General features: G+C 65.4%; 51 protein-coding genes and 1 tRNA gene (1 of these 52 only partly in view). 29 read left to right on the plus strand and 23 right to left on the minus strand.

The window, feature by feature from the left end; all coding sequences use genetic code 11:
- Positions 1–1057, plus strand: a 1057-nt coding sequence (locus tag JQ566_RS25825; protein ID WP_212377588.1) for a methyl-accepting chemotaxis protein, incomplete at its 5' end; no start/stop codon positions are given.
- A gap of 406 nt (positions 1058–1463) precedes the next feature.
- Positions 1464–3527 (plus strand): methyl-accepting chemotaxis protein, encoded by a 2064-nt coding sequence (locus JQ566_RS25830; RefSeq protein WP_249139810.1) that lies wholly within the window; start codon positions 1464–1466, stop codon positions 3525–3527.
- Between the two features lie 256 nt (positions 3528–3783).
- Here the strand turns inward: JQ566_RS25830 and JQ566_RS25835 are convergent, their stop codons facing one another.
- Positions 3784–4173: a DUF3175 domain-containing protein gene (locus tag JQ566_RS25835; RefSeq protein ID WP_212377594.1), complete on the minus strand. Its 390-nt coding sequence runs from the start codon at positions 4171–4173 to the stop codon at positions 3784–3786.
- 183 nt (positions 4174–4356) lie between these two features.
- Here JQ566_RS25835 and JQ566_RS25840 point away from each other — a divergent pair, with 183 nt between their 5' ends.
- From JQ566_RS25840 to JQ566_RS25850, 3 genes are all read left to right on the plus strand, one after another.
- Entirely contained in the window at positions 4357–5844 is a 1488-nt protein-coding gene (locus JQ566_RS25840; RefSeq protein WP_212377597.1) for an MFS transporter, read from the plus strand.
- A gap of 4 nt (positions 5845–5848) precedes the next feature.
- The gene (gene otsB / locus JQ566_RS25845; RefSeq protein ID WP_212377599.1) at positions 5849–6667 is read left to right on the plus strand and encodes a trehalose-phosphatase; all 819 of its coding nucleotides are present in this window, start codon (positions 5849–5851) and stop codon (positions 6665–6667) included.
- 243 nt (positions 6668–6910) lie between these two features.
- Positions 6911–8374, plus strand: coding sequence for a trehalose-6-phosphate synthase (locus JQ566_RS25850; RefSeq protein ID WP_212377601.1), 1464 nt, complete (start codon positions 6911–6913; stop codon positions 8372–8374).
- 47 nt (positions 8375–8421) lie between these two features.
- On the opposite strand, the gene JQ566_RS25855 is transcribed toward JQ566_RS25850, so the two are convergent.
- On the minus strand, positions 8422–8763 hold the full coding sequence (locus JQ566_RS25855; RefSeq protein WP_212377604.1) for a hypothetical protein: 342 nt from the start codon (positions 8761–8763) through the stop codon (positions 8422–8424).
- A 194-nt stretch (positions 8764–8957) separates the two neighbouring features.
- Here JQ566_RS25855 and JQ566_RS25860 point away from each other — a divergent pair.
- Positions 8958–9047, plus strand: a tRNA-Ser gene (locus JQ566_RS25860).
- 127 nt (positions 9048–9174) lie between these two features.
- Here JQ566_RS25860 and JQ566_RS25865 read toward each other — a convergent pair.
- The gene (locus tag JQ566_RS25865) at positions 9175–10128 is read right to left on the minus strand and encodes a LysR family transcriptional regulator (protein WP_212377607.1); all 954 of its coding nucleotides are present in this window, start codon (positions 10126–10128) and stop codon (positions 9175–9177) included.
- Positions 10129–10226: 98 nt separating this feature from the next.
- Here JQ566_RS25865 and JQ566_RS25870 point away from each other — a divergent pair, with 98 nt between their 5' ends.
- From JQ566_RS25870 to recQ, 7 genes are all read left to right on the plus strand, one after another.
- Complete coding sequence (locus tag JQ566_RS25870) at positions 10227–11408, plus strand: MFS transporter (protein ID WP_212377610.1); 1182 nt, start codon at positions 10227–10229, stop codon at positions 11406–11408.
- Positions 11409–11418: 10 nt separating this feature from the next.
- On the plus strand, positions 11419–12453 hold the full coding sequence (locus tag JQ566_RS25875) for an aldo/keto reductase (protein WP_212377613.1): 1035 nt from the start codon (positions 11419–11421) through the stop codon (positions 12451–12453).
- Positions 12454–12576: 123 nt separating this feature from the next.
- The gene (locus tag JQ566_RS25880; RefSeq protein ID WP_212377616.1) at positions 12577–14139 is read left to right on the plus strand and encodes an amidase family protein; all 1563 of its coding nucleotides are present in this window, start codon (positions 12577–12579) and stop codon (positions 14137–14139) included.
- Between the two features lie 247 nt (positions 14140–14386).
- Positions 14387–15688, plus strand: coding sequence for an O-acetylhomoserine aminocarboxypropyltransferase/cysteine synthase family protein (locus tag JQ566_RS25885; RefSeq protein ID WP_212377619.1), 1302 nt, complete (start codon positions 14387–14389; stop codon positions 15686–15688).
- Positions 15689–15700: 12 nt separating this feature from the next.
- Positions 15701–16696 carry a homoserine O-succinyltransferase MetA gene (gene metA / locus JQ566_RS25890; RefSeq protein WP_212377622.1) on the plus strand — a complete coding sequence of 332 codons (996 nt, stop codon included), beginning with the start codon at positions 15701–15703 and terminating at the stop codon, positions 16694–16696.
- Positions 16697–16801: 105 nt separating this feature from the next.
- Entirely contained in the window at positions 16802–17545 is a 744-nt protein-coding gene (locus tag JQ566_RS25895) for a polysaccharide deacetylase family protein (protein ID WP_212377625.1), read from the plus strand.
- Positions 17546–17817: 272 nt separating this feature from the next.
- Positions 17818–19683 (plus strand): DNA helicase RecQ, encoded by a 1866-nt coding sequence (recQ, locus tag JQ566_RS25900; protein WP_212377627.1) that lies wholly within the window; start codon positions 17818–17820, stop codon positions 19681–19683.
- A 210-nt stretch (positions 19684–19893) separates the two neighbouring features.
- Here the strand turns inward: recQ and JQ566_RS25905 are convergent, their stop codons facing one another.
- Entirely contained in the window at positions 19894–20907 is a 1014-nt protein-coding gene (locus tag JQ566_RS25905; protein WP_212377631.1) for a 1-aminocyclopropane-1-carboxylate deaminase, read from the minus strand.
- 161 nt (positions 20908–21068) lie between these two features.
- Here JQ566_RS25905 and JQ566_RS25910 point away from each other — a divergent pair, with 161 nt between their 5' ends.
- From JQ566_RS25910 to JQ566_RS25920, 3 genes are all read left to right on the plus strand, one after another.
- Positions 21069–21533, plus strand: a complete 465-nt coding sequence (locus JQ566_RS25910; RefSeq protein WP_212377634.1) for an Lrp/AsnC family transcriptional regulator — start codon at positions 21069–21071, stop codon at positions 21531–21533.
- A gap of 45 nt (positions 21534–21578) precedes the next feature.
- A complete protein-coding gene (locus JQ566_RS25915; protein WP_212377637.1) occupies positions 21579–22742 on the plus strand; it encodes a PLP-dependent cysteine synthase family protein in 1164 nt (387 codons plus the stop codon).
- A gap of 108 nt (positions 22743–22850) precedes the next feature.
- On the plus strand, positions 22851–23411 hold the full coding sequence (locus JQ566_RS25920) for a carboxymuconolactone decarboxylase family protein (RefSeq protein ID WP_212377640.1): 561 nt from the start codon (positions 22851–22853) through the stop codon (positions 23409–23411).
- 65 nt (positions 23412–23476) lie between these two features.
- Here JQ566_RS25920 and JQ566_RS25925 read toward each other — a convergent pair whose 3' ends face one another.
- Complete coding sequence (locus JQ566_RS25925) at positions 23477–24349, minus strand: hypothetical protein (protein ID WP_212377933.1); 873 nt, start codon at positions 24347–24349, stop codon at positions 23477–23479.
- Between the two features lie 213 nt (positions 24350–24562).
- Here JQ566_RS25925 and JQ566_RS25930 point away from each other — a divergent pair, with 213 nt between their 5' ends.
- Positions 24563–24811: a hypothetical protein gene (locus JQ566_RS25930; protein ID WP_212377643.1), complete on the plus strand. Its 249-nt coding sequence runs from the start codon at positions 24563–24565 to the stop codon at positions 24809–24811.
- A 7-nt stretch (positions 24812–24818) separates the two neighbouring features.
- Here the strand turns inward: JQ566_RS25930 and JQ566_RS25935 are convergent, their stop codons facing one another.
- Positions 24819–25754: an alpha/beta hydrolase gene (locus tag JQ566_RS25935; protein WP_212377645.1), complete on the minus strand. Its 936-nt coding sequence runs from the start codon at positions 25752–25754 to the stop codon at positions 24819–24821.
- A 109-nt stretch (positions 25755–25863) separates the two neighbouring features.
- Between JQ566_RS25935 and JQ566_RS25940 the strand changes: the two genes are divergently transcribed.
- Positions 25864–26751 carry a branched-chain amino acid aminotransferase gene (locus tag JQ566_RS25940; protein WP_212377648.1) on the plus strand — a complete coding sequence of 296 codons (888 nt, stop codon included), beginning with the start codon at positions 25864–25866 and terminating at the stop codon, positions 26749–26751.
- A gap of 126 nt (positions 26752–26877) precedes the next feature.
- Here the strand turns inward: JQ566_RS25940 and JQ566_RS25945 are convergent, their stop codons facing one another.
- Together JQ566_RS25945 and phaR are read right to left on the minus strand one after the other, a co-directional pair.
- Complete coding sequence (locus tag JQ566_RS25945) at positions 26878–27495, minus strand: class I SAM-dependent methyltransferase (RefSeq protein ID WP_212377935.1); 618 nt, start codon at positions 27493–27495, stop codon at positions 26878–26880.
- A gap of 108 nt (positions 27496–27603) precedes the next feature.
- Positions 27604–28194 carry a polyhydroxyalkanoate synthesis repressor PhaR gene (gene phaR / locus JQ566_RS25950; protein ID WP_212377651.1) on the minus strand — a complete coding sequence of 197 codons (591 nt, stop codon included), beginning with the start codon at positions 28192–28194 and terminating at the stop codon, positions 27604–27606.
- Between the two features lie 315 nt (positions 28195–28509).
- Between phaR and JQ566_RS25955 the strand changes: the two genes are divergently transcribed.
- The 3 genes from JQ566_RS25955 to yddG all read left to right on the plus strand — a co-directional run bounded on the left by JQ566_RS25955 (position 28510) and on the right by yddG (position 31679).
- Complete coding sequence (locus JQ566_RS25955; protein ID WP_212377655.1) at positions 28510–29688, plus strand: acetyl-CoA C-acetyltransferase; 1179 nt, start codon at positions 28510–28512, stop codon at positions 29686–29688.
- 253 nt (positions 29689–29941) lie between these two features.
- Positions 29942–30667 (plus strand): acetoacetyl-CoA reductase, encoded by a 726-nt coding sequence (gene phbB, locus JQ566_RS25960; RefSeq protein WP_212377658.1) that lies wholly within the window; start codon positions 29942–29944, stop codon positions 30665–30667.
- A gap of 142 nt (positions 30668–30809) precedes the next feature.
- Positions 30810–31679, plus strand: a complete 870-nt coding sequence (gene yddG, locus JQ566_RS25965; RefSeq protein WP_212377661.1) for an aromatic amino acid exporter YddG — start codon at positions 30810–30812, stop codon at positions 31677–31679.
- Positions 31680–31685: 6 nt separating this feature from the next.
- Here yddG and JQ566_RS25970 read toward each other — a convergent pair whose 3' ends face one another.
- Positions 31686–32108 carry a cupin domain-containing protein gene (locus tag JQ566_RS25970; protein ID WP_212377664.1) on the minus strand — a complete coding sequence of 141 codons (423 nt, stop codon included), beginning with the start codon at positions 32106–32108 and terminating at the stop codon, positions 31686–31688.
- Positions 32109–32131: 23 nt separating this feature from the next.
- Positions 32132–32899 (minus strand): hydroxyacylglutathione hydrolase, encoded by a 768-nt coding sequence (gloB, locus tag JQ566_RS25975; RefSeq protein ID WP_212377667.1) that lies wholly within the window; start codon positions 32897–32899, stop codon positions 32132–32134.
- 108 nt (positions 32900–33007) lie between these two features.
- Here gloB and JQ566_RS25980 point away from each other — a divergent pair, with 108 nt between their 5' ends.
- Complete coding sequence (locus tag JQ566_RS25980) at positions 33008–33751, plus strand: methyltransferase domain-containing protein (protein ID WP_212377669.1); 744 nt, start codon at positions 33008–33010, stop codon at positions 33749–33751.
- 137 nt (positions 33752–33888) lie between these two features.
- On the opposite strand, the gene JQ566_RS25985 is transcribed toward JQ566_RS25980, so the two are convergent.
- The 5 genes from JQ566_RS25985 to JQ566_RS26005 all read right to left on the minus strand — a co-directional run bounded on the left by JQ566_RS25985 (position 33889) and on the right by JQ566_RS26005 (position 41047).
- Positions 33889–34653 carry a DUF4167 domain-containing protein gene (locus tag JQ566_RS25985; protein WP_212377672.1) on the minus strand — a complete coding sequence of 255 codons (765 nt, stop codon included), beginning with the start codon at positions 34651–34653 and terminating at the stop codon, positions 33889–33891.
- A 464-nt stretch (positions 34654–35117) separates the two neighbouring features.
- On the minus strand, positions 35118–35999 hold the full coding sequence (gene prmC / locus JQ566_RS25990) for a peptide chain release factor N(5)-glutamine methyltransferase (RefSeq protein ID WP_212377674.1): 882 nt from the start codon (positions 35997–35999) through the stop codon (positions 35118–35120).
- A gap of 3 nt (positions 36000–36002) precedes the next feature.
- Positions 36003–37088, minus strand: coding sequence for a peptide chain release factor 1 (gene prfA / locus JQ566_RS25995; RefSeq protein WP_212377676.1), 1086 nt, complete (start codon positions 37086–37088; stop codon positions 36003–36005).
- A 58-nt stretch (positions 37089–37146) separates the two neighbouring features.
- Entirely contained in the window at positions 37147–39414 is a 2268-nt protein-coding gene (ptsP, locus tag JQ566_RS26000) for a phosphoenolpyruvate--protein phosphotransferase (RefSeq protein ID WP_212377678.1), read from the minus strand.
- 376 nt (positions 39415–39790) lie between these two features.
- Positions 39791–41047, minus strand: coding sequence for an aspartate kinase (locus tag JQ566_RS26005; RefSeq protein ID WP_212377680.1), 1257 nt, complete (start codon positions 41045–41047; stop codon positions 39791–39793).
- Between the two features lie 151 nt (positions 41048–41198).
- Here JQ566_RS26005 and JQ566_RS26010 point away from each other — a divergent pair, with 151 nt between their 5' ends.
- The 3 genes from JQ566_RS26010 (at position 41199) to JQ566_RS26020 (ending at position 43522) form a co-directional block, all read left to right on the plus strand.
- Entirely contained in the window at positions 41199–41666 is a 468-nt protein-coding gene (locus JQ566_RS26010; RefSeq protein ID WP_212377682.1) for a PH domain-containing protein, read from the plus strand.
- 14 nt (positions 41667–41680) lie between these two features.
- Positions 41681–42448 carry a bifunctional 2-polyprenyl-6-hydroxyphenol methylase/3-demethylubiquinol 3-O-methyltransferase UbiG gene (ubiG, locus tag JQ566_RS26015; protein WP_212377684.1) on the plus strand — a complete coding sequence of 256 codons (768 nt, stop codon included), beginning with the start codon at positions 41681–41683 and terminating at the stop codon, positions 42446–42448.
- Positions 42449–42622: 174 nt separating this feature from the next.
- A complete protein-coding gene (locus tag JQ566_RS26020) occupies positions 42623–43522 on the plus strand; it encodes an EamA family transporter (RefSeq protein WP_212377686.1) in 900 nt (299 codons plus the stop codon).
- Here the strand turns inward: JQ566_RS26020 and JQ566_RS26025 are convergent.
- Genes JQ566_RS26025 through JQ566_RS26040 form a run of 4 tightly spaced genes read right to left on the minus strand, consistent with a single transcriptional unit; the run spans position 43519 to position 45993 of the window.
- Complete coding sequence (locus tag JQ566_RS26025; RefSeq protein WP_212377688.1) at positions 43519–44001, minus strand: DUF1178 family protein; 483 nt, start codon at positions 43999–44001, stop codon at positions 43519–43521. The two genes, JQ566_RS26020 and JQ566_RS26025, sit on opposite strands and share 4 nt — an antisense overlap.
- Positions 43998–44876: a carbon-nitrogen hydrolase family protein gene (locus tag JQ566_RS26030; protein WP_212377690.1), complete on the minus strand. Its 879-nt coding sequence runs from the start codon at positions 44874–44876 to the stop codon at positions 43998–44000. The genes JQ566_RS26025 and JQ566_RS26030 overlap by 4 nt, the downstream gene beginning before the upstream one ends.
- Entirely contained in the window at positions 44873–45148 is a 276-nt protein-coding gene (gene grxC / locus JQ566_RS26035; protein ID WP_212377692.1) for a glutaredoxin 3, read from the minus strand. The genes JQ566_RS26030 and grxC overlap by 4 nt, the downstream gene beginning before the upstream one ends.
- Before the next feature lie 47 nt (positions 45149–45195).
- The gene (locus JQ566_RS26040) at positions 45196–45993 is read right to left on the minus strand and encodes a ComF family protein (RefSeq protein WP_212377694.1); all 798 of its coding nucleotides are present in this window, start codon (positions 45991–45993) and stop codon (positions 45196–45198) included.
- A 228-nt stretch (positions 45994–46221) separates the two neighbouring features.
- Here JQ566_RS26040 and JQ566_RS26045 point away from each other — a divergent pair, with 228 nt between their 5' ends.
- Positions 46222–47091: a methyltransferase domain-containing protein gene (locus JQ566_RS26045; RefSeq protein WP_212377937.1), complete on the plus strand. Its 870-nt coding sequence runs from the start codon at positions 46222–46224 to the stop codon at positions 47089–47091.
- 118 nt (positions 47092–47209) lie between these two features.
- On the opposite strand, the gene JQ566_RS26050 is transcribed toward JQ566_RS26045, so the two are convergent.
- The 3 genes from JQ566_RS26050 to JQ566_RS26060 all read right to left on the minus strand — a co-directional run bounded on the left by JQ566_RS26050 (position 47210) and on the right by JQ566_RS26060 (position 49907).
- Positions 47210–47620 carry a (deoxy)nucleoside triphosphate pyrophosphohydrolase gene (locus JQ566_RS26050; RefSeq protein WP_212377696.1) on the minus strand — a complete coding sequence of 137 codons (411 nt, stop codon included), beginning with the start codon at positions 47618–47620 and terminating at the stop codon, positions 47210–47212.
- Between the two features lie 6 nt (positions 47621–47626).
- A complete protein-coding gene (argJ, locus tag JQ566_RS26055) occupies positions 47627–48868 on the minus strand; it encodes a bifunctional glutamate N-acetyltransferase/amino-acid acetyltransferase ArgJ (RefSeq protein ID WP_212377698.1) in 1242 nt (413 codons plus the stop codon).
- Between the two features lie 130 nt (positions 48869–48998).
- The gene (locus tag JQ566_RS26060) at positions 48999–49907 is read right to left on the minus strand and encodes a peptidylprolyl isomerase (RefSeq protein ID WP_212377700.1); all 909 of its coding nucleotides are present in this window, start codon (positions 49905–49907) and stop codon (positions 48999–49001) included.
- Positions 49908–50261: 354 nt separating this feature from the next.
- On the opposite strand from JQ566_RS26060, the gene secA reads away from it, so the two are divergent.
- Positions 50262–53102, plus strand: coding sequence for a preprotein translocase subunit SecA (gene secA / locus JQ566_RS26065; RefSeq protein WP_212377702.1), 2841 nt, complete (start codon positions 50262–50264; stop codon positions 53100–53102).
- Between the two features lie 294 nt (positions 53103–53396).
- On the opposite strand, the gene JQ566_RS26070 is transcribed toward secA, so the two are convergent.
- Positions 53397–53840 carry a MarR family winged helix-turn-helix transcriptional regulator gene (locus tag JQ566_RS26070; protein WP_212377704.1) on the minus strand — a complete coding sequence of 148 codons (444 nt, stop codon included), beginning with the start codon at positions 53838–53840 and terminating at the stop codon, positions 53397–53399.
- 179 nt (positions 53841–54019) lie between these two features.
- Between JQ566_RS26070 and JQ566_RS26075 the strand changes: the two genes are divergently transcribed.
- Together JQ566_RS26075 and JQ566_RS26080 are read left to right on the plus strand one after the other, a co-directional pair.
- Positions 54020–55204: a substrate-binding domain-containing protein gene (locus JQ566_RS26075; protein ID WP_212377706.1), complete on the plus strand. Its 1185-nt coding sequence runs from the start codon at positions 54020–54022 to the stop codon at positions 55202–55204.
- A gap of 165 nt (positions 55205–55369) precedes the next feature.
- Positions 55370–56451, plus strand: partial view of an amidase gene (locus JQ566_RS26080; RefSeq protein ID WP_212377708.1) — the 5' portion only. 433 nt of this gene lie beyond the right edge of the window; only the first 1082 of its 1515 coding nucleotides appear in the window; it begins with the start codon at positions 55370–55372; its stop codon lies beyond the right edge, outside the window.

Raw genomic sequence — 56451 nt, forward strand, 5'->3', positions numbered from 1 at the left:
CGGCATCTCGCGTCCGATGATCGCGATGTGCAAGGCGATGCGGGAGCTCGCCTCGGGCAATTTCGACGTCGTGCTGCCCGGCCTCGGCCGCAAGGACGAGATTGGCGAGATGGCCGGCGCGGTCGAGGAGTTCAAGGTTCAGGCGGTCGCCAAGGCCGAGCGCGATGCCGCCGCCAGCGAGGTCCAGAACCGGGAGCAGGCCGCAAGCCGCCGCGCCGAGCTGATCCGCTTTGCCGACGATTTCGAGAGCGCGGTCGGCGCCATCGTCTCCAACGTCTCGGCCTCGGCCGTGCAGCTGGAATCGGCGGCCTCGACGCTGACCCGCACCGCCGAGACCACCCAGAGCCTGTCGAGCCAGGTCGCCGGCGTCTCCGAGCAGGCCTCCTCCAACATGCAGTCGGTCGCGACCGCGACGGAAGAGCTCTCGGCCTCGGTCGAGGAGATCGGCCGCCAGGTCCGCGATTCCAGCCGCATCGCCGAGGCTGCCGTGGTGCAGGCCAAGGAAACCGACGGCCGCATCGGCAAGCTGTCGCATGCCGCCCAGCAGATCGGCGAGGTGGTCAAGCTGATCACGGCGATCGCCGAGCAGACCAACCTGCTCGCGCTCAACGCCACCATCGAGGCCGCCCGCGCCGGCGAGGCCGGCCGCGGCTTTGCGGTGGTTGCGAGCGAGGTGAAGTCGCTGGCGAGCCAGACCGCGAAGGCCACCGACGAGATCTCCTCGCACATCGCAGGCATGCAGGGCGCCACCGCCGAATCGGTTGCCGCGATCAAGGAGATCGGCACGACCATCGGCCAGATCTCGTCGATCTCGACCTCGATCGCGAGCGCGGTCGAGCAGCAGGGTGCGGCCACCCAGGAGATCGCCCGCAGCGTCCAGACCGTCGCCCAGGGCACCCAGGCCGCGGCCACCGATATCGGCGAGGTCAACCGCGGCGCCGCCGAGACCGGCTCGGCCTCGGAAGAGGTGCTGAACTCGGCCAAGACCCTGTCGAGCGAAAGCACCCGCCTCCGCGCCGAGCTCGACCGCTTCATGGGCAATATCCGGGCGGCGTAGGTTCGCAGCCTCTGAGGTCACGCTATCCCCCTCATACCCCGCCGTCGTCCCGGACAAGCGCGCCCTCAGGCGCGCGCCGATCCGGGACCCATACTCCCCAGGCGTCGTTGGGACGGACGGTGGCAACTCCGAGTCTTCGCCAAACCACTCCCTGTGGCTATGGATCCCGGATCGGCGCGCGCTTTGGGCGCGCTTGTCCGGGACGACAGCGGAGCAAGGGGTGCGGCAATCGATTTGTAACGGCGCGGGAAAGCGGGCCTTAACAATTCCCGCGTCACCTAACCGCCAGTTGCGGCGCCACAAATTTACCGCAGCTTATCCTTTGCCCCGTAACGTGCAGAAGAGTCGGGAAGCGGGCTGCTTCCGGGCTGCGCCTGGTTTTCCGCGAATGGAATGGGGTGGGGGAATGTCGGTCAAGTCCAAGTCGAGCGAATCCAAGTCGAGCCAATCCAAGTCGAGTCAATCGAAGCTGCCAACGCTGCGTTTTCGCGCAAAAATCATCCTCGGCTTCGTGGCGGTGCTCGCCATCCTCGCCGTCAGCATGACATTTGCCTATTTCGGCTTCGAGCGGATCGCTGGCGCTGTGGCATCCTACCGCACCAGCGTATCGGAAGCCGACCTGGCGCGGACGGTCGATCGCGACCTGATCGCCTATCAGGGACTGGCACGGGCCTATACCCTGACCGGCGCTGTGGATGACGAGACCGCGGCCAAGGCCGCTGAAGGGAATCTGAAGAGCGCGATCGCCAAGTCGATGGCCGCGACGACCGGCGCGGCCCGCCGCGAGCAGGTCGGCAAGCTCGAGGCCGAGTTCCAGAGCTTTACGAAAGTCTTCGGCGAGATCATCACGCTGACGCGCGCGAACAACAAGATCGCGGCCGACGAGCTCAACAGTGTCGGCAACAAGATCCGTTTCAAATTCGACGATCTCGCCGACACCGCAGCGCTGGCGGGCCTGAACTCGGTTCAGAGCACGGCCAAGGATGTCACCTCGCAATATCTGGCCGTCTCCACCTCGGTCAGCGCTTTCGTGGCCAAGCCGGAGCCGAAGACCGCCGACGGCGTGATCGCCCGCATCAAGTTCCTCGAGACGCTGCTGGTCTCCGTCTACGCGAACGACCAGAAGATCACGGATCGCGTCAAGGAGATCGGCGATCTCTTGAAGCAGTACCGCACCTCGTTCGCAAAGCTGACCGAGAACGTGAAGGTCATCGTCAAGCTGAACGGCGAGATGACCAAGACGGCGGCGACCATCCTCAAGCTCTCGGCCGAGCTGCGTTCGGATCTGACCGCGGACCAGCAACGCATCGAGGCGAGCGCCAATGCGACGATCGGAGAGACCGAGCAACTGATGCTGATGATGGCGCTGGGCGGGCTGGCCGTGGGTATCGTGCTGGCCTTGTGGCTCGGCAACGGCATCTCGCGTCCGATGATCGCGATGTGCAAGGCGATGCGGGAGCTCGCCTCGGGCAATTTCGACGTCGTGCTGCCCGGCCTCGGCCGCAAGGACGAGATTGGCGAGATGGCCGGCGCGGTCGAGGAGTTCAAGGTTCAGGCGGTCGCCAAGGCCGAGCGCGATGCCGCCGCCAGCGAGGTCCAGAACCGGGAGCAGGCCGCAAGCCGCCGCGCCGAGCTGATCCGCTTTGCCGACGATTTCGAGAGCGCGGTCGGCGCCATCGTCTCCAACGTCTCGGCCTCGGCCGTGCAGCTGGAATCGGCGGCCTCGACGCTGACCCGCACCGCCGAGACCACGCAGAGCCTGTCGAGCCAGGTCGCCGGCGTCTCCGAGCAGGCCTCCAGCAATATGCAATCGGTCGCGACCGCGACGGAAGAGCTCTCGGCCTCGGTCGAGGAGATCGGCCGCCAGGTCCGCGATTCCAGCCGCATCGCCGAGGCTGCCGTGGTGCAGGCCAAGGAAACCGACGGGCGGATCGGCAAGCTGTCGCATGCCGCCCAGCAGATCGGCGAGGTGGTCAAGCTGATCACGGCGATCGCCGAGCAGACCAACCTGCTCGCGCTCAACGCCACCATCGAGGCCGCCCGCGCCGGCGAGGCTGGCCGTGGCTTTGCCGTGGTTGCGAGCGAGGTGAAGTCGCTGGCGAGCCAGACCGCGAAGGCCACCGACGAGATCTCCTCGCACATCGCGGGCATGCAGGGCGCCACCGCCGAATCGGTTGCCGCGATCAAGGAGATCGGCACGACCATCGGCCAGATCTCGTCGATCTCGACCTCGATCGCGAGTGCGGTCGAGCAGCAGGGTGCGGCCACCCAGGAGATCGCCCGCAGCGTCCAGACCGTCGCGCAGGGCACCCAGGCCGCGGCCACCGATATCGGCGAGGTCAATCGCGGCGCCGCCGAGACCGGCTCGGCCTCGGAAGAGGTGCTGAATTCGGCGAAGACCCTGTCGAGCGAAAGCACCCGCCTCCGCGCCGAGCTCGACCGCTTCATGGGCAATATCCGGGCGGCGTAGGGGGCGCAGGCCTCTGAGGTCCGCGCCGCTGCCTCATTCTCCGCCGTCGTTCCGGACAAGCGCGCCCTCAGGCGCGCGCCGATCCGGGACCCATACTCCCAGGGAGCAGTTGCGGCGCAAGCTGGCAACTCCGAGTCTTCGCCAAGCGAACGCTGCGGAGTATGGGTCCCGGATCTGCGCTCCGCTCCCCGCACGCTGCGCGTTGCCGGGAGCTTTGCTTGTCCGGGACGACGGCGGAGTCAGAAGCGCGCGAGTCTTATTCCCTTCCGAACGCCCGCTTCAGCTCGACCTTCGCCCGCTCCAGCCGCGTGCGCTGCGTCTTCGGCAGTGTCTTGCCGGCGCGGTTGATGTAGAAGGTCAGCATCGACAGCGCGGAGCGGTAGGCGCCGGTCTTGCGGCGGGAGCTGTGCTCGGCCGAGCGCTTCAGCGAGGCCGCGATCTTCCGGGGATCCCTGAGCTTGAACACACCGCGCTCGAGATCGAGCGCGTCGCTCTCCTCAGTCACCCGTTGCGACCAGCGCTTCGGTGCTGCACGGCGACTTGACCTCTTGCGCGTCATGCTCGCCTTGCGACGCGCGGTGCTGCGCGCGCCTGTCTTCCGTGCGCCTGTCTTCCGTGAATGTGTCGTCTTTCTGACCTGAGCCATGCGTCAACTCCTTGGAGCTCAATCGGAAACGGGTGTCCTTGGAAGCTGTTCCCGTGGGAACCGGGCCTCATCGCAGACGTTGTCGCAAGTGGCAGGCTGAATGCCGCACCCCCAATGATCGGACCGACCCCGTCCACGTCCTGTGAACCGGGGCCGCTTCCATTGATCAGACGCAACAACCCGATGGAATTGCAACAAAACCCAGCGCTGAACTATGCACCCGTAGTCCCGGCGGCGACCGCGACCGACCGTATCGTCGAGACCAGCATTCCCTCGCGGCTCGACGCACTGCCGTGGAGCGGCTTTCACACCCGCGTCGTGCTCGCACTGGGCATCACCTGGATTCTCGACGGGCTCGAGGTCACTCTGGCCGGCGCGCTCTCGGGTGCGCTGAAGCAGAGTCCGTCGCTGCATTTCTCCAATCTCGATCTCGGCATCGCCAACTCCGCCTATCTCGCCGGCGCCGTGCTCGGCGCGCTCGGCTTCGGCTGGCTGACCGATCGCATCGGCCGCAAGAAGCTGTTCTTCATCACGCTCGCGCTCTATCTCTCGGCAACGGCCGCGACCGCGCTGTCGTGGGATGTCGCGAGCTACGCGCTATTCCGCTTCCTCACCGGCGCCGGCATCGGCGGCGAATACACCGCGATCAACTCGACCATCCAGGAGCTGGTGCCGGCACGCTATCGCGGCTGGACCGATCTCGTCATCAACGGCAGCTTCTGGATCGGTGCTGCGATGGGCGCTGTGGCGGCCATCGTGCTGCTCGATCCCGCAACGATCGGGCCTGATCTCGGCTGGCGGCTGGCTTATCTGATCGGTGCGGCCATCGGCCTCGTCGTGCTGTTGATGCGAATGTGGATCCCGGAAAGTCCGCGCTGGCTGATGATCCATGGCCGTCCCGACGAGGCCCATGCCATCGTCGACGGGATCGAGCGCTCGGTGATCGGGCAGGACCAGGATACGACCGACGGGCGCTTCACCAAGATCCGCTTGAAGATGCGCGATCACACGCCAATCCGTGAGGTCGTCCACACGTTGTTCTCGGCCTATCGCCAGCGTGCGCTGGTCGGCCTCGTGCTGATGAGCGCGCAGGCGTTCTTCTACAACGCCATCTTCTTCACCTTTGCGCTGGTGCTGACCGATTTCTACGGCATCAGCGCCGATCACGTCGGCTGGTACCTCTTACCCTTCGCTGCCGGCAATTTCCTCGGGCCCCTGCTGCTCGGCCGCCTGTTCGATACGCTCGGCCGCCGCGCCATGATCATGTTCACCTATGGCGCATCGGGCCTGTTGCTGGCGCTGTCAGGCTATCTGTTCTCGATCGGCGTGCTGAGCGCGCAGGGGCAGACCATCGCCTGGATGGTGATCTTCTTCTTTGCCTCGCCTGCCGCGAGCGCAGCCTATCTCACCGTCAGCGAGAACTTCCCGCTCGAAGTGCGCGCGCTGGCGATCGCGGTGTTCTATGCGGTCGGCACCGGCATCGGCGGCGTGATCGGGCCGGCGCTGTTCGGCGCGCTGATCGACACGGGATCGCGCAACAGCGTGTTCGCCGGCTATCTGCTGGGGGCAGTCCTGATGATCGCGGCTGCGATCGTGGCATGGCGCTATGCCGTCTCCGCGGAGCGCAAATCGCTCGAACACGTCGCACGCCCGCTCGCCTTTATGGAGTAGACTGATGAAATCGGAACTTGCGGAAATGGCGTTGGAAGAGAAGCGCACCATGCTGGATGACGATACGCCGGAGACGGTGCCGGTGCCGCATGCGCTGGTACCGCATCTCGATGAGATCGCCATTCTGCTCGACATCGACGGCACGCTGCTCGACCTGATGCCGACGCCGCGCGAGGTGTGGGTGCCGCCGGGCCTCTCGGAAACGCTGAAGCATCTGACCGAGCGCACCTCCGGGGCGCTGGCGCTGGTCAGCGGCCGCTCGCTCAACGACATCGATCTGATTTTCGCGCCCGACGTGTTTCGCGCCGTCGCCGGCCATGGCGCGGAGATGCGGTTGTCGGTGGAGAGTGAAGCAGATGACGTGCACGCGCCGCCGCTCGACAAGGAGCTGAAGCGGCGCCTGGCTGCCATCGCCAAGCTCAGCCCTGGCATCCTGCTCGAGGACAAGGGCTATTCGCTCGCGCTGCATTACCGCCTTGCGCCGCATGCGGAGAAGGCGATTTACGAAGCCGTTTCGCTGATCCGCGCCGATCTGCCCAGTGCGCCGATCGAGGTACTGCCGGGCAAGTTCGTCTGCGAGATCAAGCATTCCGGCTTCACCAAGGCGAGCGGCGTGCGCGAATTGATGAAGCACGAGCCGTTCAGCGGACGACGCCCGTTGTTCATCGGCGACGACGTCACCGATGAAACGGTGTTCGCGATCATGCCCGACATGGACGGGCTCGCCTTCTCGGTCGGCCGCCGCGCCATGGGCGTGAATGGCCACTTCGATGCGCCGAGCGATGTGCGTACCTTCCTTGCACGCCTGCTCGATCCGAGGTGAAACGAAGGCGGCGCCACCTCGCAGACATAAATCCCTCGGCCCCACACCGTTGCGCGCCGCAATGCATGCCGCGCAGCAGAAACGGAAAAGCTGTCTTTTGCAGCGAAATTCCCGAGTTTCCGCAAGCGAAGCGGGTTCCAACGCGCGCGCCCGATTTTGGTTTCAATTGGTTGAAACGATGATCAGGAACCATATTGATGAACGGCAGTTAAACGGGGTGGAATGAACAGGAGGGGACGACCTGTGAACTTGATCGTCGTTTCGAATCGCGTCGCCCGCGGCAAGCCCAGCGAGCCCATGACGGGCGGCCTTGCTGCGGCATTGCTTCCCGTGGTGGAACATTCTGGTGCGATCTGGGTCGGTTCTTCCGGCCGGGTGCGTGACGGCCATCAGAAGGAACCCTTCGCCGAGATCGAGGCGCTCGGGACGGGCGCGATTGCGACGCTGGATCTGCCGGCGGCGCATTACGGCGGCTATTACGAAGGCTTCGCCAATTCGGCACTGTGGCCGGCGCTGCATTCGCGCAGCGACCTGATCCGCGTCTCGCGCGAGGACTATGTCAGCTATCGCGAGGTCAACGCCTTCATGGCGCGGGCCCTGTTGCGCTTCCGAAAAGCCAAAACCGCGTTCTGGGTGCAGGATTATCATTTCCTCGCCCTTGGCGCCGAGCTGCGCGACCTCGGCGTCCATGATCCCCTCGGCTTCTTCCTGCATACGCCGTGGCCCGTCGCCGCGGTGATACAGGGCGTGCCCAACCATCGCGAGCTGATCACGGCGATGCTTGCCTACGATCTGCTCGGCTTCCAGACCGAGGAAGATCGCCAGAATTTTCTCGGTTATGTCGGCGGCGAGCTCGGCCTCGCCATCGAGGACGGCGTTGCGATCTCGCAGCATGGGCGCACGCGCTGCGAAGTCTTCCCCATCGGCATCGACGCGGAGAAGTTCGCGGCCTATGCCGCGAAATCGGCCTCGCATCCTGATGTATCGCGCCTGCGCCGCAGCCTCGACGGCGAGCGCCTCGCGATCGGCGTCGACCGGCTCGACTATTCCAAGGGCCTCGTCAACCGCATCAGCGCGTTCGACCGGCTCTGGACCGAGCAGCCGCAGTTTGCGCGCAGCATCTCGCTGCTCCAGATCGCCAATCCCTCGCGCGGCGGCATCGAGGCCTATGGCAATCTCCAGAATGAGGTCGCGCGCCTCGTCACCGACGTCAATGGCCGCCACGGCGAGGTCGACTGGACGCCGATCCGCTATTTGAACAAAGGCTTCAGCCAGACCGTGCTCGCGGGTCTCTATCGCACCGCGCAGATCGGCGTGGTGACGCCGCTGCACGACGGCATGAATCTCGTCGCCAAGGAATATGTCGCTGCGCAAAACCCGGTCGATCCCGGCGTGCTGGTGCTGTCGAAGTTCGCGGGCGCGGCCAACGAGCTCGACGCCGCGCTGCAGGTCAATCCGCACGACATCGACGGCATGGCCCGCGCGATTGCGGTCGCGGCATCCATGCCGCTCACCGAGCGCAAGATGCGCTGGGACGCGATGATGAAGAAGCTGCGCGGTCACACCATCCAGCAATGGTCCGGCGATTTCGTCGCCGAGCTCGAGAAGTGCCGCACCGAGAAGGCCGCTGTCGCCCCGCTCGCAGCCCAGCCGCCGCAGGCGCTGCGCTGGCTGAAGTCGGCGATATCGGGCGTGCGGTTGATCTAGTTCTTCTCCCTCTCCCGTTCTTGCGGGGAGAGGTGAAAAACGGCACCTCAATAGCAATACGACACGCCATCCAGAATCGCGCATCGCCGCTTGTTCGGCGCGTTGGGATCGTCCAGCGGCACCACGCCCTTGCCCTGGCCGACGAACACGCCGGGCCCGACATGCACCGAGCTCTTGTTGCCGATGATGACGCTCTGATGCGGCGTCGAGCTGGAGCGCGTGCCGTCCGGCCAGAGGATGGCGTCGCCCGAAAGCACCCCGCGCCGGCCATCGTCGCAACTGACGTCGACGCCCTGCCGGGTGCAGACTTGGGCCAGGGCCGGGGCGGCAAAGGCGGAGCCGAGAGCCGAAATCAGGCCAAGGGCGGCGATGGTCTTGCAGATGGTCATGGCGTCACCGGTGGTGTTTGGCGGCTTGCCGTGAATCGTCGCGCCAAACCCGCCTGCGGTTCAGCCGGCAGGTGGGTCAAGGCACGTATGAGGCAAGATATTATCCTGCAAATACAATAAGTTGCGGAAAAATCGCCGGATATCCCCGCGATCCCTTGCAAAATCGTCGGCGCCCCTTCAAGAGAGGGCGCTCCGGAGAGATGGCCGAGTGGCTTAAGGCGCACGCTTGGAAAGCGTGTGTGCGGGAAACCGTACCGTGGGTTCGAATCCCACTCTCTCCGCCAGCCTTCGCAAACGAAGTTTGCGCAAGGCTGTCACGCCGAAGCCCGCAGGTCGAAGGTGGACTCGTTGCCGTTTGCTTCGGCTCGGCAAGCCGGTCGGGGTCAAGCTTCTTCTGAGCCCTCCGCCACCTCACCCCACCAATTTCCACTTCCCATCTCCCACCCGCTTCAGCGCGGGGTCGCTCACCCGCACGTGCTCGGCCAGGAAATCGATGAACGTGCGCACGCGTGCCGGGAGCGGGGCGGTGTGGCCGACATAGACGGCGTGAATGTCTTCGCGGTCGCCGGGATTGTAGCCTTGCAGCACCGGGACGAGGCGGCCGGATTGGATGTCGGGGCCGATGTGGAAGAGGGCGAGGCGCGCGAGACCGACACCGCCGAGGCAGAGGCGGCGGGCGGCTTCGCCGTCGCTGGCGCGCGCGACGGGCGGGGGCAGGGCCTCCTCGGTGTGGTCGCCACGCCTGAACGGCCAGCCGCGGATGCTGCGCGGAAAGGTCCAGCCGATGCCGCGGTGATCGGCGAGATCGGCCGGTGTCTTCGGCGTGCCGCAGCGGGCGAGATAGTCCGGCGCGCCGACCACGACCATGCGGCTGGTGCCGAGCTTTCGCGCGACCAGGCGCGATGCCCGCAACGGGCCGACGCGAATGGCGACGTCGGCACGCTCCTGCATCAGGTCGACCACGGTATCGGTCAGCACGAGGTCGAGCGTGACGTCGGGATGCTGCTTCAGAAAGCGCGGGATCAACGGCATCACATGCAGCATGCCGAAGGGAATGTTGCAATTGACCGTGAGGCGGCCGCGCGGCGCTGCACCTGAGGCCGCCTCGCGCTCGGCCTCCTCCATCTCGGCGAGGATGCGCAACGAGCGCTCGTAGAAGGCCTGGCCTTCCGCCGTCAGCGTCAGCTTGCGCGTGGTGCGGTTGACCAGCCGCGCGCCGAGGCGCGCCTCCAGCCGCGAGATCAGCTTGCTGACGCCCGACGGCGTCAGGCGCAGCTTTCGCGCGGCCTGGGTGAAGCCACCGAGGTCGACGACGCGGACGAAGACCTCCATCTCGGCCGAGCGATTGGTGTCGAAACGGGCCATGTTGAATTCACGTCACAAATGATTGGATTGCGGACATTCTAACGGTTTCGCCGCAGCGCCGCTATCTGCGTGGCTCGTCTCATCCCTTGGAGCAACGCATGCCTCCCGCCGTCCTCGCGCTCACCGCCGGTGCCTTCGGCATCGGCACCACTGAATTCATCATCATGGGCTTGCTGCTGCAGGTCGCCGCCGACATGCATGTCTCGGTGCCGGTCGCGGGCCTGCTGATATCAGGCTATGCGCTCGGCGTGTTCGTCGGCGCGCCGGTGTTGACGCTGGCGACGCGGCGGATGCCGCGGAAAACGGTGCTGCTGGCGCTGATGGCGATCTTCACGCTGGGCAATGCGGCTTGCGCGCTGGCGCCCACTTACGAATTGCTGATGGCCGCGCGCGTGCTGACCTCGCTCGCCCACGGCACGTTCTTCGGTGTCGGTTCGGTCGTGGCCACCGGCCTCGTCGCCGAGGACAAGCGCGCGTCTGCGATCGCCACCATGTTCATCGGCCTGACGGTCGCGACGCTGCTGGGTGTGCCCTTCGGCGCCTGGTTTGGCCTGATGCTCGGCTGGCGCGCGGCGTTCTGGGCGGTGACGGTCATCGGCGTGATTGCGTTCGCGGTGGTCGCGCTGCTCGTCCCCGGCCATGTCGGCAATGGCGACAAGCCGATCTCGCTTGCCGAAGAAGTGGCCGTGCTCGGCCGGCCGCAGGTGCTGCTCGGCCTTGCCATGACCGTGTTCGGCTTCGCCGGACTGTTCGCCGTCTTCACCTATATCCAGCCGATCCTGACGCGCTTCACCGGCTTTTCGGAAGCTGCCGTCTCGCCGATCCTGCTGGTGTTCGGCGCCGGCCTTGCGGTCGGCAACGTCGCAGGCGGCCGGCTTGCGGACCGCGGTCTCGCACGGGCCCTGACCGGCACGCTAGCCGCGCTTGCGATCGTGCTGCTTGGCCTGGCCGCCGTGCTATCGATCAAGATTCTTTCCATCGCGCTGATCCTGCTGCTTGGCATCGCCGCCTTCGCAACCGTCGCCCCGCTCCAGCTTCGTGTGCTGGAGGCCGCCGGCCCCAGCGGTCGCACGCTCGCTTCCAGCCTCAACATCGCCGCGTTCAATCTCGGCAACGCACTCGGCGCCTGGGCCGGCGGCGTCACCATCGACCGCGGGCTCGGTCTGTCCGCGCTGCCGCTGGTTGCGGCCGGGATCACGGCCATTGGTCTCGTGCTGGCGCTGTGGAGTCTCCAGCTCGATCGCACGGCGACCGCAGTCGCGGCGTGCCCGGCGGAATAGGAGAGCGATCATGGAATACCGCAATCTCGGCGCTTCCGGGCTCAAAGTCCCCGTCCTCAGCTTCGGCACCGGCACGTTCGGCGGCCAGGGTCCGTTGTTCTCCGCCTGGGGCCGCAGCGGCACCGATGAGGCCCGCAGGCTCGTCGATATCTGCCTCGATGCCGGCGTCAATCTGTTCGACAGCGCCGATGTCTACTCGAACGGCGCCTCCGAGGAGATCCTCGGTGCTGCGATCAAGGGGCGCCGCGACAAGGTGCTGATCTCGACCAAGATGAGCCTGCCGATGGGCGACGGTCCGCTCGATGCCGGCTCGTCGCGGCAGCGGCTGCTTGCCTCGGTCGACGCGGCGTTGCGCCGGCTCGGCACCGACCATGTCGACCTGCTTCAGCTCCACGCCTTCGACGCGTTCACGCCGATCGAGGAGGTGCTGTCCACGCTCGATACGCTCGTGCGCGCCGGCAAGCTGCGCTATGTCGGCGTCTCGAATTTCGCCGGCTGGCAGCTGATGAAGTCGCTCGCCATCGCGGACCGGCATGGCCGGCCGCGCTATGTCGCGCACCAGGTCTATTACTCGCTGCTCGGGCGCGACTATGAATGGGAGCTGATGCCGCTCGCGCGCGATCAGGGCATCGGCGCACTGGTCTGGAGCCCGCTGGGCTGGGGCCGGCTCACCGGAAAGATCCGGCGCGGCCAGCCGCTGCCGCAAGGAAGCCGTCTGCATGCCACCGCACAGTTCGGTCCGCCCGTGGACGATGCGCGCCTCTACGCCGTCGTTGACGTGCTGGATGCGATTGCCGCGGCGACCGGTCGTACCGTGCCACAGGTCGCGATTGCCTGGCTGCTGTCGCGTCCCACGGTCTCCTCCGTGATCATCGGGGCGCGCGACGAGGCGCAGCTGCGCGACAATCTCGGCGCCGTCGGCTGGTCGCTGAGCGCGGACCAGATCGAGCGGCTCGATGAGGTCAGCGGGGTGATGCCGCCTTATCCGTACTATCCCTATCGCGTCCAGGAGGGCTTTGCGCGGATCAATCCACCGTTGGTGTAGGAGCTCGCTCATGGAAGGCCGCGATTGCGACAGAGCGTCGCGACAATCCGCCATGCAGAATCGCGCCTGTACAGGGTCCCACGTCGTCCCTAACCTCCGCCGCGCAATTTTAGGAGATGCGGCGTGGCGAAGAAGACGGCGACCAAGAAGAAAAGTGTGTTGAAGAAGACGGCGAAGACCTCGAGGAAGGTGGGCTCCGGCCGCAAGAGTGCCGTCGCCAAGTCGGCCAAAAAGGCCGCTGCCGGAAAATCGGCGAAGCCGCGGCGTCCGAAGGGGCCGGCCTGGCAATGGTCGGCGGTCGAGACCGCGGCTGCGATCCGGTCCGGCGCCATCTCGGCAGTCGAGGCGGTCGAAGCGCATCTCGAACGGATGCGCACCGTCAATCCGCGGCTGAACGCCGTCGTCGTCGATCTCTCGGAAGAAGCGCTTGCCGCGGCCCATGCGGCCGACAAGCAGCGCGCCAGGGGTGGCGAGCTAGGCCTCCTGCACGGCGTGCCTGTGACCATCAAGGAAAACGTCGACTACCAGGGCCGGCCGAATTTCAACGGCGTGCCCGCCAACAAGAACCTGGTCGCACCCTCCGATGCGCCTGTTGTCCGCAACCTGAAGAAGGCCGGCGCGATCGTCATCGGGCTGACCAATACGCCGGAATTCTCCTTCCGCGGGTTCACCGACAATCCCCTGCACGGGCTGACGCTCAACCCCTGGGATCCCGATATCACCTGCGGCGGCTCGTCGGGCGGCGCGGGCTCGGCGGTCGCGGCGGGCATCGGCACCATCGCCCACGGCAACGACATCGGCGGCTCGCTGCGCTGGCCGGCGCATTGCAACGGCGTCGCCACCATCAAGCCGACGCAGGGCCGCATCCCCGCCTTCAACGGAAGCGCAACGGCGGAGCGGCCGATGCTGGCGCATCTGATGTCGGCGCAGGGGCCGCTCGCGCGCCACGTCGCCGACGTCCGCCTCGCCTTGGAAGTCATGAGCCAGCGCGATCCGCGCGATCCCTGGTGGGTGCCGGCACCGCTGGTCGGCGAGAGGCCGAAGGGGCCGATCAAGGTCGCGCTGGCAAAAATCCCCGAGGACATGGACGTCGATCGGTCTGTCGCCGCGGCGCTGCGCCAGGCTGCCGATCATCTCGAACGGTCCGGCTATCGCGTCAGCGAGGTCGACGTGCCCGACATCAACGGGGTCTGGCAGACCTGGTGCGACATCATCACCAACGAAACCGTGGTGATGCAGGAGGCCGGCATGCTGAAGGTCACGTCCGAAGATTTTCACAAGTCCTGGGACGGCATGAAGGCCAAGGCCAACGTGCTCGATCTCAAGACCTGGATGCAGGCGACCGCCGCGCGCAGCGGTCACATCCGCGCCTGGCAATTGTTCTTCGAGGAGTATCCGGTCGTGCTGGCGCCGACCACGGTGAAGCCGACGCCGGGCCCGCGTGACGACACCGTCAGCGCCGAGCGCGTGCGCGAGATCTTCTGGGGCGAGATCCGCTTCATCTCCGCCATCAACGTGCTCGGGCTGCCCGGCGCGGTGGTGCCGGTGGCGCTCCATGACGGCAAGCCGATCGGCGTGCAGCTGATTGCCGGGCGCTATCGCGAGGATCTCGCACTCGATGCCGCGGCCGCGATCGAAAAGCGCGTCGGCGTGCTTGCACACCGGCTGTGGGAGACGATGGGCTGAGGCTGCGAGCTGTTTCAGCGTTGACGGTGGCCCCTCGCCCCTTGTGGGCGAGGGTGGCTCCGCGCGTTCGTTAATCCGCTTTAACCCGAATTCCAGTCAATTCGCGAGCAAGCATTAGGGTTACTTCCTCGATCTCTAGGCGAATTATTGTCCGCTTTACCACCCGCCTCTAACAGAGGGACGGCGGACAACGCACATGCCTCATACAGGCAAATAAGTGCGGCCCGCTCCACGCGGAGGTGGCACGATGCGCAACGAGACGATCGCTATTCACGCCGGCTACGAGCCCGAAGCCACCACGCACGCGGTGGCGGTGCCGATCTACCAGACCGCGGCCTATGCCTTCGACAGCGCCGATCATGGCGCAGCCTTGTTCAATCTCGAGACCGAAGGCTTTCGTTACAGCCGCATCGCCAATCCGACCAGCGCGGTGCTGGAGAAACGCATCGCCCAGCTTGAAGGCGGCGTCGGCGCGCTTGCGGTCGCGACCGGGCAGGCCGCACTGCATTTCGCCTTCGTCAACGTCGCCGATCACGGCGGCAACATCGTGTCCGTGCCGCAGCTCTACGGCACCACGCACACGCTGCTGTCCCACATCCTGCCGCGCCAGGGCATCGCCGGCCGCTTCGCCAAGAGCGACAAGCCTGAGGCGGTCGCGAAGCTGATCGACGAGAACACCCGCGCCGTGTTCGCCGAGACCATCGGCAATCCCGCCGGCAATGTCTGCGATATCGAGGCGCTGGCTAGAATCGCCCATGCGCATGGCGTGCCGCTGATCGTCGACAACACCGTCGCCACCCCGATCCTGCTCAAGCCGTTCGACTACGGCGCCGACATCGCCGTGCACTCGCTGACCAAGTTCCTGGGCGGTCACGGCACCACGCTCGGCGGTGCCATCGTCGATTCCGGCAACTTCCCCTGGGCCAAATACGCCGACCGTTTCCCGGCCTACAACAAGCCCGACGCCTCCTATCACGGCCTCGTCTATGCCGAGCGCTTTGGCAAGACCGCCTATATCGAGCGCGCGCGCAGCGTCTATCAGCGCACCATGGGCTCGGTGCTGTCGCCGTTCAACGCCTTCCTACTGCTCCAGGGCATCGAGACCGTGGCGCTGCGCATGGAGCGCCATGTCGAGAACGCCCGCAAGGTCGCCGAATTCCTGCGTGGCGATCCGCGCGTGGCCTGGGTCAATTATACGGGCTTCCCGGACAGCCCATATTATCCGCTGGTGCAGAAGTACCTGAATGGCAACGCCTCCTCGCTGTTCACCTTCGGCATCAAGGGCGGCATGGAGGCCGGCAAGACCTTCTACGATGCGCTGAAGCTGATCACGCGGCTCGTCAATATCGGCGATGCCAAGTCGCTCGCCTGTCATCCGGCCTCGACCACCCACCGGCAGATGTCGGCGGAGCAGCAGCGCGTCGCCGGCGTGCTGCCGGAGACCATCCGTCTGTCGATCGGCATCGAGCATGTCTCTGATATCATCGAGGACATCGACCAGGCGCTGGAAAAGGCCTGCCCGTCGGCGCGCCGCGAGGCTGCGGAGTAGGCGGCGCGGTCCATGACGATCTTGATCGACAAGGATCAGGTCATCGCGGGCCCGACGCTGGTGCCGGCCGCGCACGATCTCGCGCGCAATGCCGGCGCCGAGCTCACCATCGGTCTCGTCAACAACATGCCGGATGCCGCCTTGAAGGCGACCGAGCGGCAGTTCATGAAGCTGCTTCAGGCCGCAGCGGGCTCGCGCCGTATCCGCTTTCACTGCTTCTCGCTTCCCAGCGTGAAGCGGTCGCCGGAAGCGAAATGGCATGTCGAGAGCGAGTATTCCGACCTTTCCGATCTCGAACACGGCAAGTTCGACGGCCTGATCGTGACAGGTGCAGAGCCGATCGCGCCCGAACTCGACCGGGAGCCGTACTGGCGCGACCTCACGAACCTGATCGACTGGGCCAAGATCAACACGCGCTCGACGATCTGGTCGTGCCTTGCCGCGCATGCCGCGGTGCTCCATCTCGACCGCATTGAGCGGCGGCGGCTGCCGGCCAAGTGCCACGGCATTTTCGATTGCGACGTCGTGACGAGCGATTCCCTGACCCGTGCTGCGCCTGCGCCGCTCAAGGTTTCGCATTCACGCCTGAACGAGATCGCCGAGAGCGATCTTGTGCAGGCCGGTTATCAGGTGCTGACACGCTCGGAGGAGGCCGGCGTCGACGTCTTCGTTCGCGAATATGCCAGCCGTTTCGTGTTCTTCCAGGGCCACCCGGAATATGACGCGCTGTCGCTCCAGCGCGAATATCTGCGCGACATCGGCCGCTATCTCGCGCGGGAGCGCGAGAACTATCCGCGCCTGCCGGTGAGCTATTTTGACGCAGCGACGGAAGAGAAGCTGGCCCGCTTCGAGAGGAAGGCGGCACACCAGCGCCATCCGGCGCTCACCAACGAGCTGCCTGGGCTGAACTTGCGCGCCGATATCGGCGCCGGCAATGCGGCGGCGGTGCTCTTCCGCAATTGGTTGCGCTATCTCGGCGCGGGCGCCGACGCGGCGGCGGCGCGCTAGCCGAAGGGGTCTTGGTGTCGCGTTAGGATTACCCAAGCGTTGGGCTTGCCTCAACCTGCGCACGAATGTTTCAGTAGAGAAATAGGACATCACGGGAAACGCAGCGTGTGGTCGGCACTCCAGGGACGTGTGAGCAATCGGCTGGCCCGGCATTTCCGCGCCGCGCCGCACCGGCTGCCCGCGCATGCGCCCATGGTGAGCTTCACCTTCGACGATGCCCCCGATAGCGCCGCTGGCGAGGGCGCGGAGCTTCTGGAGCAACATGGCGGCCGCGGCACCTATTACCTCGCCGGCAGCCTGATCGATCGTCCCTCGGATCATTGGCATGGCCTGTCGAACGATGCGATCGTGCGACTTCACCGCGCCGGGCACGAGATTGCCTGCCACACCTTCTCGCACCGGAGCTCGGCCACGCTCGACGAGGCCGCGATGGCTCGCGAGATCGAGCGGAACCGCAGTCATTTCCGCGGCATCGATTCCTCCATCACGCTGGAGAATTTCGCCTATCCCTATGGGATCGCCTCGATCTGGCGCAAGCCGCAACTTGCGAAGGCCTTCCATTCCGCGCGTGGCATCCTGCCCGGTGTCAACAGCGGCGTCATCGACCTCCAGTTCCTGCGCGCCTCGCCCTTGGTCGATTGCGAGATCGACCAGGCGGGGATCGATCGCTATTTCGACGAGGCGGTCGCAAGCGGCGGCTGGCTGATCTTCTACGGCCACGACGTCGCCGACAGGCCAAGCCCTTACGGCTGCACGCCGCATTTGATGCGTCATGCGCTGGAGGCGGCCGGCAAGCGCTACATGCCGATCGTGACCGTCGCAGAGGCGCTGCGACGAATCGGGGCGTAGCTCTTTCTTCACCTCTCCCCGCTTGCGGGGAGAGGTCGGATTGCATCGAAGATGCGATCCGGGTGAGGGGGTACAGGTCCATCGGCGATCCCATGCGCGGAGAGAGGCTCCTCACCCCGACGCTCCCAGCGCGAGCGAAGCTCGTCGCGCCCCCGTAAGAACGGGGAGAGGGAGACGAAGCAGCGTTGCCTGCCCCCCAAACAGTCTTGCCACGCCGACGCCAGCATGCGACTGGCCTTGTGACGAAGTTCACGGCCTGACCTGTTCCGCCCATGTCCGCTCCCTCCACCGCTCCGCTGCCTGCGCCGGCCAATCGCCGCGATGCGCTGTCGGTCTTGCATTCGGTGTTCGGCCTGCCGGGCTTTCGCGGTGCGCAGGGCGAGATCATCCGGCATGTCACCGACGGCGGCAATTGCCTGGTGCTGATGCCGACCGGCGGCGGCAAGTCGTTGTGCTATCAGCTTCCCGCATTGCTGCGCGAAGGCTGCGGCATCGTGGTCTCGCCGTTGATCGCCTTGATGCGCGACCAGGTCGCCGGCCTGATCGAGGCCGGCGTCAATGCTGCCGCGCTGAACTCGTCGCTGACGCCGCAGGAGGCTTCCGACATCGAGTGGCGCCTGCTCGCGGGCGACCTCGACCTGCTCTATGTCGCACCGGAACGACTGGTCACGCCGCGCTGCCTGTCGCTGCTGGCGCAGGCGAAGGTGGCGCTGTTCGCGATCGACGAGGCGCATTGCGTCTCGCAATGGGGCCATGACTTCCGGCCCGAATATGTCGGCCTTTCCATCATCGCCGAGCGCTTTCCCGACGTGCCGCGCATCGCGCTGACCGCGACCGCCGACGAGCTGACGCGCAAGGAGATCGTCGAGCGGCTTCAGCTGACGGGCGCGCCGCAATTCGTCTCCAGCTTCGACCGCCCCAACATCCGCTACGAGATCGTCGACAAGCGCAATGCGGTGTCGCAGCTGAAGGAATTCATCCGCGAGCGCCACATCGGCGATGCCGGCGTGGTCTATTGCCTGTCGCGCAACCGCGTCGAGGAGGTTGCCGCCGCGTTGGAGGAGGCCGGCATTGCGGCGCTGCCCTATCACGCCGGCCTCGACGGAGCGTTGCGCTCGCGCAACCAGGATCGCTTTCTCAACGAGGACGGCATCGTCATCGTCGCGACCGTCGCGTTCGGCATGGGCATCGACAAGCCCGACGTGCGCTTCGTCGCCCATTTGGATCTGCCCAAGAGCATCGAGGCCTACTACCAGGAGACGGGGCGCGCCGGCCGTGACGGCAAGCCATCCGCGGCCTGGATGGCCTATGGCCTCTCCGATATCGTGCAACAGCGCCGCATGATCGACGAGTCCAACGCTTCCGATGAATTCAAGCGGGTCTCGATCGGCAAGCTCGATGCGCTGGTCGGTCTCGCCGAAACGCCGCATTGCCGACGCCGCCGATTGCTCGCCTATTTCGGCGAGATCGTGATGGGCGAGAGCTGCGGCAATTGCGACAATTGCCTGACGCCGCCGAAGATGAGCGACGGCAAGGTGCTGGCGCAGAAGCTGTTGTCCTGCGTCTATCGCACCGGCCAGCGCTTCGGTGCGATGCATTTGATCGACGTGCTGGTCGGGCGCCTGACCGAGAAGGTCACGCAGTTCGGTCACGACAAGCTGTCGGTGTTCGGCATCGGGCGCGAGCTCAACGAAAAGCAGTGGCGCACGGTGCTGCGGCAATTGGTGGCGATGGGCCATTTGCGAAGCGACAGCGAAGCCTACGGCGCGCTCAAGCTGACGGAGTCCTCGCGCGGTGTGCTGCGCGGCGAAACGGATGTGTGGCTGCGCGAGGAGGCGCCGGGCACCCGCATCCGTTCGAGCCGGGCCAAATCGCGCCGCGGCGATCTCACGCCCGCGGCCAGCGCGCCGCAAGGCGATGTCGATCCCGAGCTGCGCGCGCGCCTACGCGCCTGGCGTTCTGAGGTCGCGCGCGAACGCGGCGTGCCGGCCTATGTGGTACTGCACGATGCAACCATCGACGGCATCGTCCGGGCCTGGCCGACCACGCTCGACGAGCTACGCAACGTGCCGGGCATCGGCGACAAGAAGCTCGAGCATTATGGCGACGAGCTGCTGCAGATCGTCAGGACAAGGTAGGTCGCCTCGAACTCTCCACATCGTCATCCCGGACCAGCGCGCCCAAAGCGCGCGCAGATCCGGGATCCATAGCCACAGGACGAGGTTGGTGCGGTACGCTGGCAACCACGAGTCTTCGCAAAACTATTGCTGCGGCGTATGGGCCCCGGGTCTGCGCTTACGCTTGCCCGGGATGACAGTGGAGAGGAGGCGCGAGCGCTATGCCCTCACTCACCCATTCCTAAACGCATACGCATACCCGTTCAGCGCCGGCGCGCCGCCGAGATGGGCGTAGAGGATCTTCGCGCCCTTCTCGAAATAGCCCTTCTTGGCGAGATCGATCAGGCCCTGCATCGACTTGCCCTCGTAGACGGGGTCGGTGATCATGCCTTCGAGACGCGCGGTGAGGCGGATCGCCTCCTTGGTCTCGTCCGACGGCACGCCATAGGCGGGATAGGCGTAGTCCTCGATCAGCACGACGTCGTCGGCGACGAGGTCCTTGCCGAGTTCGACGAGCTTTGCCGTGTTCTGCGCGATCTCGAGCACCTGCGCCTTGGTCTGGGCGGGCGTGAAGGAGGCATCGATGCCGATCACCTTGCGGGCGCGGCCATCGGCGGCGAAGCCGACCAGCATGCCGGCATGGGTCGAGCCGGTGACGGTGCAGACCACGATGTAGTCGAACTTGAAGCCGAGCTCGGCTTCCTGCTTGCGCACCTCCTCGGCGAAGCCGACATAGCCGAGGCCGCCAAACTTATGCACGGAGGCGCCGGCGGGAATCGCATAGGGCTTGCCGCCCGCCGCCTTCACCTCCTCGATCGCCTGCTCCCAGCTCTTGCGGATGCCGATGTCGAAGCCGTCGTCGACCAGGCGCACGTCGGCGCCCATGATGCGCGAGAGCATGATGTTGCCGACGCGGTCATAGACCGCGTCCTCGTGCGGCACCCAGGCTTCCTGCACCAGGCGGCACTTCATGCCGATCTTGGCAGCGACCGCGGCGATCATGCGGGTGTGGTTGGACTGCACGCCGCCGATCGAGACCAGCGTGTCGGCGTTGGAGGCGATCGCATCGGGAATGATGTATTCGAGCTTGCGCAGCTTGTTGCCGCCATAGGCGAGGCCGGAATTGCAGTCCTCGCGCTTGGCGTAGATCTCGACATTGCCGCCGAGATGTTTTGACAACCGCTCCAGCTTCTCGATCGGCGTCGGGCCGAAGGTCAGCGGATAGCGCGCGAATTTTTCCAGCATGGTCAGGTCATCCCGATTAGCGTTGATCTGTGATGTGGCTAGCATTGCCGTGGAAAAATGTGCTTTCAAATATGGGGCCGATCCTGCGCATACTGTTGTAAAATTTGGTCATTCCTCTAATAATTCTTCCAGAATAGTCGATAATTACGGAAGTTTCTTCCATGGCGCCTAGACTTGATCGAACCGATCTTAAGATATTGAGATTGCTTCAGAATAACGGCCGGCTCAGCAATGCCGAGCTGGCCGAGACCGTTGCAATCAGCCCCGCCACCTGCCACCGTCGCACCCAGCGCCTGTTCGAGGATGGCTTCATCGCCACTGTCCGAGCCATGGTCGCGCCGAAGAAGGTGGCAAAGGGCACGCTGGTGATGGTCGGCGTCGTGCTCGACCGCTCGACGCCGGAGAGCTTTGCCACCTTCGAGCAGGCCATCGCAAAACTGAAATTCGTGCTCGACTGCCACCTCGTCGCCGGCGATTTCGATTACTTCCTCAAGATCCGCGTCGGCGACATGGAGGATTTCAACCGCATCCACGGCGAGCAGCTGATCGCGCTGCCCGGCGTGCGCCAGACCCGGACCTTCTTCGTGATGAAGGAAGTCGTCGACAACGCGCCGCTGGAGTTCTAGGCGTCAGCTCTTGATGCGCCATCCGCATCATGAGAGATTCGTGCGATGCAGACATTCCCCTTCCGCCAGCACAACCCGGCCGGACCGGCCTATCGGCGCGGCTGGGTCGACGAGGCCGTGGCCGCGATCGAGGCCGACCAGTGCCGCACCGCCGACACGCATCTGATCCGGCTGATCGTGCCGGCGTTATCGGGCATCGACATCTACCTGAAGGATGAGTCCACGCACCCGACCGGCAGCCTGAAGCATCGGCTGGCGCGCTCGCTGTTCCTTTACGCGCTCTGCAACGGCCACATCCGCGAAGGTACGCCCGTCGTCGAGGCCTCGTCGGGATCGACGGCGGTGTCGGAAGCCTATTTCGCGCAGATGATCGGCGTGCCCTTCTATGCCGTGATGCCGCGGACGACCTCGGCGGAGAAGATCGCGGCGATCGAGCATTATGGCGGCAATTGCCATCTGATCGACGACGGCCGCGCGCTCTATGCGGAGGCTGCGGCGCTCGCGGCCCGGCTGAACGGCCATTACATGGACCAGTTCACCTTCGCCGAGCGCGCCACCGACTGGCGCGGCAACAACAACATCGCCGAGTCCATCTTCACGCAATTGCAAGGCGAGCCGCGCCCGCTGCCGGACTGGATCGTGATGGGCGCCGGCACCGGCGGCACGTCGGCCACCATCGGACGCTATCTGCGCTATCGGCAATATCCGACGCGGCTGTGCGTCGCCGATGTCGAGCACTCCGCCTTCTTCGACTGCTTCCGCACGCAGGACCGTTCCCATGTTTGCGAACGCCCCTCGCTGATCGAGGGCGTCGGCCGGCCGCGCTGCGAGCCGTCCTTCGTGCCCGGCGTGGTCGACCGCATGATGAAGATCCCGGATGCGGCGACGGTCGCGGCGATGAACGTGCTGTCGCGCCGGCTGCGCCGCGCTGTCGGCGGCTCCACCGGCACCAATTTCCTGGCGCTGTGCCGGCTTGCCTCGGAGATGCGCAAGGTGAACCTCGCAGGATCGCTGGTGACGCTGATCTGCGATTCCGGCGAGCGCTATCGGCAGACCTATTACGAGCCCGCTTGGCTCGCCGCACGCGGCCTCGATCCGGCGCCGTTCGAGAAGGCCTTGTCGTCGTTTCTGGCGACAGGCGAGCCGCTGGCGCTGGACGTCGACGACGTCGTCAATCCCCAAAGCGTGCGAACCTCCGCGGTGTCATAGCCGGCATCGCCCTGTATTTGCGGAATTGCACGATCGTCACGGCAACTTCACTTGTCTTGCGCACGCATGCAGGTGACGCTTGCGTCTTCTCAACGAGGAGATCCCGCCGTGCGCCTTCCCATTCTCGATCCGAAAGACGTGAGTGCTGAGCAGAAGCCGCTCTATGACGACATGCAGGCCGGCATCAAGGACCACTTCAAGGGTTTTGTGAACATGCGCGACGACGGTGCGCTGCTCGGGCCCTGGAATCCGTGGATCCGTGAGCCGCGCTTCGGCAAGCCGGTGTGGGAGCTGGTCAAGGCGATCGCGTCGAACCCGCTGTTGCCCGCGCCGGTGCGCGAGGTCGCGATTCTCGTCACCGGCTCGCATTTCCGGTCCGGTTACGAGCTCTATGCCCATGTGCTGGTGGCCGAGCAGCGCGGTCTCTCCGACGAGAAGCTCGCAACCATCGTCGCCGGCCAGCGGCCGGCGGATCTCACCAGGCAGGAGGCGGTCGCCTACGATATGGCCTCGGCCCTGGTCAGCGGCGGCGTGCTGCCGGAGCTGACTTATCGCGCGGCGGTGAAGGAGTTCGGCGAGCACGGCGCGGCCGAGCTGTCCTATCTCGTCGGCGTCTACTGCATGGTCTCGGTCACGCTCAACACCTTCGACGTGCCGGTGCCGGAGTAGCAGCGGCTTTGTTCGCTTGAGCATGATCCTTTCGGAAAACCGCTGCACACTTTTCCGGGATCATGCTAATTGCGCACCGCATAGAGCGGCGTGCGCAGCGTCAGCTGGTAGGCCGGCTTCGGCGTCCACGCGATCTGCGCTGTGATGCCGAACAGGCGGTTGTCGTTGTCGTCCATGCGGTCGAGGTCGAGCCGCAGGGTCGGCTGGGTGAAGGACTCCGCTATCGTTCGGCCTGCGAACTGCGCGCCGCCGAAAGACTGCATGCCGAGGCGTCCGGTGAACTTCCAGTTGCTCGGCCATTGATAATAGCCGCCGGCATAAAGGATCGTGTTTGGACGGATGCTGGCGAACGGGCTGGCGATGGTGGTGTAGGTATATTGCATGCCGGCCAGCCAGCCCCGCGTCTCGTCCTCGTCGAGCGCGTAGTCGAATTCCAGGATGTTGTTGAAGGAATTCGTCATGCCCTGCTCGTTCGGCACCGACTGCGTCAGGGTCGATTGCAGCGTGATGGTCGGGATCTTCCCGCCATTCTGCTGGTAGAGGTCGGCCTGCACGCCGATGTTCCAGCTCGTGATGTCGAACGCCGACCAGCCGCTGCCGAGGTCAATGGTGGAGCCCGACACGCCGCCATAGAGCGAGACGCGGTCGGTGACGTCGACGGTCAGCGGCAGGTCGACGCCGACGGCCTTTGCCGCCGGCAAGCCGTTCGGCAGCGTTGTGCCGCGTTGCGCCGCCAGGGCTCCGAATGCGGCCGACAGCGAGGTGTTGCCGAAGCCGAGCGCGAGCGTGCCCGCCGGGATCGCCGCATAGATGGTGCGGAGGTCGAGATAGATGTTCGGCACCGCCGGCTTTGTCGGCTTGTCCTCCTCATCGTCGGCCGCGAAGGCGGCGCCTGCCGGGATCGCCAGACAAAGCAGTCCCGTCGCGGCAGCGCGCAAAGCCGGACGACGGGATTGGCTGCGAAGAGGCACGTGGCGATCCGACGCGTGGCGATTTGATGGCGAAACCGTTGTTAGATGGAACGTGATCGCTCGTTCGGTCAAGCGCTATCCGCAAGCGATGGACGGCATGGATATGTGCGGTTACCCTGCCGTGATCGCACGGACACACTCGCCCGCCACAGTGCAGGCCGAACAATGGAGGAGACAGCCATGAACACGTCACGCCGCATCCTGCTCACTGGTCTGGCGGGGCTCGCTGTTGCTCCGACCGCTGTCGCCGCCGCTGCACCGTCGGCCGAACCCGGCGACGTGACGGTCGCGGAAGAGCGCTTCGCGCGCACGATCGCCGCAGCGCACGCGCCCGATATCACCTGCGCGCGGCAGGCCGAACGCTACGCGGATGCGCACTGGCCGGAGTATGTCGTGGCAGCGCGCGCGGTAATCGGCGCGAGGGCGTGATTCGCGCTTATCTCTCCACCGCCCTCCGCACCTGCTCGCCGATCTGCGACAGCACGAGCTGCGCCTGCGGCAGGATCGCGCCCATGGCGTGAAAATTGTGAACCATGCCGTCGTGGCAGACATGCTCGACGGCGACACCCGCGGCGAGCAGCTTGCGGGCATAGGCATTGCCTTCATCGCGCATCGGATCGTACTCGGCGGTGTGGATGATCGCGGGCGGCAGGCCGGTGAGCCGGGTCGCGCGCAACGGAGAGATGCGGGGATCGGCGGTGTCGATGCCGCCAGGCAGATAGTCGGAAAGATCGGCTTCGATCGTGGCGCGATCGATCAGGTGGCCTTCGGCAAAGGCCTCGCGGGAGGGCGAGGTCTCCTCGAAATCCAGCACCGGGCAGATCAGGCATTGCGCGGCGATGGAGAGGCCGGCGATCTGCACCGCCTCCTGGCATACGACCGCGGCGAGCGTGGCGCCGGCGGAATCGCCGCCGATCACCAGGCGGTCAGCGTCGATGCCGAGCGATGCCGCCTCTCGCGCCACCCATTCGGTGGCGGCGATCGCGTCGTCGACGGCAGCGGGGAATCTGTGCTCCGGCGCGAGCCGGTAGTCGACCGACACGAGGCGGCATCCGGTGGCGTGCGCAAGCGCCGCGGCGATGCGATCATGCGTGGCAATGCTGCCGGCGACGAGCCCGCCACCATGAAAGAACACGAAGCCCGGTGCGAGCTCCGCAGCGCTTGCCGGCGTGTAGAGGCGGTAGGGCAGCTCGCCGCCCGGGCCGGTCAGCATGCCGTCGGAGGTCGTCACATCCGGCGCCTCGGCACGCGCGAACTGCATCAGCTTTGCCAGCGATTGCCGCCGCGCCTCCACGCTCGGCCGGCTCCGGGCCTGCGGCGCAGCCGCCGCCATCATGGTCAACAAACGCTTTGCGAGCGGATCGAGCGGCATGGATCTTTCCTTCTCCCACAAGGGAAGAGGGTAACTCATCGAGTACCCGCAGCAAATCGTTTAGAAATTGGGGCAATAGTGCCCGGATATTTGCAAGGGGAGGCCGGTCATGGCCGAGCTCAAGAAGCCCATCGATTATTCGCCGACCTGGACCTTCTTCGACGGCAAATGGCACGACGGCAATGTGCCGATCATGGGTCCGCGCACGCATGCGGCCTGGCTCGGCTCGATCGTGTTCGACGGCGCCCGCGCGTTCGAGGGTGTTGCGCCCGATCTCGACCGTCACGTCGCTCGCGCAAATCAATCCGCGATCAATTTCGGCTTGAAGCCGGTGGTCGATACCGGCACCTGGTTGACGCTCGCGAACGAAGGCATCGCGCGCTTTGCGGCGAATGCCGAGCTCTATATCCGCCCGATGTATTGGGCGCAGAACGGAAGCGGCGGCGGCGTGCTGTTCGACCCCGAGACCACCAATTGGTGCCTGTGCATCTACGAGGCCCCGATGCCAAAGCCCGTCGGCAACGCCATCACGTTGTCGCCGTTCCGCAGGCCCACTGCCGAATGTGCGCCGGTCGAGGCCAAGGCGGCCTGCCTCTATCCGAACAATTCGCGTGCGCTCGCGGAAGCTGCTGCGCGCGGCTTCCAGAACGCGCTGATGCTCGACATGCTCGGCAATGTCGCCGAGTTCGGCAATTCCAACGTGTTCATGGCCAAGGACGGTGTGGTGTTTACGCCGGTGCCGAACGGCACCTTCCTGAACGGCATCACGCGCCAGCGCGTCATCGGCCTGCTTCGCGGCGACGGCGTCACCGTGGTCGAGAAGACGCTGCGCTATGCCGATTTCCTGGCCGCCGACGAGATCTTTTCAACCGGCAATTTCGCCAAGGTCGCGCCCGTGATCCGCATCGACGAGCGCGCGCTGAAGCCGGGTCCGTTCTACATCAAGGCGCGCAAGCTCTATTGGGACTTTGCGCATGCAGTGAAGCTGGCGGCGTAGCTGCCATTTACCCCGCCGTCATCGCCCGACTTGATCGGGCGATCCAGTATTCCAGAGGCGGTTGTGATTCCTCGATAAGCCGCGGCGTACTGGATGCCCCGGTCAAGCCGGGGCATGACACCGTTTCTAAAGGCTTCGCTGAAATCGGCTGAACTGAAACGCCTGCGTCGAATCCCACGGCGTATGATGCATCTCGCGGCGCGTTTCCATCAGCTCGAACTCTCGACCAAGCTCCGCTGCGAGGCTCGCACTGTCATGGCGCTGCACTGGCAGGCCGCTGCATTTCTCAGGACCATCGGGTGCAAACGTCGCAATGATGACGTGGCCGCCAGACGCGACCGCCGATCGCAGGCGCTCGACGTAAGCCGCCCTGTCGCGGGGATCGGTCAGGAAGTGAAACGCAGCGCGGTCGTGCCAGACGTCGTAGGTCTTCGCTGGCTGCCACGTCGTGACATCGGCGACGATCCAGTCGACCGTTGAAGCGGCCTGACCGATGCGCTTCTTCACTACGTCAAGCGCGTTGGCGGAGAGGTCCAGCACGGCGAGATGGCGGTATCCGTCTTGAAGTAGCGCATCGACCAGCCGCGATGCGCCGCCGCCGATATCGATGATGGCCGCGTCATGATCGGAGTTGGCTGTGCGAATCATCGCCAGCGAGGTCGCCGGGCTAGCCTGATACCAGCTGACCTCGGTCTCGCCCTTGGTGGCGTAGACGTTCTCCCAGTGCATGGTGCGGTCAGACATGGTGGCTCCGGCCTTGGCCGGGGACGGCAGCGCGTAAGCGGCGCTGCCGGGATCAACTGGCAATTCGCGCGTCCGCCGCATGCGGACGCGCCGGTACGAACGAAGGAGCTACTCGTCCTTCTTCGACATCCGCTCGAGGCGTTCCTGCATTTCCTTCATCTGCTGGCGCAGCTCGTCGATATTGCCGTCCTTCGGCGCCTCGGCACTCGCATCGGGCTCCGGCTCGGGAGTGGCCGCCGGACGAGGCGCTGCGAACGGCTTGAACATCGAGAAGGTCTGCTGGAACAGCTCCATGTTGCGGCGGACTTGCTCCTCCAACGGAGCAAAAGGAGTGCCGGACAGCGTGTTGGCAATCTGCTTGCGGAACTTCTCTTGCTCCTGGGTCAGGGTCGCGATCGACTGCTCCAGATATTTCGGCACCACCATCTGCATGCTGTCGCCATAGAAGCGGATCAGCTGGCGGAGGAAGGTGGTCGGCAAGAGGTTCTGGCCGGCCTTGTTCTCCTGCTCGAAAATGATCTGGGCGAGCACGGAGCGGGTAATGTCGTCGCCGCTCTTGGCATCGTAGACCAGGAAATCTTCGCCGTCCTTGACCATGGCGGCGAGGTCTTCCAGCGTCACGTAAGTACTCGTTCCGGTGTTATAGAGCCGGCGGTTCGCGTATTTCTTGATGGTGGTGGGTTGGTCTGATTTCGCCATGGGCTCTCACTTGCAAAAACGCTGAGAACGGGAACCCGGCGGGCCATGCCGCAGGGCGGGAAGAGTACGCAACGCAACAAAATAAGCATTTTCAAAGGGGTCACGCTACCGTTTTGTGCGCCACGGTTAATCGGGCAGCAAAAACCTGCTTGCGAAAACGCCAAGAACGCTATTTTGAATGCGCTGCGGCATGAATTCGGTCCCCCGCCGATTGACATGCCTCAACGACGTTAACAGGATGGCTGACGAGACTGGCGATCGCTTTTCCAGCCCCGCCTGCCCCTTCACAAGAACCTCAAGTCCCAGGAGATGCCCATGTCAGACGATGTCGTCATCGTCAGCGCCGCCCGCACCCCGGTCGGAAGCTTCAACGGAGCCTTCGCGACCCTTCCTGCCCATGACCTCGGCGCCATCGCCATCAAGGCCGCGCTGGAGCGCGGTGGCATCGAGCCCGGCCGGGTCTCGGAAGTCATCATGGGGCAGATCCTGACCGCAGCCCAGGGCCAGAACCCGGCCCGCCAGGCTTCGATCGCCGCCGGTATTCCGGTGGAGAGCCCGGCCTGGGGCGTCAATCAGCTTTGCGGCTCGGGCCTGCGCACGGTCGCGCTCGGCTACCAGGCGCTGCTCAACGGCGATTCCGAGATCGTGGTCGCCGGCGGCCAGGAATCCATGAGCATGGCCCCGCACGCCCAATATCTGCGTGGCGGCGTCAAGATGGGTCCCGTCGAGTTCGTCGACACCATGATCAAGGACGGCCTGTGGGATGCCTTCAACGGCTACCACATGGGCAACACCGCCGAGAACGTCGCGCGGCAGTGGCAGATTACCCGCGCCCAGCAGGACGAGTTCGCGGTCGCCTCGCAGCAGAAGGCCGAGGCGGCGCAGAAGGCCGGCAAGTTCAACGACGAGATCGTCCCCGTCACCATCAAGACCCGCAAGGGCGACGTGGTCGTCAGCGCCGACGAATATCCGCGCCATGGCGCCACGCTCGATGCGATGGCCAAGCTCCGTCCCGCCTTCGAGAAGGACGGCACGGTCACCGCAGGCTCGGCCTCCGGCATCAATGACGGCGCTGCCGCCGTGGTGCTGATGACCGCGAAGCAGGCCGCCAAGGAAGGCAAGAAGCCGCTCGCGCGCATCGTGTCGTGGGCTCAGGCCGGCGTCGATCCGAAGATCATGGGCTCGGGCCCGATCCCGGCCTCGCGCGCCGCGCTGAAGAAGGCCGGCTGGAGCGTCGGCGATCTCGATTTGATCGAGGCCAACGAGGCCTTCGCGGCGCAGGCCTGCGCCGTCAACAAGGATCTCGGCTGGGACACCTCCAAGGTCAACGTCAACGGCGGCGCGATCGCGATCGGCCATCCGATCGGCGCGTCCGGCGCGCGCGTGCTGGTGACGCTGCTGCACGAAATGCAGAAGCGCGATTCGAAGAAGGGCCTGGCCACGCTGTGCATCGGCGGCGGCATGGGCATCGCCATGTGTGTGGCGCGCGACTGACGGCGACCTTGCACGCAGCTGACGCGTGCGCCGCACACGTCAGCGCGTGCGTTGCACGCGACTAAAAAGGCAGCGGTTGCAAATCAAATATTCTTCGCAACCACGCAAGCCTCGATTAAAGAGAAACGCCCGGCTCACGCCGGGCGTTTTGTTCTTGATGTCCGTCAAACGTCCCGCATAATCCGCAGCTAAAAACGATCACGTCAGAAACGTCCGAAGAGTCCAAGGAAGAGTCCAAGGGAAGGAATACGACATGGCACGTGTTGCACTGGTGACGGGTGGTACGCGGGGCATCGGAGCGGCGATCAGCAAGGCGCTGAAGGCGTCCGGCTACAAGGTCGCGGCAAGCTATGCCGGCAATGATGCGGCTGCGGAGAAATTCAAGGCCGAGACCGGCATCGCCGTCTACAAATGGGACGTCAGCAGTTTCGATGCCTGCGCCGAGGGCGTGAAGAAGGTCGAGGCCGATCTCGGCCCGATCGAGGTGCTGGTCAACAATGCCGGCATCACCCGCGACACCGCCTTCCACAAGATGACGCTGGAGCAGTGGAACGCCGTCATCAACACCAATCTCGGCTCGCTGTTCAACATGACGCGCCAAGTCATCGAGGGCATGCGGGCACGCAAGTTCGGCCGCATCATCTCGATCTCGTCGATCAACGGCCAGAAGGGGCAGTTCGGTCAGGTCAACTATTCCGCGGCGAAAGCCGGCGACATCGGCTTCACCAAGGCGCTCGCGCTCGAGAACGCCAAGGGCGGCATTACCGTCAATGCGATCTGCCCCGGCTACATCAACACCGAAATGGTGCAGGCGGTGCCGAAGGACGTTTTGGAGAAGAACGTGATTCCGCAGATCCCGGCCAGCCGGCTCGGCGAGCCCGAGGAGATCGCGCGCGCGGTCGTGTTCCTCGCCGCCGACGAGTCCGGCTTCATCACCGGCTCGACCCTGACGGTCAACGGCGGCCAGTACATGGTGTGATGCGATCGCATCACGTGGGCTGATATTTTCTACATCGTCATGCCCGGGCTTGTCCCGGGCATCCACGGCCTTACAACAGCCGTCGCCACGGAAGGACGTGGATGGCCGGGACAAGCCCGGCCATGACGGAAACATTGGGCCGATGACTCCCCGCACCGCCACGCTGATCGGATTGACCGCGATCCTGATGTGGTCGCTGCTATCCGTGATGACGGTGGCGACCGGAAAGATCCCGGCGTTCCAGCTCGCTGCGATGACCTTCGCGATTGGCGGTGTCGTCGGCCTGCTCACCTGGATCGGGCGGAGCGAGGCGGCGAAGAGCCTGCGGCAGCCGCTCGTCGTCTGGGTCGTCGGCGTCGGCGGGCTGTTCGGCTATCATGCGCTGTATTTTCTCGCGCTGCGCTTCGCCCCGCCGGCCGAAGCCGGCCTTCTGAATTACCTGTGGCCGCTGCTGATCGTGCTGTTCTCGTCATTCCTGCCCGGTGAGCGGCTCGCCATGCACCACATCATCGGCGCCGTGCTCGGCCTCGTCGGGACCGTGCTGCTGTTCGCCGGCAACACCTCCGGCTTTGTGCCGGGCGCGGTTCCGGGATTGATCGCGGCCTTCATCGCCGCTTTCGTCTGGGCAAGCTATTCGGTGTTGTCCCGTCGATTGAAGGCGGTGCCGACCGATGCCGTCGCCGGCTTCTGTCTTGCCACGGCCATATTGGCCGCGCTGATGCATGGCTTGCTTGAAACCACGGTCTGGCCGAAGACCAACGTGCAATGGCTCTCGGTCATCGCACTCGGCATCGGCCCGGTCGGTGCTGCGTTTTACGCCTGGGACATCGGCATGAAGCGCGGTGACATCCGCGTGCTCGGCGCCGCCTCCTACGCGACCCCGTTGCTCTCGACCGGATTCCTCATCGCCGCCGGCTTTGCCAAGGCCAGCACCAACATCGCGATTGCTGCGATCCTCATTGCCGGCGGCGGCCTGATTGCGGCCAAGGACATGGTGCTGCGGAAGCGATGAGGGGAGCTACGGCTCCCAGCCCTTTGGTGCCAGCTCGAAGCCTGCGAACTCGAACGCCGGCGCCACGGTGCAGCCGACCAGCGTCCATTCGCCCGTGGTTTCCGCCATCTGCCAGGCCTGCGCCGGCACGATCGCCTGCGGCCGCTCGCCGCCGGCGAGGTCGGTGCCCAGCCGTACCTCGTGCTGTGAGCAGCCGTCATGGGCGATGCGCAGCATCAAGGGACTGCCGGCGTAATAATGCCACGTCTCGACCGCATCGACGCGATGCCAGTGCGAACGCTCGCCGCGTGCGAGCAGGAAGTAGATCAGGGTCGAGCGCGAACGCCCGTTGGCGTCCGTGGCTTGATCGCGAAACGTCTCGCGGTAATGCCCGCCTTCGGGATGCGGTCGGAGTTCGAGGCGCGCGATGATCTCGGCTGCGGTCGGCATCGATCCAGTCTGGACTTTCTTCTTCAGGATTTGTTCTTGCGCTCGCGCAGCTCGCCGAACACCGCAGCGGCGTCGGCGCCCTTCATGTGCAGCTTGGCTGCGACCGCCGGCTCGTCGGCGCGGAGGAATACGTTTGCGCGCTTCTCGTCGCCCAGCAGCACGGGAATGGTCGGCTTGTTCTCGGCCCGGAGCTTCGTCACCTCCGCGGCGCGCGCCTGGAGCGCCGCATTGTCCGGCTCGATGGTGAGCGCGAACTTGACGTTGGACGCCGTGTATTCGTGGCCGCAATAGAGCTTGAAGTCGTCGGGCAGGGCGCGCAGCTTCAGCAGCGAATCCCACATCATCGGGTAGGTGCCTTCGAAGACACGGCCGCAGCCGATCGAGAACAGCGTGTCGGCGGCGAACACCGTCTTCTCGGTGTCGAACACGTAGGAGATGTGGTCGAGCGTGTGGCCGGGCGTCTCCACGACGCGCGCCAGCAAATTGCCGATCTTGACCACGTCGGCATTGGCGACGCGCAAATCGACATTTGCGATCTTCGTCGTCTTATCGTGCGGCGCGACGACGCGGCAATTGTATTTCTGCTTGAGTTCGGCAACCCCGCCGACATGATCGCCATGATGATGGGTGATCAGGATATCGGTCAGCTGCCAGCCCTCGCGCTCCAGGGCCTTGAGGATGGGGCCGGCCTCCGGCGCGTCGATCGACGCCGTCGCTTTGGTTTCCACATCGTGGATCAGATAACCGAAATTGTCGTTTAAACAGGTGAAAGTACGAATTTCGGCGGCCATGTCATCTCCATCGGGCTCAGCCCCGGCAGACAAATATGGCGTTAAGGTTGCCCAGGCAATGCAATATTCCGCGCGCAGGCGTGCCCTCGCGCATGTTACATTGCCGTCATGACCATCGACGTCGTCGACCTCCGCGAGTTCTATTCCCGCCGCCTCGGCATCGTGGCGCGGCAGATGATCAATCGCGGCATCAGGGAGCGCTGGCCCGGCGCCGAGGGCCAGCGCGTGCTCGGCATCGGCTATCCCACGCCCTATCTGGGATTGTTCCGCGAGGACGCCGAGCGCTGCATCGCCTTCATGCCGGCGGCCCAGGGCGTCCTGAAATGGCCGACGGGCCGGCCGGCGCTGGCCTCGCTGGTCGACGAATTCTCGCTGCCGCTTCCTGACGCCGCGGTCGATCGCATCCTGCTGGTCCACGCGCTGGAGATGTCGGACGATCCGGCTGCGCTGCTGCGCGAGGTGTGGCGGGTGCTGTCGCCATCCGGACGCGTGATCGCCGTGATCCCGAACCGGCGCGGGGTGTGGACCCGCACCGACAGCACGCCGTTCGGTCACGGCCGGCCCTATTCGCGCTCGCAGATCACCGAGCTGTTGCGCCAGACCTGGTTCACGCCGACCGCCTGGGGCGAGGCGCTGTTCATGCCGCCTTACGCCGGCGGCTGGGTGCTGAAATCGGCGCAGATGTGGGAACGTGCCGGCGCGGCGTTGTCGCTGCCCTTTGCCGGCGTCCATATCGTGGAGGCCACCAAGCAGGTCTACCGCGCGATCCCCGCCAAGCGCGAGCGGGCGCGGCTGATTCCCTCGCTGGCCAAGCCCGTGCTGGTGCCGTCCTCGACGGTGACGCGCAGCTAAAGCAACAAGCGTTGCCGGGAAGACGGTGCGCTACCTCTCCCGCAAGCGGGAGAGGTGCAACGCCGCCACCGGTCGTCCCCAAAAACAAATCGTCCCGGCGAGGCCGGGACGATCCAGATCAGAAAATCAGAAGAAGCTTACTCGCCCGGGGCGACCTCGTCGCTGGACGCGGCGGGGGCCGCTTCGCGCTCGGGACGCGGCCCATGCGGCCGGCGGCGCCGGCGCGGATAGCGCTCGCCGCCGCCACCGCCCTCGAAGCCGCTCTGGCTGCCATTCACCTGCGGCTGCGCGCCGGTGATGAACGAGGGCAGGCGGTCGACGCCGCCGGCGTCGGCGATGACGGGCTGCGGCTGGTTCGCGGGTTGCGGCTGCGGCTGATATTGCGGCTGCGGACGATGCTCGCGTTCGCGGTGCTCACGCGGCTGCTGGTTGTCACGCTGATAGGACTGCTGGTTGTCGCGCTGCTGATGATCACGCTGGTGGTGATCGCGCTGGCCGTCGCGATCGCGCATGAACGGCTGCTGCTGGGGCTGCGGCACGAAGCCCGGCTCCTGGCCGAAGGCCGAGAAATTCTCGCCGTCGTCCTCGCTGTCGTCGCTCGTGCTGACAGGCTCGTCGCCGCGCGGCTGCTGGTTCTGGCGGAACTGCTCCTGGGCGGCCGCGATCATGCGGAAATAATGCTCGGCGTGCTGGTAATAGTTCTCGGCTGCAACGGGGTCGCCGGAGGAGCGCGCGTCACGCGCAAGCTGGAGATACTTTTCGGCGATGTGCGAAGCGGTGCCGCGAATCTTGATGTCGGGTCCGTTGGACTCGTAGACCCGGGTCATCGGGTTCTGGCCGCGTCGGTTGTTGTTATTGTTGTTGCGGTTGCGCATCCGCTGCTTGTTTTGACCGTTTCTCATGTCCTGCCTTTAATTCCAGCCCTAAAGGTTGCACGCATTACTGATTGCTAGGAGTGACCTGGTGACAGCGGCTCACACCTCTCGCGCACACCGCGCGCAAGAGCGGATCGAACCCTGCCGATGTTCGTCGACCGTCGCGTTCAACAAAGACGCGTTCCCCACCCGCCAGCATTCATTGCCAGCGAACCCATTCACTTCGCCTGCCGAAACAGGCCCAGCTGTCTTGCGTAAGTCTTCAAGCGCAATATCTGGCTTTCGTTCACGTTGCGGTCGGAGAGCAGCGCAGCTCCACTGGCCATCGCGCTCAACAGGACCTGCGGCTTGGAACCCTTAAATCAGTAAAGCTCTCGCCCGAGAGCCCGGCTTTCGCCCGTAGGGTCTACGGGGCCGGCACCGATGTGTTGAACGGAACGTAGTCGTTCCCAGGCGATATTCCAAGAGGTTTTTGCAGCCCAATCCGGCTTTTATGGGGGCATTTTTCGGGCCGAAACGGCCCGCGGAATGCCTACCAGGTCGGCCTTGGGTGGCCTGTCCAGCGATAACGCGGCGCCCCTCATCAAGGTTTCAATATTTTGGGCCTGGCCCTGTCCGGCCTCGACGATCAGCGCGCCGCCGGGCGCGAGCCGTTCGGCCGCCTGCGGGATCAGAGCGCGGTAGGCGTCATATCCGTCATTGCCGCCGTCGAGCGCCAGATGCGGATCGTGCTCGCGCACCTCGATGCTCAATTTCGGAATCTCGCCCGAGGGAATATAGGGCGGGTTCGAGACGATGAGGTCGAACGGGCCGCGCAGCGCCGCCGCATAGGAGCAGGCGACGAAGGCGGCGCGGTCGGCGAGGCCGAGCGCCGCGGCATTGTCCCTGGCGGTTCTGAGCGCGTTCTGGCTGAGATCGGTGCCGACGCCGAAAGCATCCGGAATTTCGTGCAGCAGCGCGAGCAGGATCGCGCCGGATCCGGTGCCGATGTCGGCGATGCGGGGCGGATGGGACGCCTGCCGCTCGCGAAAAAGCTCGAGCGCACGCTCGACCACCGTCTCGGTGTCGGGCCGCGGGACCAGGGTTGCTTCCGACAGGCGGAACGGCAGGCCCCAGAACTCGCGTGTCCCGAGAATGCGCGCCACCGGCTCGCCGGCGATGCGGCGCTGTGCATGCTGCGCGAGCCGCGATGCTTCGGCCGCGGTGAGAGGACGGGCAGCCTGCGTGACCAGGCCGGTGAGGTCGAGGCCGAGTGCCGCGCTGATCAGGATGCGTGCGTCGAGCTCGGCTTCGTCGAGCTGTGCCGATTTCAGCTGCGCGGCCAGCATACGCCGCGCGCGCTCGATGGATTGTCCGATGAAGGGGTTGCTCACGCCTCAGGCCGCCGCGCCTTGCGCAGCGAGCTGTGCGGCCTGGTGCTCCGTCGTCAGTGCGTCGACCAATTCGCCCAGCGCTTCACCCGCGATCACCTGCGGCAGCTTGTAGAGCGTGAGGTTGATGCGATGGTCGGTAACGCGCCCCTGCGGAAAATTATAGGTACGGATGCGCTCGGAGCGATCGCCGGAGCCGACCTTCTCCTTGCGTTCGGCCGAACGCGCCGCGTCGACCCGTTGCCGCTCGGCGTCATAGATGCGCGAGCGCAGGATGTTCATGGCGGAGGCGCGGTTCTTGTGCTGCGAGCGGCTGTCCTGCATCATCACCACGATGCCGGTCGGGATATGGGTGATGCGGATCGCCGATTCGGTCTTGTTGACGTGCTGGCCGCCCGCGCCTTGCGCGCGCATGGTCTCGATGCGCAGATCGTCGTTCTTGACGTCGACGTCGACGTCCTCGACCTCCGGCAGCACGGCGACCGTCGCCGCCGAGGTGTGGATGCGTCCCTGCGTCTCGGTGTCGGGCACGCGTTGCACGCGGTGCACGCCGGATTCGAATTTCAGCTTCGAGAACGCGCCGCGGCCCTGCACCTCAGCGATGATTTCCTTGTAGCCGCCGACCGTGCCTTCGCTCGCCGAGATCACCTCGACCTTCCAGCCCTGCAAGGCAGCGAAGCGCTCGTACATCCGGAACAGGTCGCCGGCGAACAGCGAGGCCTCGTCGCCGCCGGTGCCGGCGCGGATTTCCAGCACCACGTTGCGGTCGTCCATGGCGTCCTTGGGCAGCAGCGCGACGCGGATCTTCTGGACCAGCTCCTCGATTCTGGGCGTCAGCTCGTCGCGCTCGGCTTCCGCCATGCTCCGCATCTCCGGATCGGTCGCGGGATCGGCGATCAGCGCCTCGGCGTCGGCGAGCTCCTTGACGGCGGAACGATAGGCTTTCACCGCCTCGATCAGCGGGGTGATCTCGGCGAGCTCGCGCGTGATCTGCACATAGCGCTCGGAGGCGAGCTGTCCGAGCGATTCAGCCTCGAGCGAGGCGTGATGCGCGAGCAGGACGTCCAGTTTGGCTTCGGGAAGTGACGACATCGGTTCAGTCTCAAATGGCGGAAAGAGGCGAGGGCGGCGAGGAACGGGGGCAGGCCCGCTACAACGCAAGGCCCTCGGTCTCGGCAAATTCCGTCAGCTTCTGCCGGATCGAGACGCTGCCCGCCGGCGCATCCAGCAGAGGGTTGAGCATGGCTTCGGCCTTCTTGGCGTCGAGGTCGAGCACCATCGCCTTGACCGGGCCGAGTGCGGTCGCCGAGAGCGATAGCGAGCGGTAGCCCAGCGCGATCAGCGCCAGCGCGCCGATTGGCTTCGACGCCATCTCGCCGCAGAGCGACAGCGACTTCTGCGCCGCGTGCGCCTTGCGCGCGATGTCGCGCAACGCGCGCAGGATCGGCGCCGACATGGTGTCGAAGCGCTCGGACACCTTGGCATTGCCGCGGTCGACCGCGAACAGGAACTGGAACAGATCGTTGGAGCCGACCGAGATGAAATCGACCTTCTTCAGGAGCTCGTCGAGCTGATAGAGCAGCGCGGGGACCTCGACCATGGTGCCGATGTCGATTCTTTCAGGCAGCGTGTGGCCGTGCTGGCGCAAATAGGTGAGCTCGCGCTCGACCAGCGCCTTGGCTGAGTCGAATTCGGCGACCTCCGAGATCATCGGGAACATGATGCGAAGTGCACGGCCGCCGCCGGCGCGGAGCAGCGCGCGGATCTGGCCGCGCAACAGGCCGGGACGATCGAGCCCGAGCCGGATCGCGCGCCATCCCAGCGCGGGATTTTCCTCGATCACGGCTTCCATATAGGGCAGCGCCTTGTCGCCGCCGATATCGAGGGTGCGGAAGGTGACGGGCTTGCTGCCGGCGGCATCGAGCACGGTGCGATAGAGCGCGAGCTGGTCGCTGGTGCGCGGCAGGCTCTGGCCGACCATGAATTGCAGCTCGGTGCGGAACAGGCCGATGCCGGCACTGCCGGTGTCCTCGATATGCGGCAGGTCGATGGCCAGCCCTGCGTTGATCATCAGCTCGACCTTCTGGCCGTCCTTGGTGACGCAGGGCCGGTCGCGCAGCGCCAGATATTGTGCCTGGCGGCGGGCGCGGAAGCGCACGCGCTCGGCAAAGGCGGCCTCGATCTCCTGCGACGGGCGCACATAGATCGAGCCGGAGGTGCCGTCGACGATGATGGCATCGCCGGGGTCGGCGATGCCGGGCGCGTTCGGCACCTCGCCGACGGCGGGAATGCCGAGCGCGCGCGCCACGATCGAGACGTGCGAATTGGCGGTGCCTTCCTCCAGCACGATGCCGCGCAGGCGCTTGCGGTCGTAATCGAGCAGTGCCGCCGGGCCCATCGCGCGGGCGATGACGATGGCATTGTCGGGCAGTTGCTCGCGCGAGGGTGCATGGTCCTGACCAACGAGCTGTCGCATCAGGCGGTAGCCGAGATCCTCGAGGTCATGCAGCCGGTCGCGCAAATAGGGATCGGTCGAGCGCAGCATGCGCGCGCGGGTGTCGGACTGCACGCGCTCGACGGCGGCTTCGGCAGTGAGGCCGGTGGCGACCGCCTCGTGCAGCTTGTGCGACCAGCCCTGGTCGTTGGCGAACATGCGGTAGGCTTCCAGCACCTCGCGATGCTCGCCGCCATCGGCGACGTCGCCGCGCTCCAGCATGCGGTCGAGGTCGGAGCGCAGCTTGGCCAGCGCGCTGTCGAGCCGCTTGATCTCCTTCGGCAGGTCCTCGGCGATGTAGTCCTTGATGACGACGCGCGGCTCGTGCAGCACGACATGGCCGAGCGCGATGCCCTCCGAGAGGATGGCGCCGACCTTCTGCGCGGAATGGCGCGCGGCCGGCTCCAGGCCGGGCTGCGCCAGCGCCGACAGCTCGCCGGAGGCGATCAGTTCCGCCAGCACCATGGCGGTGGTCTGCAGCGCCTCGAGCTCTTCCTCGACATAGTTGCGCTTGGCGCGGTTCTGCACCACCAGCACGCCGAGCGTGTTGCCGGCGCGCAGGATCGGCACGCCGAGGAAGGAGTGGTAGATTTCTTCGCCGGTCTCGGGACGGAACGAGAAGGCCGGATGGCTTTGCGCATCGCTGAGGTTGAGCGGGGTCGCCTCGCTGGCGACGAGACCAACGAGGCCCTCATGGGCGCTGAGCACGGTATGGTGCACAGCCTCGCGGTTGAGACCTTCGGTGGCGTAGAGCTCGAGCGTGTTGTCGACGCGCAGCACGTAGACCGAGCACACCTCGGCCACCATGTTGGCGGCGATCAGCACCACGATTTTGTCCAGCCGCTCCTGGGCCGAGACCTGCTCCGCCATGGTTTCGCGGAGCCGTCTCAACAAGACGCGGGGACCTCCCGACGCGCTCCGCATGAACCGTCAATCTCCTCCGTCTGCCAGACCCGGCGGTATCGGCCGGCGGCTGGCCCAAAATTCCAGAAAAACAACCAAATTGTTTGTCCGGCGCAGGCACAAGCCCCAAAAATCTACTTGAGATTTGGCGCCCGTACCGAATCAGCGCCGCCTGAACTGGGACACAGTCTGCGGCAGCCCACCCTGTCCGCCGTATAGCGAATTGAGGCTTGTTTTGCCAAGCAAAACGCCTGCCAGACGCGAAGGTGTGTACACCTTCGCGTTTGCTGCGACCGCTAAGAGAAAATTAGCCCAGGCATGGTCCGGAAAAGTGCGAAGCGGTTTTCCGGAAAGGCCATGCTCAAACGACAATCTGAAGCGCGACGAGGGTCGCGCTTCAGGCCTGATCGAGGCCGTAGAGCGTGTGCAGCGTGCGCACCGCCAGCTCGGTATAGGCGGTGTCGATCAAAACCGAGAATTTGATCTCGGAGGTTGTAATGGCCCGGATGTTGATGTTCCGCCCCGCAAGGGCCGAGAACGCCTGGGCGGCGACGCCGGCGTGGCTGCGCATGCCGCTGCCGATCACCGAGATCTTGGCGACGTCGGTGGCGGTATCGAGCCGGGCATAGCCGATCTTGGCCTTGGCGGCGGTAATCGTGTCCTTGGCGCGGGTGTAGTCGGCGGCCGGGACCGTGAAGGTGAGGTCGGTGGTCTTGCCGTCCTCGGAAACATTCTGCACGATCATGTCGACGTTGATGTTGGCATCCGCCAGCGGGCCGAAGATCGAGGCCGCAACGCCAGGCTTGTCCTCGATCTGGCGCACCGAGATCTGGGCCTCGTCCTTCGAAAAGGCGATGCCGGTGACGACGTGGCTTTCCATGATCTCCTCCTCGCTGCAGATCAGCGTGCCGGGCGGCTGGTTGGCATGCGGGTCGATATCCTCGGGCTTGTCGAAGCTCGAGCGGACGAAGATCGGCATGTTGTGGACCATGCCGAGTTCCACCGAGCGGACCTGGAGCACCTTGGCGCCCTGCGAGGCCAGTTCCAGCATGTCCTCGAACGCGATCTTATCAAGCCTCTTGGCCTTCGGCACGATTCGCGGGTCGGTGGTGTAGACGCCGTCGACATCGGTGTAGATGTCGCAGCGGTCCGCCTTGACGGCGGCGGCGATCGCCACGGCCGAGGTGTCGGAACCGCCACGGCCGAGCGTGGTGATGCGATGGGTCTCGGGGTTGATGCCCTGGAAGCCGGCGATGACCGCGACCTCCTTGCGGTCCCTAAAGCGCTTGATGATCTCGCTGCCGTCGATGTCCTCGATCCGGGCCGAGGCATGGGCGTCGCTGGTCTTGATCGGGATCTGCCAGCCCTGCCAGGAGCGGGCCTGGATGCCCATGCCCTGGAGCACGATGGCAAGGAGGCCGGAGGTCACCTGTTCGCCCGAGGCGACCACGGCGTCGTATTCGCGCGCATCGTGCATCGGCGAGGCCTCGGTGCACCAGGCCACCAGCTCGTTGGTCTTACCCGACATTGCCGAGACGACCACGGCCACTTCATGGCCGGCATCGACCTCACGCTTCACATGGCGTGCGACGTTGCGGATGCGTTCGATATTGGCGACGGATGTGCCGCCGAATTTCATCACGAGGCGGCTCATGACGACGCGTGCATTCCTTCATAAGGATCAGTATGGTGACCCGCACTGGACGGGCCTCGCGGACACCGACCGCGCGTATACAGAGCGTCGGGGCCGGGGGCAAGCGGGTTCCTGCGGGGGCAGGGTGTGGGGTAGTGGGTTAACCGAGGTCATGGCGCGCTATATCGACGAGATCCTGCAACCCGGCGAGCGGGTGCTGTATTCGACCAATGCGCACTGGATCTTCTATTCTCCGGCCATCGCGGCCTGGATCGTGGCGCTGGTCCTGTTCGTCCTGTCCCGGCAGGCCACCGCCGACGGGCTCGTATTGCTTTGCCTCGTTGCCTCCGGTCTCGTGGCTCTGGCGGCCTTGTACTGGACCATCAAGGGCTGGTTCCATCGCTTCACCACCGAGACCGACGTCACCAACCTCAGGGTCGTGCACAAGACCGGTTTCATCAAGCGCCGAACCTTCGAGATGGCGCTGGACAAGGTCGAGAGCGTCGATGTCGACCAGACCATTCTTGGACGTATTCTCAACTACGGCGATGTGACGATTCGTGGCGTCGGCGAGGGGATCGAGACGATCAAGACCATCGCCTCGCCGCTCGCTTTCCGTAGTTCGATCACCACGCGGTAGGACCGCGCGCAATCATGAGCATGCAGCAAAATACTTCCCTCACCGCCCAGCCGGGCTCGACCGTCGACGCCGCCGAGATCGCGAAATTTTCAAAGCTCTCGGCGGAGTGGTGGGACCCCAAGGGCAAGATGGCGCCGCTGCACCGGATCAACCCGCTGCGGCTCGGCTACATCCGCGACGCCGCCTGCCGCAAGTTCGAGCGTAACGTCCGCAGCCTCAATTGCCTCGGGTCCTTGCGCGTGCTCGACATCGGCTGCGGCGCCGGCCTGCTCTGCGAGCCGCTGTCGCGCCTGGGGGCCCAAGTCATCGGCATCGACCCGTCGGCGAGCAACATCGCGGCGGCGAAGCTGCACGCCGACAAGAGCCATCTGGCGATCGACTACCGCTGCACCACGGTGGAGGAGATCGATCCGCGCGAGCGCTTCGACATCGTGCTGGCGATGGAGGTGGTCGAGCACGTCACCGACGTCGGCGTCTTCCTGAAGCGTTGCGCCGCGATGCTGAAGCCGAACGGCCTGATGGTGGTCTCGACGCTGAACCGCAACTGGAAGAGCTTTGCCCTCGCCATCGTCGGCGCCGAATACGTGCTGCGCTGGCTGCCGCGCGGCACCCACGAATGGAACAAGTTCGTCACCCCCGACGAGCTCGCAAAATACCTGCTCGACAACCGCCTCGTCATCACCGAGCAGACCGGCGTCGTCTACTCACCCTTCGCCGACAAATGGGCTCTCTCGTCCGATATGGACGTGAACTACATGGTGGTCGCGGAAGCGATGGTGTGAGGGCGGAAGTAGGATGCGAGCTGCCTCTCCACAAACGGTGTCGTCCCTGCGAAAGCAGGGATGACGGCGGAGTTGGTCGCGAGAGCATCGCACCCATGACATCCGCGTGATTGACCTGCTTCGCCGCCAGCGGCAGGTTGGCTGGAATCGCTAGCCCCTGCCACCCCACGACCCATGCTCACCATCGCCAGCCTCTGGATTCCCTTCACCATCATCGCTGCGCTCGGCCAGGTCGTGCGCAACGCGATGCAGCGGTCGTTGACGAAGCCGCTGGGGACCTGGGGCGCGACCAACATCCGCTTCCTGTTCGGCTTCCCGTTCTCGCTGCTGTTCCTCGGCGTGGTCCTGGTCGCGACTGGCGATCATCTGAGCGCGCCGCCGGCCGTGTTCTGGCCGTGGCTGCTGTTAGGGGCGCTCAGCCAGATCGTCGCGACCGGCCTGATGCTGCTTGCGATGAACGACCGCTCTTTTGTGGTGACGACGGCTTACCTGAAGACCGAAGCGATCCAGACTGCGATCTTCGGCTTCGTCTTCCTCGGCGATCGCCTGACCTGGCCGAAGGTGCTGGCGATCGTGATCGCGACCGTCGGTGTCGTCGTCACCGCGCTGCGCCCCGGTGGCGAGAAGAGCTTTGCCGAGCTGAAGCCGACCATCACCGGCCTCGTCGCCGCGGCGGCGTTCGCGCTCTCTGCGGTCGGTTTTCGCGGCGCCATCATCACCGTGCCGGACGTGTCGTTCGTGACGGCCTCGTCATTCACGCTGGTGCTCGGCCTGTTCGTGCAGACGCTGGTGCTGACGATCTATCTGCTCTGGCGCGCGCCGGACGTGTTGCGGGGAATCCTCGGGCTGTGGCGGCCGTCGATGCTCGCGGGTTTTACCGGTGCCTTCGCCTCGCAATTCTGGTTCCTGGCATTCGCGCTGACGGCGGCCGCCAATGTCCGCACGCTCGCGCTGATCGAGGTGCTGTTCGCGCAAGCCGTCGCCTGCTACTCGTTCAAGCAGCCGATCGCGCCGCGCGAGCTTGCAGGCATCGCGCTGATCGTGGTCGGCGTGGCGGTGCTGGTGGGAGCTTAGTTCCGGTCTTCCGGCAGCGTCGGCAGCGGCGAGACCTCGATGCCTTCGTCGATCAGCGACTTCGCCTCTTCCGGCGAGGCCTCGCCGTAGATCGGCCGGTGCTCCTTGTCGCCGTAATGCATGGCGCGGGCTTCGTTCGGAAAACGCTCGCCGACATTATCGGCGTTCTTGACGATGTGGTCGCGCAGCTCTTTCAGCTTGGCGCGCAGCTCGCGCTCCTGCGCCATCAGCAGCGAGGTCGGTCCTGACGGCGCAGCCTCGGCCGTGGTCGCAGCAGTGGGCTCCGGCGGCGGCACCGCGGGACCGCGGCCCTTCTTGCCGACGATGCGCGGCGCCATGATCGCCTTGTCGACCTTGGCCGAGCCGCAGATCGGGCAGGTCACGAGCTTGCGTTTCACCTGCGAATCATAGGCCGACGAGCTCTGGAACCAACTTTCGAAGGCGTGATTGCGGTCGCAGTGGAGCGCGTAGCGGATCATGCCGAGCCCCGCACGAGGTGCAAATGATCCGGCCCGGCCTTGGGATCGGAGACGCCGAAGCGGCGGCCGTGCTGGAGCGATGGAATCGCGCGGCGGGCGGTCTCGACCTTGGCCGGGTCGATCTTGGCCATGATGATGCCGGGCTCGACATCGGCTTCGGCGAGGATCTCGCCCCAGGGATCGATGATCAGCGAGTGGCCATAGGTCTCGCGCTTGTTCTCGTGCAGGCCGGCCTGGGCTGCAGCGAAGACGAAACAGCCGGTCTCGATCGCCCGTGCACGCAGCAGCACGTGCCAATGCGCTTCACCGGTCTTGCGGGTGAAGGCGGAGGGCACCGTGATGAAATACGCGCCGCTCTCGGCGAGCGCGCGGTACAGCGCGGGAAAGCGCACATCGTAGCAGATCGTCAGCCCGACCCGGCCCCAGGGCAGGTCGGAGATCACGGCGGTCTCGCCCGGCTGGTAATTGGCGGATTCGCGATAGCTCTCGCCGTCCGGCAGCTCGATGTCGAACATGTGGATCTTGTCGTAGCTCGCGAGCACGTCGCCCTCGGGCCCGATCAGGAAGGAGCGGTTGACCGCCTTCTCCGGCGAGAAGCGCAGCGCCAGCGAGCCGACATGGAGGTGAATCTTCAGCTCCGCCGCGAGCGCCCGGTAGGCCTTCAGCGAGGTGTCGTCCTCTTCGCTCTGCAGGTGCTCGAACAATGCCTTGCGGTTCAGCTGCATCATGTTGCTGACTTCGGGCGTCTGCACGTAGTCGGCGCCATTGGCCGCAGCCTGCCGGATCAGCCTCGTTGCCTGTTCGAGGCTCGGTCCGGGCATCAGGCCGGTGCGCATTTGCACCATGGCGGCGGTGAAGGTGCGATTCTCGCTCATGACACCGCCTTGATGCTTTCGAGCAGGCCGTCGAGCTTGCCTTCGCGGTCGAGCGCGTAGAGGTCGTCGCAGCCGCCGACATGGGTGCCGCCGATCCAGATCTGCGGGAACGTCGAGCCGTCGCCGGCGCGGCCGTACATCTCCTGGCGCCAGGACGGGTTCTTGGCGACGTCGAATTCGGTGAAGGTCGCCTTCTTGCGGGTCAGCAGCGACTTGGCGGCGGAGCAATAGCCGCAGCCCGGCCTGGTGTAGATCTCGACAGCAGCAGTCATCTCGTCTGGCGCTCTCATGTCATGAATTCATTGAACTATATGGGACTTCACCTGATCTCCACAACCCGGGCGAAGACCAGCACGTCGACCTGGGCTGCCTTGGCGCGGAGCAGGGCGCGCGCGCAGGCATCCAATGTCGCACCTGAGGTCAGCACGTCGTCGATCAGGACGACACGGCGGCCCTGGACCTCGGCTTGGCGGTCGGGAGATACCTGGAATGCGCCCTGCACATTGGTGGCGCGCTGGGCCCGCGACAGGCCGATCTGCTGCTCGGTGGCGCGGACCCGCCGCAGCACGTCGCCCTGCACCCTGACCCCGCTCTGCCGTTCGATGATGCGCGCCAGCGCTCCGGACTGGTTGTAGCGGCGGCGCCAGGCCCGCCGCCAATGCAGGGGCACCGGCACCAGCATGTCGGCGCCCGTCAGCAGCTCGCCGCCTGCGCGCGCCATCCAACGCCCCATGGCCGGCGCCAGATCCGTGCGGTCCTGATACTTCAAGGCATGCACCAGCGTGCGTGCGACGTCGTCATAGCGCACCGCCGCGCGCGCCCGCTGGTAGGCCGGCGGGCTCGCGATCGCCTCCATCGACAGCATGTCGGGGCCGGGATCATAGACGAAGGGAACGCCGAGCCGCGGGCAGTAGGGCCGTTCGATGAACGACAGTCGCGCCCAGCACGAAGCGCAAACGCCCTCGCCATCGACTGGCTCGCGGCAGGATACGCACTGCGTCGGCAGTGCGATGTCGAGCGCGAGCCGTGCCGCGCGCGCCAGCGCATGGCGGCCGGCCGTCCATGCGGCACGCAATGGTGAGGAGATGGAACGGGGAGGGGCGGCGTCGACTTCCATGAGAGAAGGCTAGCGCCGAGCGACATTCGGCTCAAGCAGCGGAATTCGGTCTCGTGCCCCGGACGCAGCGCACCGCTCCCGGCGATGCGAAGCATCGTCCGGTGTGGTGCGCTGCTGAGCCGGGGCCCAGAGATCCGCATGCGCCGATGCATGGGTCCCGGCTCTGCGCAGCAGCGCTAAGGGCGCTGCAGCGCGTCCGGGACACGAGAGTGGATTGCCATGACCAGCATGATCGGCGTAACCAGCGGCATGGCCCAGACCCCGCAAACCCCGCCCGCCTTGTTCGATCGTGTCTTGCTGCACGCACGGCAGCGGCGTGCGCAGGCGCAAGGTGCCGTGAGCTTCCTGCTCGATCGGGTCGCCGAGGACATGTCGGACCGGTTGGCCGCAGTGATGCGCGAGTTTCACGCACCGGCTGATCTCTGGACGCCCGGCGAAGGTCTCAAAGTCCTATACGCGCGGCTTCCATCGATCGCGCACATCGCGATTGATGCGGCCGGCGCGGAAAAACTGCCTTTCGCGCCTGAGAGCCTCGATCTCGTCGTCTCGGCGCTGGCGCTGCAATTCGTCAACGACCTGCCGGGCGTGCTTGCGCAGGTCCGCCGGGCGCTGAAGCCGGACGGCTTGTTGCTCGCCGCGATGATCGGCGGCGACAGCCTGACCGAGCTGCGCCAGGCCTTTGCCGCGGCGGAAGCCGAATGCGAGGGCGGTGTGTCGCCGCGCGTGGCGCCGTTCGCTGATCTTCGCGACATCGGCGCGCTGCTGCAGCGGGCCGGCTTTGCGTTGCCGGTGACCGACGTCGACCGTGTCGTGGTGCGCTATGGCAATGCGTTCGCGCTGATGCAGGATCTCCGCCGCATGGGCGCAGCCAACGTGCTGATCGAGCGGCGGCGCACGCCGAGCCGGCGCGCGACACTGCTGCGGATGGCCGAAATCTACGCCGAGCGCTTTGCCGATGCCGACGGGCGCATCCGTGCGACGTTCGACATCATCTGGCTCTCCGGCTGGGCCCCGCATGCGAGCCAGCAGCAGCCGCTGAAGCCGGGATCGGCGAAAGCGAGCCTGGCGGAGGCGGTGAAGAAGGCGGGGAAGGAGTGAGTCGTGTCCCGGACGCGCTGCAGCGTTCTTACGCTGCTGCGCAGAGCCGGGACCCAGTCTGCGGTCTCTGGGCCCCGGCTCTGCAGCGCTTCGCGCTGCGTCCGGGGCACGGTGCAACTCACATCAGCAAATCAATCAGATGCGGGATCAGCGGAATGTCCGCAGGCGGCATCGGATAGTCGCGCAGTCTGTTGGCGCGGACCCAGGCGAGGTTCTGGCCCTCGCGCGGTGTCACCAGGCCTTCCCAGCGCCGGCAGATGTAGAGCGGCATCAGGAGGTGAAAGGTCTCGTAACCGTAGCTGGCGAAGGTCAACGGCGCCAGGCACGGCTCGGCGACGGCGATGCCGAGCTCCTCATGGAGCTCGCGAATCAGGCTCTGCTCCGGCCGCTCGCCCATTTCGAGCTTGCCGCCCGGGAATTCCCACAGGCCCGCCAGCGCCTTGCCCTCGGGGCGCTGCGCGATCAGGACGCGCTTGTCGGCGTCGACCAGCGCGCAGGCCACCACCAGTGTCAGTTTGAGATCGGCCATGCTGCCTTACGACCTGTAATCCCCGTTGATCGCCACATACTCCTTGGTGAGGTCGCAGGTCATGACGCGGTCGCGGCCCTTGCCGAGGCCGAGCGAGACCAGAATCGCGATCTCCGGGGCCTTCATCGCCTCCGACACCTGCGCCTCGTCGTAGTCGGGATCGCGCGCGCCGCTCTTGGCGACGCGGATGCCGTTGAAGGAGATCGAGAGCTTGTCGCGGTCGGCCGGCTCGCCGGCCTTGCCGACGGCCATCACGACGCGGCCCCAATTGGCGTCCTCGCCGGCGATCGCGGTCTTCACCAGCGGCGAGTTGGCGATCGACATCGCGATCTTGCGCGCCGAGGCCTTGGTCTTGGCGCCCTCGACCGTGATCTCGACCAGCTTGCGCGCGCCTTCGCCGTCGCGGGCCACCTGCTCGGAAAGATTGGCGAGCACTTGATTGAAGGCCTTCACAAAAGCCTTCAGGCGCGGATCGCTGGCGCGGCTGATCTTCGGCGCGCCGTGCTCGGCGGCGGCGCCGGTGGCGAAGGCCAGCAGCGTGTCCGACGTCGAGGTGTCACCGTCGATCGTCACCGCGTTGAACGTGTCCTCGACGCCGCTCTTGAGCAGGGCCTGCAGCGCGGCGGGCGCGATCGGCGCGTCGGTGAAGACGAAGGACAGCATCGTCGCCATGTCGGGTGCGATCATGCCGGCGCCCTTGGCCATGCCGTTGATGGTGACCTTGGCCTTGCCGAGCTTGACGGTGGCGGTCGCCACCTTCGGGAAGGTGTCGGTGGTCATGATCGCCTTGGCCGCGGCGAGATAATCGCCGGGCTCGGCGGTCTCGGCGAGGCGGCCGAGCACGCCGTCGAACTTGGTCGCGTCCAGCGGCTCGCCGATCACGCCGGTCGAGGCCAGGAAGATCTCGCCCTCGCTGCAGCCGACCGCCTTGGCCGCGATCTTCGCGGTCAGCGCGGTGGAGGCGCGGCCGGTCTTGCCGGTGAAGGCATTGGCATTGCCGGAATTGACCACGAGCGCGCGCGCCTTGCCGCCCTTCAGCTTGGCGCGGCACCATTCCACTGGCGCCGACGGGCATTTCGACTTGGTGAAGACGCCGGCGACGGCGGTGCCCTTGTCCATCACCGCCAGCAGCACGTCGGTGCGGTTCTTGTAGCGGATGCCGGCTTCGGCCGTCGCGAGGCGGACGCCTGCGATCACAGGCATGTCGGGAACGTGTTTCGGGGCGAGCGGGGAGACGGTTGAGGACATCGCGGGGCGCCTTGGTGAGGTCTGGATATGCAGATGGCCGGACCATCAAGTGCAAAGACGTGCTTCGCACTTTAGGCCCGGCCATTGCGACGTTAGATACTATTGGCGTCCGCGAAGTGACAGCGAATTCTTACTTCTTCGCCGGCGGAGCCATCTTGCTATCGGAGGGTTTGGCGTCCTTGGACGCGTCCGCCGCCGGCTGGTCGAGCCGCTCGACCTTGGCTTCGGTGCGCAGCTTGGCGACGTACTCGGCCTGGGCCTTGCGGGTCACGTACTGCTCGATCTGGGCCTTGACCTGCTCGAAATCGGGCGCCTTGCGGTTGCGCTTTTCCTCGACCTTGATGATGTGCCAGCCGAACTGCGACTTCACGGGATCGGAGATCTTGCCCGGCTCGAGCGCAAAGGCGACGGCCGAGAACTCCGGCACCATCTGGTCCTTGGTGAAGAAGCCGAGGTCGCCGCCATCGGCGGAGCCCGGGTCCTTGGACTTCTTCTTGGCGAGCTCGGCGAAATCGGCGCCCTTGTCGAGCTCGGCCTTCACCGCCTTGGCCTCGTCCTCGGTCTCGACCAGGATGTGGCGCGCGCGCACCTCCTGCTCGCCGGTGATCTGCTTGGCGGCCTCCTCATAGACCTTCTTCATGGCGTCCGGCGTGGTGGCGGCCTTGCCCTCGTTGGCGAGCAGGCTGTCCATCAGAAGCCGGTTGCGGGCGAAGGCCAGGCGCTTCTTGAACTCCTCGCTGTCGGCGATCTTCTTGTCTTCGGCAGCCTTGCTGACGATCTTCATGTCGATCAGGAAGGACAGGACGTTCTCGTCCTTGGTCGCCGGGTCCATCTGGGCGAGGCTCGGCCCGAGTTCCTCCTCGGCCATGGTGACGTCGCTCTTCTTGATTTCCGCGCCATTGACCTTCGCAAGCACCGGATCATCGGCGGCCCGCAGCGGGCCCGCGAACGCCAGGGACAGCGCCAGAGCGAGGCTGCCAGCCAGGGCGGACGCATGGCGCAAGCGCTGGCCGGTGATTACCGGGAACGAGGTGGTCATGGAAAATCCTTATGTTGAAGCAGGGGGGCTGCTCGAGCGGGGCGGACACTCGCCCAATTCAGGGGGGCTTGGCAACGCGAAAAGTCTGTCAAAATGATGAATTAGCCGCAATGCGCCCGCCGTTGACAAGGCCCTGACCGGGCCATATCTCTGCCCGGTCGCGACCATGGCGATGGCGTTTATTTTGCTGCGTTTTTGGCCGTTGAACCCAGACTTGCCCAATTCCCACCCATATGGCGGATGACTCCCGCGGTCCGGGCTCTGACGCCGCGAAGCGTCACGGTGAGTTGATAGGCAGGCGGGTGACAACTTCTTGGCTGCAACGCGGTTAAATCGCGAACACAGGAACTAAGCATGATCGGCGCGCTCGCCCGCAAGTTTTTCGGCTCCGCCAACGACCGGCGGGTGAAGGGATATCAGTCCCGCGTCAACGCGATCAACGCGCTGGAGCCCGAGGTCTCGAAACTCTCCGACGAGGCGCTCAAGGCCCGCACCGCCGAATTCCGGAAGCAACTCGCCGCGGGCAAGACGCTTGACGATCTCCTGGTGCCCGCCTTCGCCACGGTGCGCGAGGCCGCCAAGCGCACGCTCGGCCAGCGTCATTTCGACGTCCAGCTGATCGGCGGCATGGTGCTGCACGAGGGCGACATCGCCGAGATGAAGACCGGCGAAGGCAAGACGCTGGTCGCAACCCTTGCGGTCTACCTCAACGCGCTCGCCGGCAAGGGCGTCCACGTCGTCACCGTCAACGACTACCTCGCCCGCCGCGACTCCGGCTGGATGGGCCAGATCTACGGCTTCCTCGGCATGACCACCGGCGTGATCGTGCACGGGCTCGACGATGCCGAGCGCAAGGCCGCCTATGCCTGCGACATCACCTACGGCACCAACAACGAATACGGCTTCGATTATCTCCGCGACAACATGAAGTACCGGCTCGAGGACATGGTCCAGCGGCCGCACTTCTTCGCCATCGTCGACGAGGTCGACTCCATCCTGATCGACGAAGCGCGCACGCCGCTGATCATTTCCGGTCCGCTCGACGACCGCTCCGACTTCTACAACACCATCGACGGCTTCCTGCCCAAGCTCGACAAGTCCGACTACGAGGTCGACGAGAAGCAGCGCACGGTGACGCTGACCGAAGCCGGCATGGAGAAGATCGAGACGCTGCTGCGCGATGCCGGCCAGCTCAAGGGCGAGTCGCTCTACGACGTCGAGAACGTCTCCGTCGTGCACCACATCAACCAGGCGCTGCGCGCCCACACGCTGTTCACGCGCGACAAGGACTACATCGTCCGCGACAACGAGGTCGTCATCATCGACGAGTTCACCGGACGCATGATGCCGGGCCGCCGCTATTCGGAAGGCCTGCACCAGGCGCTGGAAGCCAAGGAGCACGTCCAGGTTCAGCCCGAGAACCAGACGCTGGCCTCGATCACCTTCCAGAACTACTTCCGCATGTACGAGAAGCTGGCGGGCATGACCGGCACCGCCGCGACCGAAGCGGACGAATTGTTCGACATCTACAAGCTCGAGGTCGTGGAGATCCCGACCAACCTGCCGATCGCGCGCCTCGACGAAGACGACGAGGTCTATCGCACCCATAAGGAAAAATACGGCGCCATCCTCGCCGAGATCGAGCGTGCCAATGCGCGGCTGCAGCCGGTGCTGGTCGGCACGGCCTCGATCGAGAAGTCGGAGGTGCTCGCCGAATTCCTCAAGAAGAACGGCTACAAGCAGATCGATTTCGGCAAGGAGAGCGCGCTGGACAAGCTCTATGCCGCGGCCCGTGCCGGCAAGCCGGCAAAGCTGTTCGCGGTGCTGAACGCGCGCTTCCACGAGCAGGAAGCCTATATCGTCGCCGAAGCCGGCGTGCCCGGCGCGATCACGATCGCCACCAACATGGCCGGCCGCGGTACCGACATCAAGCTCGGCGGCTCCCTGGAAATGCGCATCCAGCAGGAGACTGCTGATATCACCGACGAGGCGGAGAAGGCCAACAAGATCGAGCAGATCAAGGCCGATATCGAGCACTTCCGCGACCTCGTGCTGAAGGCGGAGGAGACCGTCGAGGTCGAACCGGCAAAGGGATCCAAGCCCGCCAAGACCGTGAAGAAGCCCGGCGGCCTCTACATCATCGGCTCCGAGCGCCACGAATCCCGCCGTATCGACAACCAGCTGCGCGGCCGTTCCGGCCGTCAGGGCGATCCCGGCCGCTCGAAATTCTTCCTGTCGCTGGAAGACGACCTGATGCGCATCTTCGGCTCGGACCGTCTCGACAGCATGCTTCAGCGTCTCGGCCTGCAAGAGGGCGAGGCCATCATCCATCCCTGGATCAACAAGGCGCTGGAGAAGGCGCAGCAGAAGGTCGAGGCGCGCAACTTCGACATCCGCAAGAACCTCCTCAAGTTCGACAACGTCCAGAACGACCAGCGCAAGGTGATCTTCGATCAGCGCGTCGAGCTGATGAGGGACGAGAGCGTCGCCGAGACCGTCGCCGACATGCGTCACGCCTTCATCGACGACCTCGTCGCCAAGCACGTGCCCGAGCATGCCTATGCCGAGCAGTGGGACGTCGCCGGGCTCAAGGACGAATTGAAGCGCGTGCTCGATCTCGACCTGCCGGTCGACGAATGGGCCAAGGAAGAAGGCATCGCCGACGAGGAGCTGCTGACGCGCATCGAGACCAAGGCCGACGAGCATATGGCGGCCAAGGTCGCGCAATGGGGCCCCGACGTGATGCGTTACGTCGAGAAGACCATCCTCCTGCAGACGCTCGACCATCTCTGGCGCGAGCATCTGATCATGCTCGATCATCTGCGCCAGGTCATCGGCCTGCGCGGCTACGGCCAGCGCGATCCCTTGCAGGAGTACAAGACCGAAGCGTTCAATCTCTTCCAGGAGATGAGCGCTCACTTACGCGAGGCCGTCACGGCGCAGCTGATGCGCGTCGAGATCGTCCCGCCGGAGCAGGAAGCCCCGATCCTGCCGCCGATGGAGGCGCACAAGCTCGACCCCAACACCGGTGAGGACGAGATGGCGCTCGCCAGCGTCACGCTCGGCGCCCAGGCCACCGACGCGGCGCTGCGCGATCCGAAGAACCCGGCGAGCTGGGGCAAGGTCGGCCGCAACGAGGACTGCCCGTGCGGTAGCGGCAAGAAGTACAAGCACTGTCACGGGCGGTATGCGTAGCGGCTAGCTACGCGGGCGTGAGGCGCTACGTCGTTGCCTCATTCTCCACTGTCGTCGCCCGGTTTAACCGGGCGACCCAGTACGCCGCGGCCTCTGGGCTCAATCACATCAATCTCTGGAATACTGGATCGCCCGATTGAATCGGGCGATGACAGTTGAGCATGTTGCCTGAATCCGTAGCCCGGATGGAGCGAAGCGCAATCCGGGATCTGTCGTCATGCGCAAAAGACCCGGATTACGCTTGCGCTCCATCCGGGCTACGGCTGTGCGGCGCGACGTGCTACTGCGCGCCCCTCAATTCGAACTGTCGATCAGGCTCTCCAGCAGCCGCTTGAGCTCGCTCGTCGACTTGTCGCCGTAGCTCTCCAGGATGTGCTCCTCCTGGTCGACCGCGAGCGAGTTGAGCTTCTTGCAAAGCACCTTGCCGCGGTCGGAGATGAACATCAAAACCTTGCGGCGGTCACCCGGGTCCTGCACGCGATAGACCAGCGTGTCGGAGACCATGCGGTCGATCATCTTGGTCAGCGTCGGATGGTTGAGCAGCACGGCGTCCGCAAGCTCGCCCATCGAATGGCCCTCGTCATCCGACAGCACTTTCAGGATGCGCCATTGCTCGACCGGAACGCCCTCCTTGCTCAACCGCAGTTCGAGCTGCCGGTTGATCTCCCGGTTGGCTTGCGCGAGCAGATAGGCGAGATGTTCTGTGATCGGGGAGTTTTCTTTCGACGGTTTTGCCACGGCTAAGACTTCGTCTTGACCCAATTGAGTGAATGTCTTGCAATCAATGCTGCATCTATATGCACTTCAATTCTTGAATATTCAATATTTTCAAAATAGGATCATTGCCCAACAAAAGGGCGGAAGCCGCGGCCGCCTGCTCAATGTGCTTTCAGGTCTGGTCCCAGACAGGAGTTGGCGTGCGCGCGACGGTAAACTTCCCGGCTCACGGCGGCCCGGCGTTGCCGCCGTCCTTGCTGTTCAGGAATCTGTCGTCGTCGGCGGCTGACTTCGACTTGTCTCCGGTCGATGCGCATTTCATGAAGCGGCGCGGCGCGCGCAACAAGCTGCGCATCGGCAATTTTCTCACCTTCACCGGTTCGCCCGGGATCTGGGGCCCGACCTCCACCAACAGCGCGATGCTGGCGGTTGCCGAGATCAACAAGCGCGGCGGCATTCTGGGCCGCGAGCTCGAGCTGTCGATCTACGATTCCGGCGGGCCGATCGACGAGGTGGTGCGCCGCGCCGAGCAGGCGATCGCCTTCGACGAGGTCGATCTCATCATGGGCTCGCATATCAGCGCGGTCCGCGTTGCGCTGCGCAAGGTCACCGGCAACCGCATCCCCTATATCTACACCCCGGTCTATGAAGGCGGCGAGCGCACGCCCGGCGTCATGGCGATCGGCGAGACGCCGCGCTGGCAGAGCCGGCCGGCGATCCATTGGCTCGCGGAGGTCAAGAAGGCCGCGCGCTGGTACCTGATCGGCAGCGACTATGTCTGGCCCTGGCAGTCGCATCGATCGGTGAAGCGCTACATCAAGGAGGCGGGCGGCCAGGTCGTTGGCGAGGAGTTCGTACCCGTCGGCGAGGACAATCACGAGCCGCATCTGGCGCGCATCCGCGCCGCCAAGCCTGACGTGGTGCTGATCTCGCTGATCGGCACAGACAGCATCACCTTCAACCGCGCCTTCGCCGAAGCGGGCCTTGCCCCCTCGACGCTGCGGCTCGCGGGCGCCATGGACGAGACCGTGCTGCTCGGCATCGGCGCCGACAACACCGAGAACCTGTTCTGCGCCTCCGGCTATTTCAACGGCATGGCCTCGCGCGCCAATGACGAGTTCCTCGGCGCCTATTATTCCATGTTCGGTGCCAACGCGCCGCCGGTCGGCTCCGTCGGTCAGTCGAACTATGAGGGGCTGCGCTTCCTGGAATCCGTCGCCAACCGCGCCGGCTCGCTGGCCTTTCGTCCGCTGCTGAAGGCCGCGCGCAACACCGTCTACTCGGCGGGCCGCGGTCCCGTGACGCTTCGCGACGGCCGCGCCGAGATGCCGATGTACCTCGCTGAAGCCGACGGTCTCGACTTCAGGATCATCAAGACGCTCTGAGAGGCGGCCGCCGATACGCCGCAGCGATCTTGCGAAATAATACTTGAAAAGGAAAATATTTCCGTCTGTAATATCGACGTGAAGCCGGTTGGCCCGCGCCGTGCAGGCGCGAGCGAGAGGCTTCCGTTCAACGCCAGGGATCAAGAAGCCTTCAAGGAGAGCGCCGTGACAGTTGTCCTTCCCACGCCCGCCCAACTTCGCAGTGTCGCCGAGCAATGCGGCCTTTCGCTGTCCGATGACGACGTCGCCTCGTTCCGCGGCCTGATGCAGGGCTCGATCGAAGCCTACAATCTCGTTGCCGCGATGCCGGACGAGGTGCCGGAGGTGAAATATCCGCGCACGCCGGGCTACCGGCCCTCGGCCGAGGAGAACCCGCGCAATGCCTGGTATCGCAAGTCGACCGTGAAAGGCGCCGCCAGCGGCAAGCTGAAGGGCAAGACCGTTGCGCTCAAGGACAACATCATGCTGGCCGGCGTGCCCATGACCAACGGCTCGTCGACGCTGGAAGGCTATATGCCCGATTTCGACGCCACCATCGTCACGCGCATGCTGGATGCCGGCGCAGAGATCGCCGGTAAAACCCATTGCGAGCACTTCTGCCTGTCCGGCGGCAGCCATACCGGTTCCTACGGGCCGGTGCATAATCCGCACAAGATGGGCTACTCGGCCGGCGGCTCGTCGTCGGGCTCGGGCGTCGTGGTCGCGCTCGGCGAGGTCGACATGGCGATCGGCGGCGACCAGGGCGGTTCGATCCGCATGCCGTCCTCGTTCTGCGGCATCTACGGCATGAAGCCGACCTGGGGCCTTGTGCCCTATACCGGCATCATGCCGATCGAGATCTATGTCGACCATACCGGCCCGATGACCGCGACGGTCGCCGACAATGCGCTGCTGCTCGAAGTGCTCGCCGGCGACGACGGCTACGATCCCAGGATCAAGGCGCCGAAGGTCGAGGAGTACACCAAGGCGCTCGGCCAGGGCGTCAAGGGCATGAAGATCGGCATCCTCAAGGAAGGTTTTGAGCAGCCGGTCGCAGAGGCCGCGGTGAATGAAAGCGTGCGGGAGGCCGCGAAGCGCTTCAAGGATCTGGGCGCCACCGTAGAGACCGTCTCGATCCCGATGCACCTTCTGGGCGGCGCGATCTGGACCCCGATCGGCACCGAAGGCCTGACCCAGACCATGATGTTCGGCGACGGCTACGGCCTCAGCCGCGGCGATCTCTATTCGACCTCGCTGATGGATTTTCA

The sequence above is a fragment of the Bradyrhizobium sp. SZCCT0231 genome (genome assembly GCF_018130245.1).
Lineage (GTDB): Bacteria > Pseudomonadota > Alphaproteobacteria > Rhizobiales > Xanthobacteraceae > Bradyrhizobium > Bradyrhizobium japonicum_F.

Coding starts and splice junctions, on each gene's coding strand:
- JQ566_RS25930 (WP_212377643.1), top strand. CDS start 24,563: ATGAACACGTCACGCCGCATCCTGCTCACTGGTCTGGCGGGGCTCGCT.
- JQ566_RS25970 (WP_212377664.1), bottom strand. CDS start 32,108: ATGCCGACCGCAGCCGAGATCATCGCGCGCCTCGAACTCCGACCGCAT.
- JQ566_RS25905 (WP_212377631.1), bottom strand. CDS start 20,907: ATGCTGGAAAAATTCGCGCGCTATCCGCTGACCTTCGGCCCGACGCCG.
- JQ566_RS26030 (WP_212377690.1), bottom strand. CDS start 44,876: ATGAGCGAGAATCGCACCTTCACCGCCGCCATGGTGCAAATGCGCACC.
- otsB (WP_212377599.1), top strand. CDS start 5,849: ATGAAATCGGAACTTGCGGAAATGGCGTTGGAAGAGAAGCGCACCATG.
- JQ566_RS25870 (WP_212377610.1), top strand. CDS start 10,227: ATGCCTCCCGCCGTCCTCGCGCTCACCGCCGGTGCCTTCGGCATCGGC.
- phaR (WP_212377651.1), bottom strand. CDS start 28,194: ATGGCGAAATCAGACCAACCCACCACCATCAAGAAATACGCGAACCGC.
- JQ566_RS25915 (WP_212377637.1), top strand. CDS start 21,579: ATGCAGACATTCCCCTTCCGCCAGCACAACCCGGCCGGACCGGCCTAT.
- JQ566_RS25940 (WP_212377648.1), top strand. CDS start 25,864: ATGGCCGAGCTCAAGAAGCCCATCGATTATTCGCCGACCTGGACCTTC.
- JQ566_RS25830 (WP_249139810.1), top strand. CDS start 1,464: ATGTCGGTCAAGTCCAAGTCGAGCGAATCCAAGTCGAGCCAATCCAAG.
- JQ566_RS26050 (WP_212377696.1), bottom strand. CDS start 47,620: ATGGCCGATCTCAAACTGACACTGGTGGTGGCCTGCGCGCTGGTCGAC.
- ptsP (WP_212377678.1), bottom strand. CDS start 39,414: ATGCGGAGCGCGTCGGGAGGTCCCCGCGTCTTGTTGAGACGGCTCCGC.
- gloB (WP_212377667.1), bottom strand. CDS start 32,899: ATGGCCGCCGAAATTCGTACTTTCACCTGTTTAAACGACAATTTCGGT.
- JQ566_RS25985 (WP_212377672.1), bottom strand. CDS start 34,653: ATGAGAAACGGTCAAAACAAGCAGCGGATGCGCAACCGCAACAACAAT.
- recQ (WP_212377627.1), top strand. CDS start 17,818: ATGTCCGCTCCCTCCACCGCTCCGCTGCCTGCGCCGGCCAATCGCCGC.
- JQ566_RS26040 (WP_212377694.1), bottom strand. CDS start 45,993: ATGGAAGTCGACGCCGCCCCTCCCCGTTCCATCTCCTCACCATTGCGT.
- JQ566_RS25910 (WP_212377634.1), top strand. CDS start 21,069: ATGGCGCCTAGACTTGATCGAACCGATCTTAAGATATTGAGATTGCTT.
- prfA (WP_212377676.1), bottom strand. CDS start 37,088: ATGTCGTCACTTCCCGAAGCCAAACTGGACGTCCTGCTCGCGCATCAC.
- phbB (WP_212377658.1), top strand. CDS start 29,942: ATGGCACGTGTTGCACTGGTGACGGGTGGTACGCGGGGCATCGGAGCG.
- ubiG (WP_212377684.1), top strand. CDS start 41,681: ATGAGCATGCAGCAAAATACTTCCCTCACCGCCCAGCCGGGCTCGACC.
- grxC (WP_212377692.1), bottom strand. CDS start 45,148: ATGACTGCTGCTGTCGAGATCTACACCAGGCCGGGCTGCGGCTATTGC.
- JQ566_RS26005 (WP_212377680.1), bottom strand. CDS start 41,047: ATGAGCCGCCTCGTGATGAAATTCGGCGGCACATCCGTCGCCAATATC.
- JQ566_RS26025 (WP_212377688.1), bottom strand. CDS start 44,001: ATGATCCGCTACGCGCTCCACTGCGACCGCAATCACGCCTTCGAAAGT.
- argJ (WP_212377698.1), bottom strand. CDS start 48,868: ATGTCCTCAACCGTCTCCCCGCTCGCCCCGAAACACGTTCCCGACATG.
- JQ566_RS25865 (WP_212377607.1), bottom strand. CDS start 10,128: ATGGCCCGTTTCGACACCAATCGCTCGGCCGAGATGGAGGTCTTCGTC.
- JQ566_RS25855 (WP_212377604.1), bottom strand. CDS start 8,763: ATGACCATCTGCAAGACCATCGCCGCCCTTGGCCTGATTTCGGCTCTC.
- JQ566_RS26060 (WP_212377700.1), bottom strand. CDS start 49,907: ATGACCACCTCGTTCCCGGTAATCACCGGCCAGCGCTTGCGCCATGCG.
- JQ566_RS25945 (WP_212377935.1), bottom strand. CDS start 27,495: ATGTCTGACCGCACCATGCACTGGGAGAACGTCTACGCCACCAAGGGC.
- yddG (WP_212377661.1), top strand. CDS start 30,810: ATGACTCCCCGCACCGCCACGCTGATCGGATTGACCGCGATCCTGATG.
- JQ566_RS26020 (WP_212377686.1), top strand. CDS start 42,623: ATGCTCACCATCGCCAGCCTCTGGATTCCCTTCACCATCATCGCTGCG.
- JQ566_RS25980 (WP_212377669.1), top strand. CDS start 33,008: ATGACCATCGACGTCGTCGACCTCCGCGAGTTCTATTCCCGCCGCCTC.
- JQ566_RS25885 (WP_212377619.1), top strand. CDS start 14,387: ATGCGCAACGAGACGATCGCTATTCACGCCGGCTACGAGCCCGAAGCC.
- JQ566_RS26010 (WP_212377682.1), top strand. CDS start 41,199: ATGGCGCGCTATATCGACGAGATCCTGCAACCCGGCGAGCGGGTGCTG.
- JQ566_RS26045 (WP_212377937.1), top strand. CDS start 46,222: ATGATCGGCGTAACCAGCGGCATGGCCCAGACCCCGCAAACCCCGCCC.
- JQ566_RS25955 (WP_212377655.1), top strand. CDS start 28,510: ATGTCAGACGATGTCGTCATCGTCAGCGCCGCCCGCACCCCGGTCGGA.
- secA (WP_212377702.1), top strand. CDS start 50,262: ATGATCGGCGCGCTCGCCCGCAAGTTTTTCGGCTCCGCCAACGACCGG.
- JQ566_RS25935 (WP_212377645.1), bottom strand. CDS start 25,754: ATGCCGCTCGATCCGCTCGCAAAGCGTTTGTTGACCATGATGGCGGCG.
- metA (WP_212377622.1), top strand. CDS start 15,701: ATGACGATCTTGATCGACAAGGATCAGGTCATCGCGGGCCCGACGCTG.
- JQ566_RS25835 (WP_212377594.1), bottom strand. CDS start 4,173: ATGGCTCAGGTCAGAAAGACGACACATTCACGGAAGACAGGCGCACGG.
- JQ566_RS25840 (WP_212377597.1), top strand. CDS start 4,357: ATGGAATTGCAACAAAACCCAGCGCTGAACTATGCACCCGTAGTCCCG.
- JQ566_RS25875 (WP_212377613.1), top strand. CDS start 11,419: ATGGAATACCGCAATCTCGGCGCTTCCGGGCTCAAAGTCCCCGTCCTC.